The organism is Prescottella equi (genome assembly GCF_002094305.1).
GTDB lineage: Bacteria > Actinomycetota > Actinomycetes > Mycobacteriales > Mycobacteriaceae > Prescottella > Prescottella equi.
The window spans coordinates 169,344-225,099 of record NZ_LWTX01000008.1; the positions used below are offsets into that span (position 1 = coordinate 169,344).

54 protein-coding genes, 1 pseudogene and 1 riboswitch (2 of these 56 only partly in view) are annotated in these 55,756 nt (G+C 69.8%); of the genes and pseudogenes, 23 read left to right on the forward strand and 32 right to left on the reverse strand.

Going from position 1 to position 55,756, the window contains the following annotated elements:
- On the reverse strand, nt 1–949 hold the 5' portion of the coding sequence (locus tag A6I89_RS19115) for an NrtA/SsuA/CpmA family ABC transporter substrate-binding protein (RefSeq protein ID WP_022595007.1). It extends 86 nt beyond the left edge of the window; the window shows 949 of its 1,035 coding nt (coding positions 1–949); the start codon lies at nt 947–949; its stop codon lies beyond the left edge, outside the window.
- A 352-nt stretch (nt 950–1,301) separates the two neighbouring features.
- On the opposite strand from A6I89_RS19115, the gene A6I89_RS19120 reads away from it, so the two are divergent.
- Entirely contained in the window at nt 1,302–1,688 is a 387-nt protein-coding gene (locus A6I89_RS19120; protein ID WP_005514244.1) for a hypothetical protein, read from the forward strand.
- Nucleotides 1,689–3,239: 1,551 nt separating this feature from the next.
- Nucleotides 3,240–5,666, forward strand: a pseudogene (locus A6I89_RS25125) (cation-translocating P-type ATPase); the annotation flags it as partial.
- A 65-nt stretch (nt 5,667–5,731) separates the two neighbouring features.
- Here the strand turns inward: A6I89_RS25125 and A6I89_RS25130 are convergent.
- Complete coding sequence (locus A6I89_RS25130) at nt 5,732–6,025, reverse strand: Rv1535 domain-containing protein (protein WP_390893132.1); 294 nt, start codon at nt 6,023–6,025, stop codon at nt 5,732–5,734.
- Here A6I89_RS25130 and A6I89_RS25040 point away from each other — a divergent pair.
- Nucleotides 5,951–6,295: a hypothetical protein gene (locus A6I89_RS25040; RefSeq protein WP_022595005.1), complete on the forward strand. Its 345-nt coding sequence runs from the start codon at nt 5,951–5,953 to the stop codon at nt 6,293–6,295. The genes A6I89_RS25130 and A6I89_RS25040 overlap by 75 nt on opposite strands.
- Nucleotides 6,296–6,302: 7 nt before the next feature.
- Here A6I89_RS25040 and A6I89_RS19135 read toward each other — a convergent pair whose 3' ends face one another.
- Genes A6I89_RS19135 through A6I89_RS19145 form a run of 3 tightly spaced genes read right to left on the reverse strand, consistent with a single transcriptional unit; the run spans nt 6,303 to nt 8,706 of the window.
- Entirely contained in the window at nt 6,303–6,947 is a 645-nt protein-coding gene (locus tag A6I89_RS19135) for a response regulator (RefSeq protein WP_005514250.1), read from the reverse strand.
- Nucleotides 6,935–8,185, reverse strand: coding sequence for a sensor histidine kinase (locus tag A6I89_RS19140; protein WP_022595004.1), 1,251 nt, complete (start codon nt 8,183–8,185; stop codon nt 6,935–6,937). The genes A6I89_RS19135 and A6I89_RS19140 overlap by 13 nt, the downstream gene beginning before the upstream one ends.
- 44 nt (nt 8,186–8,229) lie before the next feature.
- Complete coding sequence (locus tag A6I89_RS19145) at nt 8,230–8,706, reverse strand: VOC family protein (protein ID WP_022595003.1); 477 nt, start codon at nt 8,704–8,706, stop codon at nt 8,230–8,232.
- A gap of 103 nt (nt 8,707–8,809) precedes the next feature.
- On the opposite strand from A6I89_RS19145, the gene A6I89_RS19150 reads away from it, so the two are divergent.
- From A6I89_RS19150 to A6I89_RS19175, 6 genes are all read left to right on the forward strand, one after another.
- Entirely contained in the window at nt 8,810–9,799 is a 990-nt protein-coding gene (locus A6I89_RS19150) for a helix-turn-helix transcriptional regulator (protein WP_022595002.1), read from the forward strand.
- 85 nt (nt 9,800–9,884) lie between these two features.
- A complete protein-coding gene (locus A6I89_RS19155; RefSeq protein ID WP_060934528.1) occupies nt 9,885–10,655 on the forward strand; it encodes an ABC transporter ATP-binding protein in 771 nt (256 codons plus the stop codon).
- A 2-nt stretch (nt 10,656–10,657) separates the two neighbouring features.
- On the forward strand, nt 10,658–13,165 hold the full coding sequence (locus A6I89_RS19160; RefSeq protein WP_232244705.1) for an FtsX-like permease family protein: 2,508 nt from the start codon (nt 10,658–10,660) through the stop codon (nt 13,163–13,165).
- Nucleotides 13,166–13,266: 101 nt separating this feature from the next.
- Nucleotides 13,267–14,532, forward strand: coding sequence for an MFS transporter (locus A6I89_RS19165; protein WP_022594999.1), 1,266 nt, complete (start codon nt 13,267–13,269; stop codon nt 14,530–14,532).
- On the forward strand, nt 14,529–14,825 hold the full coding sequence (locus tag A6I89_RS19170; protein ID WP_022594998.1) for a DUF2470 domain-containing protein: 297 nt from the start codon (nt 14,529–14,531) through the stop codon (nt 14,823–14,825). The genes A6I89_RS19165 and A6I89_RS19170 overlap by 4 nt, the downstream gene beginning before the upstream one ends.
- A 68-nt stretch (nt 14,826–14,893) precedes the next feature.
- Complete coding sequence (locus tag A6I89_RS19175; protein ID WP_022594997.1) at nt 14,894–15,529, forward strand: nitroreductase family protein; 636 nt, start codon at nt 14,894–14,896, stop codon at nt 15,527–15,529.
- On the opposite strand, the gene A6I89_RS19180 is transcribed toward A6I89_RS19175, so the two are convergent.
- Nucleotides 15,522–17,090 (reverse strand): carboxylesterase/lipase family protein, encoded by a 1,569-nt coding sequence (locus tag A6I89_RS19180; RefSeq protein ID WP_022594996.1) that lies wholly within the window; start codon nt 17,088–17,090, stop codon nt 15,522–15,524. The two genes, A6I89_RS19175 and A6I89_RS19180, sit on opposite strands and share 8 nt — an antisense overlap.
- Before the next feature lie 90 nt (nt 17,091–17,180).
- Nucleotides 17,181–17,277, forward strand: a riboswitch (TPP riboswitch).
- Between A6I89_RS19180 and A6I89_RS19185 the strand changes: the two genes are divergently transcribed.
- The 5 genes from A6I89_RS19185 to A6I89_RS19205 all read left to right on the forward strand — a co-directional run bounded on the left by A6I89_RS19185 (nt 17,271) and on the right by A6I89_RS19205 (nt 21,515).
- Nucleotides 17,271–17,999 (forward strand): TenA family protein, encoded by a 729-nt coding sequence (locus A6I89_RS19185; protein WP_022594995.1) that lies wholly within the window; start codon nt 17,271–17,273, stop codon nt 17,997–17,999. (Overlaps the previous riboswitch by 7 nt.)
- Entirely contained in the window at nt 17,996–19,024 is a 1,029-nt protein-coding gene (locus A6I89_RS19190) for an ABC transporter substrate-binding protein (RefSeq protein WP_044990742.1), read from the forward strand. Before A6I89_RS19185 ends, A6I89_RS19190 begins: the two co-directional genes overlap by 4 nt.
- Nucleotides 19,002–19,817 carry an ABC transporter permease gene (locus A6I89_RS19195; RefSeq protein ID WP_022594993.1) on the forward strand — a complete coding sequence of 272 codons (816 nt, stop codon included), beginning with the start codon at nt 19,002–19,004 and terminating at the stop codon, nt 19,815–19,817. Before A6I89_RS19190 ends, A6I89_RS19195 begins: the two co-directional genes overlap by 23 nt.
- Nucleotides 19,810–20,571: an ABC transporter ATP-binding protein gene (locus tag A6I89_RS19200; RefSeq protein ID WP_005514269.1), complete on the forward strand. Its 762-nt coding sequence runs from the start codon at nt 19,810–19,812 to the stop codon at nt 20,569–20,571. The genes A6I89_RS19195 and A6I89_RS19200 overlap by 8 nt, the downstream gene beginning before the upstream one ends.
- A 221-nt stretch (nt 20,572–20,792) precedes the next feature.
- Nucleotides 20,793–21,515 carry a chymotrypsin family serine protease gene (locus tag A6I89_RS19205; RefSeq protein ID WP_022594992.1) on the forward strand — a complete coding sequence of 241 codons (723 nt, stop codon included), beginning with the start codon at nt 20,793–20,795 and terminating at the stop codon, nt 21,513–21,515.
- 100 nt (nt 21,516–21,615) lie between these two features.
- On the opposite strand, the gene A6I89_RS19210 is transcribed toward A6I89_RS19205, so the two are convergent.
- From A6I89_RS19210 to A6I89_RS19220, 3 genes are all read right to left on the reverse strand, one after another.
- Nucleotides 21,616–23,154 (reverse strand): FAD-binding protein, encoded by a 1,539-nt coding sequence (locus tag A6I89_RS19210; protein WP_005514272.1) that lies wholly within the window; start codon nt 23,152–23,154, stop codon nt 21,616–21,618.
- A 95-nt stretch (nt 23,155–23,249) separates the two neighbouring features.
- A complete protein-coding gene (locus A6I89_RS19215; RefSeq protein WP_022594991.1) occupies nt 23,250–23,768 on the reverse strand; it encodes a VOC family protein in 519 nt (172 codons plus the stop codon).
- A gap of 125 nt (nt 23,769–23,893) precedes the next feature.
- A complete protein-coding gene (locus A6I89_RS19220) occupies nt 23,894–24,766 on the reverse strand; it encodes a uracil-DNA glycosylase (protein WP_005514276.1) in 873 nt (290 codons plus the stop codon).
- Between the two features lie 102 nt (nt 24,767–24,868).
- Between A6I89_RS19220 and A6I89_RS19225 the strand changes: the two genes are divergently transcribed.
- Complete coding sequence (locus tag A6I89_RS19225; RefSeq protein WP_005514277.1) at nt 24,869–25,621, forward strand: NAD-dependent deacylase; 753 nt, start codon at nt 24,869–24,871, stop codon at nt 25,619–25,621.
- Between the two features lie 10 nt (nt 25,622–25,631).
- Here A6I89_RS19225 and A6I89_RS19230 read toward each other — a convergent pair whose 3' ends face one another.
- Nucleotides 25,632–27,425 carry an AMP-dependent synthetase/ligase gene (locus A6I89_RS19230; RefSeq protein WP_022594989.1) on the reverse strand — a complete coding sequence of 598 codons (1,794 nt, stop codon included), beginning with the start codon at nt 27,423–27,425 and terminating at the stop codon, nt 25,632–25,634.
- Nucleotides 27,418–27,927 (reverse strand): MarR family winged helix-turn-helix transcriptional regulator, encoded by a 510-nt coding sequence (locus A6I89_RS19235; protein WP_044990741.1) that lies wholly within the window; start codon nt 27,925–27,927, stop codon nt 27,418–27,420. The genes A6I89_RS19230 and A6I89_RS19235 overlap by 8 nt, the downstream gene beginning before the upstream one ends.
- Before the next feature lie 102 nt (nt 27,928–28,029).
- Here A6I89_RS19235 and A6I89_RS19240 point away from each other — a divergent pair, with 102 nt between their 5' ends.
- Entirely contained in the window at nt 28,030–28,302 is a 273-nt protein-coding gene (locus A6I89_RS19240; RefSeq protein WP_005514281.1) for a hypothetical protein, read from the forward strand.
- Nucleotides 28,303–28,392: 90 nt separating this feature from the next.
- On the opposite strand, the gene A6I89_RS19245 is transcribed toward A6I89_RS19240, so the two are convergent.
- The 5 genes from A6I89_RS19245 to atzF form a co-directional block, all read right to left on the reverse strand.
- Nucleotides 28,393–29,097: a GntR family transcriptional regulator gene (locus tag A6I89_RS19245; protein WP_022594987.1), complete on the reverse strand. Its 705-nt coding sequence runs from the start codon at nt 29,095–29,097 to the stop codon at nt 28,393–28,395.
- Between the two features lie 23 nt (nt 29,098–29,120).
- A complete protein-coding gene (locus A6I89_RS19250) occupies nt 29,121–29,936 on the reverse strand; it encodes an ABC transporter ATP-binding protein (RefSeq protein WP_022594986.1) in 816 nt (271 codons plus the stop codon).
- Between the two features lie 37 nt (nt 29,937–29,973).
- Nucleotides 29,974–30,792 (reverse strand): ABC transporter permease, encoded by an 819-nt coding sequence (locus A6I89_RS19255; RefSeq protein WP_022594985.1) that lies wholly within the window; start codon nt 30,790–30,792, stop codon nt 29,974–29,976.
- Nucleotides 30,785–31,774 (reverse strand): ABC transporter substrate-binding protein, encoded by a 990-nt coding sequence (locus A6I89_RS19260; RefSeq protein ID WP_022594984.1) that lies wholly within the window; start codon nt 31,772–31,774, stop codon nt 30,785–30,787. Before A6I89_RS19260 ends, A6I89_RS19255 begins: the two co-directional genes overlap by 8 nt.
- A 168-nt stretch (nt 31,775–31,942) precedes the next feature.
- A complete protein-coding gene (atzF, locus tag A6I89_RS19265; RefSeq protein WP_022594983.1) occupies nt 31,943–33,664 on the reverse strand; it encodes an allophanate hydrolase in 1,722 nt (573 codons plus the stop codon).
- A gap of 221 nt (nt 33,665–33,885) precedes the next feature.
- Here atzF and A6I89_RS19270 point away from each other — a divergent pair, with 221 nt between their 5' ends.
- Nucleotides 33,886–34,494 carry a DUF4232 domain-containing protein gene (locus A6I89_RS19270; RefSeq protein ID WP_022594982.1) on the forward strand — a complete coding sequence of 203 codons (609 nt, stop codon included), beginning with the start codon at nt 33,886–33,888 and terminating at the stop codon, nt 34,492–34,494.
- Nucleotides 34,495–34,504: 10 nt separating this feature from the next.
- On the opposite strand, the gene A6I89_RS19275 is transcribed toward A6I89_RS19270, so the two are convergent.
- On the reverse strand, nt 34,505–35,662 hold the full coding sequence (locus tag A6I89_RS19275) for an alpha/beta hydrolase (RefSeq protein WP_044990739.1): 1,158 nt from the start codon (nt 35,660–35,662) through the stop codon (nt 34,505–34,507).
- Nucleotides 35,663–35,802: 140 nt separating this feature from the next.
- Between A6I89_RS19275 and A6I89_RS19280 the strand changes: the two genes are divergently transcribed.
- Nucleotides 35,803–36,945: a T3SS (YopN, CesT) and YbjN peptide-binding chaperone 1 gene (locus A6I89_RS19280; protein WP_022594980.1), complete on the forward strand. Its 1,143-nt coding sequence runs from the start codon at nt 35,803–35,805 to the stop codon at nt 36,943–36,945.
- Between the two features lie 13 nt (nt 36,946–36,958).
- Here A6I89_RS19280 and A6I89_RS24870 read toward each other — a convergent pair whose 3' ends face one another.
- Nucleotides 36,959–37,162, reverse strand: coding sequence for a calcium-binding protein (locus A6I89_RS24870; RefSeq protein ID WP_226347494.1), 204 nt, complete (start codon nt 37,160–37,162; stop codon nt 36,959–36,961).
- On the opposite strand from A6I89_RS24870, the gene A6I89_RS24875 reads away from it, so the two are divergent.
- The gene (locus A6I89_RS24875; RefSeq protein WP_226347495.1) at nt 37,161–37,580 is read left to right on the forward strand and encodes a hypothetical protein; all 420 of its coding nucleotides are present in this window, start codon (nt 37,161–37,163) and stop codon (nt 37,578–37,580) included. The two genes, A6I89_RS24870 and A6I89_RS24875, sit on opposite strands and share 2 nt — an antisense overlap.
- Nucleotides 37,581–37,644: 64 nt before the next feature.
- Nucleotides 37,645–38,142: an excalibur calcium-binding domain-containing protein gene (locus A6I89_RS19290; RefSeq protein WP_022594979.1), complete on the forward strand. Its 498-nt coding sequence runs from the start codon at nt 37,645–37,647 to the stop codon at nt 38,140–38,142.
- An 89-nt stretch (nt 38,143–38,231) separates the two neighbouring features.
- Here the strand turns inward: A6I89_RS19290 and A6I89_RS19295 are convergent, their stop codons facing one another.
- The 11 genes from A6I89_RS19295 to A6I89_RS19345 form a co-directional block, all read right to left on the reverse strand.
- The gene (locus A6I89_RS19295) at nt 38,232–39,365 is read right to left on the reverse strand and encodes a zinc-dependent alcohol dehydrogenase (RefSeq protein WP_022594978.1); all 1,134 of its coding nucleotides are present in this window, start codon (nt 39,363–39,365) and stop codon (nt 38,232–38,234) included.
- Between the two features lie 2 nt (nt 39,366–39,367).
- A complete protein-coding gene (locus A6I89_RS19300; protein ID WP_022594977.1) occupies nt 39,368–39,631 on the reverse strand; it encodes a hypothetical protein in 264 nt (87 codons plus the stop codon).
- Nucleotides 39,628–40,791, reverse strand: coding sequence for an amidohydrolase family protein (locus tag A6I89_RS19305; RefSeq protein ID WP_022594976.1), 1,164 nt, complete (start codon nt 40,789–40,791; stop codon nt 39,628–39,630). Before A6I89_RS19305 ends, A6I89_RS19300 begins: the two co-directional genes overlap by 4 nt.
- Before the next feature lie 87 nt (nt 40,792–40,878).
- Nucleotides 40,879–41,772, reverse strand: coding sequence for an SDR family NAD(P)-dependent oxidoreductase (locus A6I89_RS19310; RefSeq protein ID WP_022594975.1), 894 nt, complete (start codon nt 41,770–41,772; stop codon nt 40,879–40,881).
- The gene (locus tag A6I89_RS19315) at nt 41,769–42,221 is read right to left on the reverse strand and encodes a Zn-ribbon domain-containing OB-fold protein (RefSeq protein ID WP_013415480.1); all 453 of its coding nucleotides are present in this window, start codon (nt 42,219–42,221) and stop codon (nt 41,769–41,771) included. The genes A6I89_RS19310 and A6I89_RS19315 overlap by 4 nt, the downstream gene beginning before the upstream one ends.
- Complete coding sequence (locus A6I89_RS19320; protein WP_013415479.1) at nt 42,218–43,384, reverse strand: thiolase family protein; 1,167 nt, start codon at nt 43,382–43,384, stop codon at nt 42,218–42,220. The genes A6I89_RS19315 and A6I89_RS19320 overlap by 4 nt, the downstream gene beginning before the upstream one ends.
- A 21-nt stretch (nt 43,385–43,405) precedes the next feature.
- A complete protein-coding gene (locus A6I89_RS19325; protein ID WP_022594974.1) occupies nt 43,406–45,805 on the reverse strand; it encodes a CaiB/BaiF CoA-transferase family protein in 2,400 nt (799 codons plus the stop codon).
- 21 nt (nt 45,806–45,826) lie between these two features.
- Complete coding sequence (locus tag A6I89_RS19330; RefSeq protein ID WP_022594973.1) at nt 45,827–47,329, reverse strand: class I adenylate-forming enzyme family protein; 1,503 nt, start codon at nt 47,327–47,329, stop codon at nt 45,827–45,829.
- A gap of 8 nt (nt 47,330–47,337) precedes the next feature.
- Nucleotides 47,338–47,634 (reverse strand): hypothetical protein, encoded by a 297-nt coding sequence (locus A6I89_RS19335; protein WP_022594972.1) that lies wholly within the window; start codon nt 47,632–47,634, stop codon nt 47,338–47,340.
- A gap of 175 nt (nt 47,635–47,809) precedes the next feature.
- A complete protein-coding gene (locus A6I89_RS19340) occupies nt 47,810–49,219 on the reverse strand; it encodes an amidohydrolase family protein (protein WP_022594971.1) in 1,410 nt (469 codons plus the stop codon).
- Nucleotides 49,216–50,475 carry a CoA transferase gene (locus A6I89_RS19345; protein WP_022594970.1) on the reverse strand — a complete coding sequence of 420 codons (1,260 nt, stop codon included), beginning with the start codon at nt 50,473–50,475 and terminating at the stop codon, nt 49,216–49,218. Before A6I89_RS19345 ends, A6I89_RS19340 begins: the two co-directional genes overlap by 4 nt.
- A 67-nt stretch (nt 50,476–50,542) precedes the next feature.
- Here A6I89_RS19345 and A6I89_RS19350 point away from each other — a divergent pair, with 67 nt between their 5' ends.
- The 3 genes from A6I89_RS19350 to A6I89_RS19360 all read left to right on the forward strand — a co-directional run bounded on the left by A6I89_RS19350 (nt 50,543) and on the right by A6I89_RS19360 (nt 53,119).
- Nucleotides 50,543–51,610, forward strand: a complete 1,068-nt coding sequence (locus tag A6I89_RS19350) for an enoyl-CoA hydratase/isomerase family protein (RefSeq protein ID WP_022594969.1) — start codon at nt 50,543–50,545, stop codon at nt 51,608–51,610.
- A 121-nt stretch (nt 51,611–51,731) separates the two neighbouring features.
- The gene (locus A6I89_RS19355) at nt 51,732–52,358 is read left to right on the forward strand and encodes a TetR/AcrR family transcriptional regulator (protein WP_022594968.1); all 627 of its coding nucleotides are present in this window, start codon (nt 51,732–51,734) and stop codon (nt 52,356–52,358) included.
- 74 nt (nt 52,359–52,432) lie between these two features.
- Complete coding sequence (locus A6I89_RS19360; RefSeq protein WP_022594967.1) at nt 52,433–53,119, forward strand: SDR family NAD(P)-dependent oxidoreductase; 687 nt, start codon at nt 52,433–52,435, stop codon at nt 53,117–53,119.
- A 32-nt stretch (nt 53,120–53,151) separates the two neighbouring features.
- Here the strand turns inward: A6I89_RS19360 and A6I89_RS19365 are convergent, their stop codons facing one another.
- From A6I89_RS19365 to A6I89_RS19375, 3 genes are all read right to left on the reverse strand, one after another.
- Nucleotides 53,152–54,105, reverse strand: coding sequence for a phosphotriesterase family protein (locus tag A6I89_RS19365; protein WP_022594966.1), 954 nt, complete (start codon nt 54,103–54,105; stop codon nt 53,152–53,154).
- 61 nt (nt 54,106–54,166) lie between these two features.
- Complete coding sequence (locus tag A6I89_RS19370; protein WP_022594965.1) at nt 54,167–55,054, reverse strand: IclR family transcriptional regulator; 888 nt, start codon at nt 55,052–55,054, stop codon at nt 54,167–54,169.
- A gap of 53 nt (nt 55,055–55,107) precedes the next feature.
- A protein-coding gene (locus A6I89_RS19375; protein ID WP_022594964.1) for an ABC transporter substrate-binding protein crosses the window boundary here: on the reverse strand, nt 55,108–55,756 show its 3' portion. The gene runs 926 nt beyond the window's last position; only the last 649 of its 1,575 coding nucleotides appear in the window; its start codon lies off the right edge, out of view; the stop codon is at nt 55,108–55,110.

Sequence of the window (55,756 nt, forward strand, 5' to 3'; positions counted from 1 at the left end):
GGTAGAACAGGTCGGCCACCGACTGTAGATCGGCCTCGTCGGCCGCGGTCGGGTAGCGGAAGTCCGTGACCTGGCCGCCGAGCGCGATCGCGTCGTCGAGGCGCTGGCCGCTCAGTGCGCGCGGCCCGGCCTGCTCGAAGACGTTCTCGAACGCGGCCGGATTCTCGCGCTGACGGCGGGTGAGGTCCTTGGTGACCTCGAGGAACTTCTGCACCACCTCGGGATGCTCCTGCAGCACCGCGGTCCGGCCGGCGATGATCGTGTTGTCGACCGACTTGATGTCGCCCTCCGTGACGATCTCCTTGGCGCCCTTGGCCTTCGCCTCCTGGTACGGCGCCAGGAACGACGCCCACGCGTCGACCTGTCCGGTCGAGAACGCCGATGCCGCGTCGGTCTGCTGCAGCGGCACCCGTTCGACCGAGTCGATCGGGATGTTCGCCTCGGTGAGCGCCTTGAGGACGATGTACTCGCCCTTGGCGGCCGGGTTCACCGCGACCCTCTTGCCCTTGAGGTCCTCGAGCGACGAGATCCCCGACGCGGCGGTGGCGACGATGCCGCTCTGATCCTTGTTGTACGGATCCGACGTCGCGAAGATCCGGACGCCGACGTCCTTGGACAGCGCGCCGACCACCGGACTGTACGCGCCGGTCTGGATGTCCAGTTCACCCGTGTTGAACAGTTTGAGGTTGGAGCTGAATCCCGGTGTGGTCTTGACCCATTCGATCTTGGCCCCGAGCGGGGCGAGCGCACGGTCGAAGTCTCCGTCGCGCTTGCCGACCGCGATCGCCCCGGAGTTGCCCGGGTCGTACACCTTGAGGGTGAAGCTCTGACCGGCCGGAGCGTCGGCCGACGCCGACGCCTCTTCGCCGCCACACGCGACGACCATGCCCGCCAGGGGAACGAGCGCGAGCGCGAGAGCGGCTCGGGGCAGTCGGCGCAAACGGAACATCGGGCACTCCTCGGAGGAAGGGAACACATGAAAAGCGAACGCGCCACATCGATTCGACGGCGTGGTGCGGGGGTGACGGTGAACAACGTTAGGACCGAACGGTCGAGATTCCACCGTTTGCCTTTTACGTGAACACAACGCTTGACACACAGGGGAATTCGTGTCGTCCGGGCCGACAGAGGTTCACATCGCAAGTGGTCCGGTTTAGACTCGCCTGGAGCGGTGAATCGTGATCCCGCGTCGGACATGGGCGCGGGCCCACCCCGAACCGAACGATGGGCGTTCGATGGAACAAACAGGCAGTACCCCGCACAATACCCCCCACACCGGTCGCGGATCCGGCAACGGGTCGATGTCCTTGACCGGCGGCGCGGTGCGCGCAGTCTCCGGCATCGCCGAGGTGACCACGTCGTCCATCGGCGCGCTGGGCGGCGCCGCCGTGGGAGGCCTCGTCGGCGGTGTCCGCGGTGCCGTCGGAGGCGTCGCCGGCGGCACCCGCCGCGGCCTCGAGCGGGGCAGCCACTCCACACCCGCCGCGGTGCTGACGATGGCCGCGGCCGGCGCCGTCGGACTCGTCGAATGGCCGGTGGTCCTGACCGTCGGGGGCGCCGCGCTCGTGCTGCGGCAACTGCACGAGCGCGGCGCGCCCACCGACGGCTCCCGCGCGGACGAGGCCGGCGCGGAGGACGACAGCGCAGCGAAGTCCTCCGCCTCGCGGCCGCCGGGACGTGCCACTTAGGTGCGGATTCCGGGGGTCGGATCACTCGTCGAGCGGGCTCGCAGCCTTCCCGGACGGACGGCGCACGCCGCGATCACGACCGTCACGGTGGGAACCGCCGCGACCGCCGGAGTGCTCACGGGCGTGTTCGCGCCCCCGACCCGATCCCGCGACGCGACAGCCGATGTTCTCCCCCGGGTGCCGACCGCGTGGGACGACGGGGTGCTCTTGGCGCGCGTCATCGCGCTGGCCGCCCACTCGGTAGGGTTCGGGGCCGCGGCCACCGGCCGCCTGTTCCGGGTGCCGCGGCTACCGTCCGCAGTCGCCGCACCGATCGTCCTACTCGACTATCAACCCGCGCTGCGCCGATTGCTCGAGGCGGGCATCGGGCGTCCGCGCACCGACCTCCTCCTCTCGACCCTCACCGCCGCGAGCTTCACGCTCGTGCAGGCGCCGCCCCCGCTCGCGATCGAGGCCCTGCTCCGCGCCTCCGTGGTCGGCGAGGTGCTGGCCAACCGGCGCGCGTGGCTACGGAGCACGCACCGCCCGGTGCCCGAAACCGCTGCCCCCGACCTCGCCGCGGCCGGACCGGTGGACCGTCACCTCGAGCGCGCGGCGTGGGCACAGTTGGGCGGGGTCGCGGCGGTGGGAGCGGCCACCGGGAGCGTCCGAGCGGCGGGAACGGCGGCGCTCGTCACCGCACCCAAGGCGGCCCGCACGGCCCGCGAGTCGTTCGCGAGCACCCTGGGCCGCGGACTGGCCGACGACCACGGTGTGCTGTGCCGCGGGCCCGACGTGCTGCGCCGGCTCGACGCCGTGACCGCGCTCGTCGTCGATCCGCGTGCGCTCCTCACCGCGGACCTGCGGGTGAGCCGGATCCGCGGCGTCGACGACCACCGCCGCGCGGGGGTGTGGGAAGCGGCACGGACGGCGATCGAGTCGGGAGAACTCGACACCGGATGGCACTCCCTGGCCGGCATCGACAACGCTGCCGACCCCGGAGACGATCCCGACGCCGCCGTGCTGATCTCCCCCGTCCGCGACGCGCTGGCGGGCGCCGTGCTCGAACAGGCCCGCCAAGCGGGCATCACCGTGCACTCCGTCGACGACGAGGCGCTGGGCACGTTGCGCTCGGCGTTCGACGACCTCGGAAAGCCCGGCGATTCCACCGATTCCGACCTCCGGTCGACCGTCGAACGCCTGCAGGAATCCGGGGCGACCGTCGCCGTGCTGAGCGTCGACTGCCCCCGAGCCGTGCTCGCCGCCGACGTGAGCCTGGCCCTGCGCCCGGAATCGGCGGCGCCGGCGGATCTGCTGGTGCCGGATCTGGGGGCGGTCTGGCGCATCCTGCGCGCACTGCCCGCCGCCCGCACCGCGAGTCGGCGCGGCATCGAGATCGCTTCCGGCGCGTCACTTCTCGGCTCACTGCTGATGATCCCGGGGACCCACGGGCGCGGCCCGGGGCCCGTCAGTGTCGGCGCCGGTGCGGCCCTGTGGACCGGGCGCAGCCTCGCCCGCGGCGTGCTCCGCGCGGAGCCGCCCCGCCCGAGCCCGCAGCACGACTGGCACGCGATGTCGGTCGACAGGGTGCGCCGGACCGTCGGGTCGCCGCCGCCGAGCCGTGCCGCTGCGGATCCCGGACGGATCGGCACGACGGTCGGCCGAATCCGCGGTCCCGCCTCCGGTGTGTGGGACTTCGGCCGGTCACTGCGCACCGAACTGGCCGATCCGCTCACCCCGATCCTGGCGACCGGTTCGGCGGCCAGTGCCGTGCTCGGGTCTCCCGTAGACGCGATCCTCGTCGGGACGGTTCTGGTCGGCAACGCCGCGCTGTCGGCGGCCCAGCGACTGCATGCCGAACGGCTCCTCACCCGTCTGCTCGCAGGCCAGGACGCCCCGGCACGACGGATCCGCCCGGGCACCGACACCACCGAGTCGGTCGATGCCGCGCTGCTCCGGCCGGGCGACGTGATCGTGGTCCGGCCCGGTGAAGTGGTGCCAGCCGACGGACGACTCGTCGAGGCGGACGGGGTCGAGGTGGACGAGTCGTCGCTCACCGGCGAGTCGATGCCCGTCGACAAGCAGACCGACGCGACTCCCGGTGTGCCGCTCGCGGAACGGACCTGCATGCTGTTCGCCGGCACGACCGTGCTGACCGGCACCGCGACGGCCCTGGTCACGGCCGTCGGCGACGACACCGAGACCGGCCGGGCCGCGGCCCTGTCCCCCGCGCCGGTCCGGAAGGTGGGCCTGCAGTCGCAGTTGCGCGCGCTCACCGACCGGGTGCTCCCGGTCAGCATCGGGGGTGGCGCGCTCGTCACCGCCACGTCGATGCTGCGCGGCGGGGGCCTGCGCTCCGCGGTCACGAGCGGCGTGGCGGTGGCGGTCGCCGCGGTCCCCGAGGGGCTTCCGCTCGTCGCGACGCTGGCACAGCAGGCGGCCGCGCGCCGGCTGACCCGCGCCTCGGTGCTCGTGCGCACCCCGCGGTCGGTCGAGGCCCTCGGCCGCGTGGACGTTGCATGTTTCGACAAGACCGGAACCCTCAGCCAGGACCGGCTTCGGGTGACGCAGATCCGTCCGATCGGCACGTGCGACGACGCCCGGGTGGTCCGCGCGGCCGCCCGGACGTCGGTGACGCCGGACGGGCGCACCGCCGCGCACGCCACCGACCGCGCCGTCGTCGAGGCCGCCGAGGCGACCGAGGAAGGAGCGGAGGCACCGGTCTCGGACGTGGTCCTGCCGTTCCGCGCCGGACGGCCGTACGCGGCGGCGCTGCACGGCACCGAGCTGCTCGTGAAGGGTGCCCCCGAGGTGGTCCTGGCCGCGTGCACCGGTGCCGCTCCCGACGCGCTCGAAACGATCGTCGACGACGTCCGGGCGATGGCGGAGGACGGTCTGCGGGTGATCGCGGTGGCCCGACGCACCGTGCCCGACGACGCGGTCGCGCGGGCCGCCGAGGACCCGGACGTCGTCGAATCCCTGTGCGGCCGTGGACTCGAACCGCTCGGACTGTTGGGTCTGTCCGACACCATCCGCACCGAGGCGACCGACCTGCTGCCCGAACTCGAGGACCGCGGCGTGTCCGTGCGGTTGATCACCGGGGACCATCCGGTGACCGCGGCCGCCATCGCCCGGGACCTGGGACTGGACGTGGACGCCGACGACGTGATGAGCGGGAGCGAATGGGAGTCGCTCTCCCATCGGCGGCAGGAGGTCGCGGTCCGCGAGCGGCGGGTGTTCGCCCGGATGTCCCCCGAGCAGAAGGTGCAGATCGTGCAGACGCTCGAACGTTCCGGGAGCGTGTGCGCGATGGTCGGCGACGGCGCCAACGACGCCGCCGCCATCCGCGCCGCGAGCATCGGGATCGGGGTGACCTCCCACGGCAGTCACCCGGCCCGCAGCGCCGCCGACATCCTGCTGATCGGCGGGCACGTCGACGCCATCCTCGACGCCGTCGACGAGGGCCGGCAGCTGTGGCAACGCGTCCAGTCGGCGGTCGCGGTCCTGCTCGGCGGGAACGCGGGCGAGGTGGCGTTCGCGTTGATCGGCAGCGCGATCGGCGGCCGGGCCCCGCTCAACGCGCGGCAGCTGCTGCTCGTGAACCTGTTCACCGACGCGCTACCCGCCGCGGCGCTCGCCGTGAGCCCGCCCAACCGCAATCACGCCTACGACGGCCGCGGACCGGACAGCGCCGCACTGTGGCGGACCGTCGCGATCCGCGGGACCGCGACCGCCGCCGGCGCCGGCGTCGCGTGGGGCATCGCCTCGCTCACCGGGCGGCCGCGGCGAGCGTCGACGGTGGGACTGGTGGCGTTGGTCGGCGCCCAACTGGGGCAGACACTGATCGACTCCCGCAGTCCCCTCGTGGTCGCGACCGCCGCGGGATCGCTGGCGGCGCTGGCCGGGGTGGTCAGCGTTCCCGGGCTGAGCCAATTCCTCGGATGCACGCCCCTGGGACCGGTCGCGTGGGCGCAGGCGCTGGGCCCGGCGGTGGGCGCGACGGCTGCCGCCGCGCTCGCCCCGCACGCCCTGGCGTGGTGGTCGGCGCGCGACGGCCGGGGTGGTCAGTCGACGACGAGAACCCCGGTCCGCAGCAGCACCGCGTACGCGTGGCGCAACGGCGGCGTGAGCACGGAGGTGACCACACCGGTCAACGGATCCGGTCCCGACGGGCGGACAGCCGAGGCGAACGCGGAGAGCGTGGATAACGAAACGATCACGACTCCCACGATGACGGGCCCAGGTGTACAGCAGGTGAACGACGAGGATGGGCAGGACGAACGATGACCGAAGCAACGCTCGACCGCGGCGCCGACCGGGCGTCGCGCAGCGGGGGATCCCCCGGCTCCGGAGCGCACGACTCGTCAGCGCACGGTCCGGGGTCGCACCGGGACGCCCTCGAACGCATCGCGCAGGGATCGCGGTTCGCGATCCGCCTGCCGCTCATCGGCGACGTCGGTGTCCCCAGGCCGGAGCAACTCGCCTACCTCGGCGCCCTCGGTCTGCTCGCGGCGTTCGAAGTGATCGACTGGCCGGTCGCGCTGGCGATCGCGGTCGGCCACGCGCTCGCCGAGGACCAGCGGCACCGAGCACTGCGCGAGGTGGGCGAGGCGCTCGAGAGCGCGTGACCCTGGATCACGACCGCAGGTGCGCGAGCACCGCGAGGACGCGGCGATGCCCGCTGTCCGACGCCGCGAGCCCGAGCTTGGCGAAGATGTTGCCGATGTGTTTGCTCACCGCGGTGTCGCTCACCACCAACCGGCGCGCGATGTCGCCGTTGCCGAGACCCTCGGCCATCAGTCCCAGCACCTCGGATTCGCGCGGCGTGAGGCTGCGGATCGGATCGTCGGCGCGCCGCCTGCTCATCAGCTGGGAGATCACCTCGGGATCCATCACGGTGCCGCCGCCGACGACGCGCCGGAGGGCGTCGACGAACTCCTCGACCTTGCCGACCCGTTCCTTGAGGAGATAGCCGACCCCGCCCGCACCTCCGGAGAGCAGATCCCCGGCGTAGCGGTCCTCGACGTACGCCGACAGCACCAGCACGGGGAACCCCGGCCGCCGACGCCGGGCCTCGATCGCCGCCTTCAGTCCCTCGTTGGTGAAAGTCGGGGGCATCCGCACATCCAGGACCGCGCCGTCGGGCGGATCGGACTCGAACGATTCCAGGAACTTCTCCGCGTCGTCCACCGCCGCCGTCACCTCGATCCCGACGCTGCCCAGCAGGAGCGCGAGCCCCTCCCGCAGCAGGGCGTCGTCCTCGGCGATCAGAATCCGCACGGTAGTTCCACCTCGAGTCTCGTCGGCCCACCGAGTGGGCTGTCCAACGCCACAGTCCCCTCGAACGCTGCCACGCGCCGCCGGATCCCCGCCAATCCGCTACCGGGCCGCTCCACCGCACCGCCGACCCCGTCGTCGACGACGTCGATCACCATCGTCGCGCCGCCCTCGTCGTCGCGGGTCGCGATGGTCACCTGGACCCGCTCGGCGCCGCTGTGCTTGGCGACGTTGGTGAGGGCCTCGGCGACCACGAAGTACGCCGCGGCCTCGACGGCGGCCGGGGCACGCCGCAGCCCGTCGACGTCGAGCACGCACGACACGGCGCTACGGCCAGCGAGCGCGGAGACCGCACCGCCCAGACCGAGCTCGTCGAGCACGGGCGGGTAGATGTCGTGCACCAGGGTGCGCAGCTCCGACAGCGCGTCCGACGCGGCGTCCTGTGCACGAAGCAGTTGCGGCAGAGCCTGTTCCGGCGCGACGCGCAACGAGCGCTCGGCCATCCCCAGCATCATCACAACCGCGACCAGCCGGTTCTGGGCACCGTCGTGCAGGTCGCGTTCGATGCGTCGCAGCTCGGCGGCATGCGCGTCGAGCGCCGCGGCACGGCTCGCGGTGAGCGCCGAGACCCGCTCGGACAGTTCGGTTTCCCGCCGCGGGGACAACAACCGCGAGGCCAGCGCACACATGCCCCGCGCCATCACGGGGATCGACCACCAGGCCAGTACCGCGTAGCCGACGGCGAACAACGGCATCGGCGCGGCACCCCACCACGACGTCACGGGGTAGATGCTGCTCACCGGCTCGTCGGGCGGTAGTGCCCACCAGTAGAAGGGAATCGCCAAGGTGTTGAGTGCCGCGAGCGGCAGCGCGATCGCCAGCAGGCCCGCCGTCAGGGCCGCGATGGAGTGCACCGCGACCCACGCGAAGTCGCGTCGAGTGGACGGCGCGACGATCAGACGCCGCAGGTCGTCGAAGCCCGGCCGGTCCGGTATCGGCGGGTACCGCTCCCCCACCACCGTCCCGGCATATCGGCCGGCCCGCTGTCGCGCCGACCCGGCCCACCAGCGCAACGCCCGCAGGTACCACGGCAGCGCGAGCCAGCCCACGATGAGCATCAGCGTCGCGGCGATCACCAGACCGACGAACACGAACGCAAACGACACGAGCGCGGCGGCAGCTTCCACCGCGAGGAAGCGGACGGCGCCCCATCGCACCCTCAGTCGTTCGCTCCACGTCATCGGTCCAGCATGCCGCACCGTCCACCCGATGTCGGTACAGCCCGCTACACCATCGGTCGGGCACTTCGATCGGCCGCGACGTCGAGGATCCAGGTGACCCCGAACCGGTCGGTGAGCATGCCGAAGCCGGGCGTCCAAGCCGCCGCGGCGAGCGGTTCGACGATCCGGGCGTCCACCGCCAACCGGTCCCAGTAGTCCCGGATCTCGTCGAGCGTCTGTCCGCGCACGGACACGAAGAACGGCTGATCGGTGACGGTGGTCCCGTTCTCCCGGCGGGTGGATCCCCCGGCCGCCCCGGGGGTGCCCGCGCGGCCGGGAATGTCGTAGGCCATCACCCGGAAGCCGTCTCCGGTCTCGATCTGGCCGAAGACCACGGCGTCGGCACCGGGCGCCTCCCGCGGCATCCCGAGGTCGCCGTAGGTCGCGATCGTGAGATGGCCGCCGAAGACGGTCCGGTAGAACTCGAGGGCTGCGCGGGCGTCGCCGCCGAAGTTGAGGTGAGTGGTCGTGGTGATGCTCATGTCTGCTCCTGGGTGAGAACGTGGCGGGCTTGCCCCTGACCGCACCGACCCTCCCAGGGGTATAGGTCGGATTCCGTCCTACAAGGAACTTACGATCGAAGACATGACAGCGGCCACGTCCCGACTCCTCGCGTTGCTGTCGCTTCTGCAGACGCGCCGGGACTGGCCGGGTTCCACGCTGGCCCAGCGGCTCGACATCAGCCCCCGGACGGTGCGCCGGGACATCGACCGGTTGCGGGAGATGGGATACGCCATCCACGCGACGATGGGGCCCACCGGCGGCTACCGGCTGGACGCCGGCAGCGAACTCCCGCCACTGCTGTTCGACGACGACCAGGCCGTCGCGCTGGCGGTGGCCCTGCAGGCTGCCGCCGCGACCGGCGTCGGGATCGAGGAGGCCGCGATCCGCGCGCTGACCACGGTGAGACAGGTGCTCCCCACCCGCCTGCGCCACCGGCTCGACGTACTCGACTTCACGGCGATCCCGGCGGGAAACGGCCCGAGGGACGACGACCCGGTGGCCGCCGATGTGCTGGTGGCGATCTCCACGGCGATCCGTGCGCGCGAGACGCTCCGCTTCGACTACGCGAACGCCGACGGCGCCCGCACCCGCGAGCCGTCACCGCCGCGACGTGTGCAGCCGCACCACCTGGTGACGTCGAATCGGCGCTGGTACCTGGTCGCGTGGGATCTCGAGCGCGAGGCCTGGCGCGTGTTCCGAGCCGACCGCATCAGTCCACGCATCCCCACCGGACCCCGCTTCACGCCCCGCGAGGTCCCCGGGGCCGACGTGGCCGCGTTCGTCTCCGCACGCTTCAAGGGGTCGTCCCACGTGGACGGGTGGCCGTGCCGCGGAAAGGTCGTCCTCCATCGGCCGGCGTCCGACGTCGTGCCCTTCGCGGGCGACGGCGTGGTCGAGGATCTCGGCCCCGACCGATGCGGCCTCGAACTCGGATCCTGGTCGTGGGTGGCCCTCGCGGCCGGCTTGAACCGCTTCGACACCGACATCGACGTCGTCGGACCGCCGGAACTCGTCGACGCGTTCGCCCGGCTGGCAGGCCGCAACGCGCGGACCGCGTCCGGCAGGTCCTGAACCGGCCGGGGTGGAGCCAGCTACACCATCGATCGGGTATCGCACGGGATGTTCCGGGAAGCCGCCGCTCCATAGCGTTCCTTCCATGTCCTCCTTCGCTTCCAGCCCACCCTTCGTCGAGAGCCCGCCACGGGCCGCCGTCCGTCTCACCGACGTCACCCGAACGTACGGCTCGGGGCGCACCCGGGTCACCGCACTCGACGACGTCAGCCTCACCCTCGCGCCCGGCAGTTTCACTGCGATCATGGGCCCGTCCGGTTCGGGCAAGAGCACGTTTTTGCACTGTGCCGCCGGCCTCGACCAGCCCACCCGCGGCTCGGTGTGGCTCGGCGACACCGAGATCAGTGCGCTGAAACCCAAGGCGCGCACCGTTTTCCGGCGGGATCACATCGGGTTCGTGTTCCAGGCGTACAACCTCATGGCGGCGCTCACGGTCGAACAGAACGTGACGCTGCCGCTGTTGCTCGCCGGGCGCACCGCCGACCGGGGGCATCTCGATCACGTCCTGGACGCGGTCGGACTCGCCGACAAGCGGCACCGCCGTCCGGCCGAGATGTCCGGTGGTCAACAGCAGCGCGTCGCCATCGCGCGCGCGCTCATCACCCAGCCGCACGCGGTGTTCGCGGACGAGCCCACCGGGGCGCTCGACAGCCGTACCGGCCGTCAGGTGCTGGACCTGTTGCGCCGCACCACCACCGAGCTGGGGCAGACGATCGTCATGGTCACGCACGATCCGGTCGCCGCCGCCCACGCGGACCGAGTGGTGTTCCTCGCCGACGGTCGGCTCGTCGGACGGATGGACTCCCCCACCCCCGCCGCGGTCGCCGACCACATGACCCACCTCGGGGAGTGGTGAACGTGGCCGGGCCTCGTCTGCGGACCCTGGCGCGCGCCAACATCCGCGCCCGACGCGGTAGCTTCGCGGCCGTGTTCGTCGCGGTGTTCTGCGCCGCGCTCCTCACGTGCGCGCTCGGCGTGCTGTTCGAATCGGGAATCCGGGGCGGCGTCGCCCCACACCGTTACGCGGGCGCCGACGTCGTGGTCGGGGCGGCGCAAGCCCTCGACGTGCGCGAGGACATCGACCAGCCGTACGTCGAACGGGCGTTGCTGCCGGAGTCCGTCGTCGGCGAACTCGCCGCAATGCCGGGGGTCCGCGGCGCCGTCGCCGACCTCGGCGTTCCCCTCACCACCGACGCCGGCGCACCGCTGGACGCGCACGGGTGGGCATCGAGCGTCCTCGCGCCGTACACGCTGACGTCCGGCCGGGCGCCGGTGTCGCCGGACGAGGTCGTCGTGACCGGGCCGGGCACCGTCGGTGATCGGATCACGCTGCGGCACGGTGGGATCGGCGAAGAGTACGCGGTGGTCGGCATCGCGGCGGCACCCGACGCCGAACCGGCCGACCGGCAACCGGCGGTGTTCGTGTCCGATGCCCGGATCCGCGGGCTGTGGCCGCACGGCGACCGGGTCGCCGCGGTGGGTGTGCTCGCCGACGAGGGCACCGATGCCGCCGCGCTGGCCGCCCGGGTCCGTGACCACCTGCCCGGCCTCGACGTGCGCACCTACACCGGCCCCGCTCGCGGCGACGTCGAATATCTCGACGCCGGTGCGGCCCGCAGCGAACTGATGATGCTGTCCGGATCGTTCGCGGGCCTGGCGATCCTCATCGCGATGTTCGTGGTGGCGAGCACGCTGTCGCTGTCGATCCAGCAGCGCCGACGCGAGTTCGCGTTGCTCCGCGCGATGGGCGCCACACCGGGCCAGGTGCATCGCCTGGTCGGCAGCGAGGTGCTGCTGGTCGCCGGCGTCGCCGCGCTGCTCGGTGCGGGTCCCGGCTATGCGCTCGCACGGGTCCTCGGGGCACAGTTCGCCGAGGCCGGTGTGTTGTCGTCGGATTTCGCGCTCGCGTACAGCCCGCTCCCGGCCGTGGTCGGGGTTCTGCTGGCCGTCGTCACCGCGCGGATCGCCGCGGCGGTCGCCGCCCGACGTCCGGCCCGTCTGGATCCCACCGAGGCGCTGCGGGAGTCGGCCGTGGAGCCGTCCTCCATCGGTAAGGGCCGACTCGTCACGGGGCTCGTGTTCGGCGCAGGAGGTCTGGCCACGTCGATGCTCCCGGCAGTACTGCCCGGACAGGCCGCGCTGGCCGGCGCGGGTGCTTCCGCCGTCCTGCTGGTGATCTCGGTGGCGCTATTGGGCCCGATGCTGGTCGGCGGCGCGGTCCGAGTGTTCGGCGGACCGCTGCGCCGCAGCGCGTCGCCCGCGCTCGTGCTGGCCGCCGCCAACTCCGGGGCCCGGGCCCGCCGTCTCGCCGCCGCCATCACCCCGCTGGCACTCGCCATCGCGATCGGCTCGGTCCAGCTGTTCACGCAGGACACCGTCGCCGCGGCCGCCGACCACCAGTCCCGCGCGGGCATCACCGCCGATCTCGTCGTCACCGCTCCCGCCGGACTGGCTCCCGACCTCGTCGACGCAATCGAAGCGGAACCCGCTGTGCGCGCGGCCAATCCGATCACCCGGACGCAGGCGTTGTTCACGACCGGTGGCGATTCGCCGTCCACCGACCCGTACCCGGTCCAGGGCATCGATCCCGCAGCGACGGACTCCACCCTCGACCTCGACGTCCGCGACGGCGACCTCGGACAGCTGCGCGAGGGCACCGTCGCCCTCAGCACCGACGCGGCATTCTCCATGAGCGCGGGTGTGGGAGATACCGTGCCACTGCGACTCGGCGACGGCACACTCGTCACCCCCACGGTGATCGCGACGTACGGCCGCGGACTCGGCTTCGGCGACGTCACACTCCCTACCCCGCAGGTGCTGGCACACACCACCACAGGACTGACCGACATGCTCCTCGTCGCCGCCGAACCAGGCCGCGTCGACGAGGCCCGGGCCGCGATCACCGCGACGGGCGGCGTCGTGGTCTCCGATCGCGCCGAGTTCGCCGCCGCCGGGCAGGAGCAGCGCCGCACGCAGGCCTGGGTGAGCATCGTGGCACTCGCGGTCCTGCTCGGCTACCTCGCCGTCGCGGTGGTGAACACCCTCGTACTCGCAACCGCCGAGCGAGGCCGAGAGTTCGCGCTGCTGCGACTCGTCGGCGCGAGCAGTCGGCAGGTGCGCGGCATGATGCGCGCCGAGTCGGTGATCGTGGTGACCGTCGCGGCCGTGGTGGGATCGCTCATCGCGCTGCCCCCGCTCGCGGGTGTCGCGGCCGCGGTGTCCGGCCGTCCGATCCCGAGCGTCGACCCGCGCGTCTACGCCCTCATCCTCGGGGTGACGGTCCTGCTGGGGCTCGTCGCGATCGCGATTCCGACGCGGACCGCGATGCGCCAGGACCCGGTGACGGCGATCGGGACCCGCGAATAGGAGCGGGAACGCGCGATGGCGCGGCCGGAAAACCGCTCGCGTGGATTCCGGCCGCGCTGTTAGCTTCGACAGCGACGCCCGATCGACCGAAAGCCCGCGCCGTGAGTACCCCCCACCAGACGACGAGCCGACGACTCACGCCGCTGATCCTGCTCAACGTCGCGACGCTGTTCTCGGCGACCGGCAACGGCATCGTGATCGTCGCCCTACCGTGGCTGGTGCTGGAACAGACCGGTCGCGCAACCGACGCGGCGATCGTCGCGGGCGCCGCCACGCTGCCACTGCTGCTCGCGAGCCTGTTCTCCGGCACCGTGGTCGATCGATTCGGACGGCGGCCCACCTCGCTGGTGTCCGACGCGTTGTCCGCGCTCTCGGTGGCGGCGATTCCGATCGCCGCGGGCACGGTCGGGCTGTCCGTCCCGGTGCTCGCGGCGCTGGCCGCCCTCGGGGCGACGTTCGATCCCGCCGGCATCTCCGCTCGGGAATCGATGCTGCCTGCGGCGACGAAGGCCGCGGGCTGGCGACTCGACCGCGTCAACAGCCTGTACGAGGCCAACTACAACGTCGCGTACCTGGTGGGGCCGGGTATCGGCGGTGTACTGATCGCGCTGGTGGGACCCGAGAGCACACTGTGGGTCACCGCGGTGTGCTTCGTCCTGTCGATCGTCACGATCGCGTTCCTCAGGCTCGAGCACTCCGGGCGACCCGATCACGAGACCCGCCCGAAGTCGATGTGGTCGGGCACGCTGGAGGGCCTGCGTTTCGTGTGGCGCGACCGCCTGCTGCGGACCCTCGCGCTCGTGGACATGGTGATCGTCGCGCTGTACATGCCGATCGAATCCGTGCTGTTTCCCAAGTACTTCACCGACCGCGGCGAACCGGCCCAGCTCGGCTGGGTGCTCATGGCGATGAGCATCGGCGGGCTCGTCGGCGCACTGTCCTACGGGGCGCTGGCGCCCTACCTCAGGCGCCGGAACCTGATGCTCGTCGCCGTCACCGGGCTCGGTCTCGCGATGATCGGCATGGCGTTCCTGCCACCGCTGTGGGTACTGCTGGCGCTGTCCGTCGTGATCGGTCTCGTGTACGGGCCGGTGGGACCGATCGCCAACTGGGCCATGCAGACCCGCAGTCCCGAACACATGCGCGGCCGCGTCGTCGGGGTGATGACCTCCACCGCGTACGCGGCCGGGCCGCTCGGCTACCTGCTGGCGGGACCGCTCATCGACCAGCTCGGCATCCGCACCACGTTCTTCGCACTCGCGATCCCGGTGGTCGCCGTCGCGGCGGTGTGCTTCGCGTTGCCGGTGCTGCGCGAGCTCGACGCCGACCGGAAGCCGCCGACGGTGCGGTTAGGCTCCCCGTCATGACCACATTCGACGCCGCAGTCGTCACCGCCGTGACCGGCCACATGAACGGCGACCACACCGAGGACAATCTGCTCATCGTGCGTGCCTTCGCGGATCCCGACGCCACCGCCGCCCGCATGACCGGGTTGGACGGGCGGTCCGGCGAGTGGGTCGCCGAGGTCGACGGCGTCGACCGGACGGTGCGGGTGCCGTGGCTCGGCCCCGTCACCGACCGCGCGTCGATCCGCACCGAAGTGGTCGCGCTGTACCGCGCGGCGTGCGAGAAGCTCGGAGTCGCGCCCGACGAGCACTGACCGGCCCCCGGCGGTATGGTCCGTTCGCCTGCAACGATCGTTGCGGACGGACGAAAGGACTGCGTCTCGTGGATCTCGAAACTGCCCTCACCACCACCCGCACGGTCCGCAAGCGCCTCGACTTCTCCCGCCCCGTGCCGCGTGAGGTGATCGACGAGTGCCTCCGACTGGCCCTGCAGGCACCCAACGGCTCCAATCGCCAACTGTGGCACTGGGTGATCGTCGACGATCCTGCGGTGCGCGCGCACGTCGCCGATCTGTACCGCGAGGGTCTGGCCGACGCGATGGGTCGGACGAACATGCGCAATCCCGATCCCGCCCAGTCCGGTCGGATCCGGCCGTCCGTCGAATACCTCGGCGAACATCTGCACGAGGTCCCAGCCCTCGCCATCCCGGTGCTGAAGGACGATGCCCGCGGCATGGAGGTCTTCATGCAGGCCAGCCGGTGGGGCTCCGTGATCCCCGCGGTGTGGAGTTTCATGCTCGCGTTGCGGGCCCGCGGGCTCGGCTCGGCATGGACGACCGTGCACCTGCTCCGCGAGCGCCGGATGGCGGATCTGCTCGGAATCCCGGACGGCTACACACAGGTGGGACTCTTTCCCGTGGCATACACACTCGGCACCGACTTCAAGCCCGCGTCGCGCCGACCGGTGGACGAGGTGCGCAGTTGGAATCGCTTCGAGGCGCCCCAATCTGCTAGCTGAACCCCATCGCCTCGTCGCCCCACGCCACCCGCATCGCACGGTCCGGGTCCACGACGAGGCTGTCGTGCCCGTCGATCAGGAGCGTCGACCGGTTCTCCTCGCTGTACGGCGCCCAGTGCTTGGAGCCGTCGAGCGCGGCGGGGACACCATGGCGGGCGAAGGCGAGCCAGCGACGCTGTATGCGGCCCGACACCTCGATCGCACCCCTGCGACCACCCAGCCAGAACGTGGGGTCCGGGTTCAGTGTGCCGAAATTCCCGAACACGTACGGTAACTCGGTCGCATGTGCCGCACCGACCCGCGCCGCCTTGAGCAGCGGAGTGGCGTGATCGAAGCGGTACACCCAGGTCTGCGAGTGCCGGCTGTGCGCGTCGGCCACCCAGAGTGTGGGCATTCGAAACGCCGCGTCGCGCGAGATCGCCAGCACTCCTCGCGCTTTCGCGCTTGCCGGGTAGGCGGCGACGATCTCCGCGAGCCGGAGCGGCGACAGCCCCGGGTTGTCCTCGGCGAGACCGGCGAACATCTGCTGCACCGCCTCCGGGCTCACCGGCAACAGCGGCGAGCGCATGAACTTGAAGATCGACGCCTCGTCCCGGTTCGAACCGATGATGAGCGGGATCCGGTGCGAGTACCCCTTCTGGAACGCGGCGACCGGATAGTGCGGAACGAGATCGCGGTCCACCACCGGCGCCATTGCCAACGTGCCCGGCACCTTCGTGGGCACCTCGTTCACCAGAAGATCGCCGGCCTTCACCAAGTGTTCGACCGGCATGGCGGCGAGGTCGCCGATCCGGTCGCCGGGCAGGTCCAGGATCTCGAGGAAGCGGGCCGCGACGGAAGCTGCCCGCTCGGCGCCGTAGACGGACGTCGACGGCGGACTCTGCGCGATCGCGCGGTGGAACAGTCCTTCCGCCCGTGGCACCGTCATCAGGGTGGTGATCGAACCGCCGCCGGACGACTCGCCGAACACCGTCACCTCGTCGGGGTCGCCACCGAACGCGGCGATGTTGTCTCGCACCCACTCGAGCGCCGCGATCTGGTCCCGCAGGCCGAGATTCGACTCGAATGTCCGGCTCGCGGTCGAGAACGACGACAGATCGAGGAACCCGAGCGTCCCGAGCCGGTAGTTGAAGGTCACCAGCACGACGTCGCCGCGCTCGGCCAGCAGCCGGCCGTCGTAGATCGGTTGCGCGGACGAACCCAGACAGTAGGCGCCGCCGTGGATCCACACCATCACCGGACGCGGGGTCCCGTCCGGCCGGGGCGCCCACACGTTGACCGTCAGACAGTCCTCGTCGATCCGCATCGTCGGGTCGAGGGGCACCGACGAGTCGTGGCCCTGCGGCGCCATGGCCCCGAAGGCGGCCGCATCGAGCACATCGCTCCAGGGTGACGCGGGAACCGGGCTACGGAAGCGCAGGTCTCCCACGGGCGGAGCCGCGTAGGGGATTCCCTTCCACACGAAAACCGAACCGTCGGCATACCCGCGAACGGGGCCGCACGGAGCCTCGATCACCAGGCTTCCCGGCGCCTGCGCCGAGGCGATCTCCACAGCTTCCATCGCGCGGCCCTCCTCACCGCCGGCAGGCCATCGACCGGGGCTGCCGACCGATTGCCAAGGTACCAATCCTGCGGTGCTAAGGTCGGCTCGTTCACTGACACGGGGTGCTCCGCACGGGCGGGGCTGAGATCACACCCGGGAACCTGCATCAGGTAATGCTGACGAAGGGATGTCAAGGCGATGACTACGCCTGTCCATGACACAACTGTCCACTCCGCCGCCGACGGCGCGCGGTTCACCGATCTGCTGTGGGACCGCACCGCGGTGCTGCGTGCCGCGATCGACGACATGGAGTTCCTGCGCCGACTCGGTGACGGCACACTGCCGCTCGACGTGTTCCGCACGTACATCGAGCAGGACTCGCTGTACCTCGCCGAGTACGCCAAAGCCCTGGCGCTCCTGGCGGTCAAGGCACCGGATCCGCAGACCGCCGCCTTCTGGGCGACGTCGGCGGCGACCGCCGCCGTCGTCGAGACGGAACTGCACGAGGGCCTGCTGAGCAGCGGGGTACTGCCCCGGGCGGCGACCGCGGCCGAGCACTCGCAGGCCTGCCTGGGATACGTGTCGTACCTGACCGCGACCGCATCCACGGAGTCGTACCCGGTGGCGGCCGCGGCGGTCCTGCCGTGCTTCTGGATCTACGCCGAGGTGGGACGACGCCTGGCCGCCGACGCGCACGAGGTGCTCGCCGCCGACCCCTCGCACCCCTACGCGCAGTGGGTCACCACGTACGACGACCCGGCCTTCCACGAGTCCGTGGCGACCGCCCGGCGCCTCGTCGACGCGGCCGCGGACGCCGCGACCGCCGAACAGCGCGAGGCGATGATCCGCACGTTCGTCGTCGCGACGCGGTACGAATTCATGTTCTGGGACACCGCCCTGAACCCGCAGCCCTGGCCCGCGTCGTGACGTCGATGTCGCGGCTGCGCCGCGTCCTGGCCACGTCGGCGATCGTCGCGTCCGCGATGAGCATCCTCACCGGGTGCGCGAGCTCCGACGATTCCGGCGACACCATCCGGTTCGCACTCGACTGGACTCCGAACACCAACCACACCGGACTGTACGTCGCGCTGCAGGAGGGCTACTTCGCGGACGCGGGCCTGAACGTCGAAGTGCTGCCGTACAACAACACCTCGCCCGACACCCTCGTCGACGCCGGCAACGCCGAATTCGGTACCAGTTTCCAGGGTTCGGCCACGTTCTCCCGCGCCGCCGGTGCGCAGACCGTGTCGGTCCTGGCGCCGCTGCAGCACCGGGCCACCGGCATCGGGGTCCGAGCGGACCGCGCCGACCTCGCGAGCCCGAGGGATCTCGACGGCAAGACGTACGCCGGCTTCGGCGACCCGGGCGAGCGGGAGACGCTGCGCCAGGTGATCCGGAACGACGGCGGCACAGGCGACTTCGAGACCGTCGTGCTCGGGACCTCCGCGTACGAAGCCGTATACGGCGGGCAGGCCGACTTCACGGTGTCGTACTTCGCGTGGGAGGGCGTCGAGGCGGCGCGCCGCGGCACCCCGATGCGCTACTTCCACTACACCGACTTCGGGTTCCCCGACGCCTACGCGATCGTCGTGAACGGCAACGAGAAGTGGCTCGCCGAACACCCCGAGCAGGCCCGCAAGTTCGTGCAGGCACTCCAGCGCGGCTACCAGGTGGCCGCCGACGATCCGGACCGCGGCGCGAAGGCCCTCATCGACGCGAACCCGGGGGTCTTCAGCGACGAGGAGTTGGTGGTCGAGAGCCAGCGGATGCTGGCGGCCGACTACATGAAGGACGCATCCGGCCGGGTCGGAACTCAGACGCGGGAGCAGTGGGCCGGGTACTCGGGATTCCTGTACGAACACGGACTGCTCGCCGGCCCCGACGGCAAACCACTGACGGCGGAACCGGATTGGTCGACGTACTTCACCGATGAGTATCTCGCGACCCCGTAAGCGCGACGCGACGACCACCGCCGGTCCGGTTCGCCGGCTACTTCCGGCGGTGGTGGTCGCACTCGCGCTCGTCGCGGCGTGGCAGGTCTACGTGACGATCAGCGGGATCCGCCCTCAGGTGCTGCCGTCGCCGGGCCGTGTGCTCGAGCAGGGCTGGGCCCACCGCGACGACATCGCCGTGCACGCCTGGGCGACGCTGCAGGTGACGCTGATCGGGTTCGCGGTCTCGTTGGTCGTGGCGTGGGCGCTCGCGGTCCTGGTCGACTTCTCGCCCTGGCTGCGAAGGGCTTTCGTGCCACTGTTCGTGGTGTCGCAGACTCTGCCGATCATCGCGATCGCGCCGCTGATGATCATCTGGTTCGGCTTCGGCCTGCTGCCCAAGGTCCTGGTCATCGCGCTCGCGACGTTCTTCCCGATGGCGATCGGGCTCGTCGAGGGGTTCGCCTCGGCCGATCGCGAGGCCGGCGCGCTGCTGCGCAGCATGGGCGCGTCGAAGTGGCAGCAGTTCCGGTACGTGCGGTTGCCGTCCGCCCTCCCCCGGTTCTTCACGGCGCTGCGCATCGGCGTCACCTACGCGGTCGTCGGCGCCGTGTTCGCCGAGTATGTCGGCGCGAGTTCCGGACTCGGCATCTACATGAGCGTGCAGAAGAACTCGTTCCGCACCGACCTGGTCCTCGCGGCCGTCCTGGTGACCGCGACCATCAGTGTCGCCCTGTACCTGTGCACGTTCGCGATCGAACGGGTCGTCGCGCCGTGGATCCAGCAACCCGGGCGGGAGGAACGTCGTGGCTGAGGTCCCCGTCGTCGAGCTGGCGACCGTCACCAAGTCGTTCGGCACCAGGCGGGTGCTCGACGGCATCGACCTCGCCGTACGGCAGGGCGAGTTCGTCTCGGTGATCGGCCCCAGTGGTTGCGGCAAGAGCACTGTGTTCGGGATCGTCGCAGGTCTCGACTCCCCCGATTCGGGATCGGTGTCCGCACCCACGTGCGCGCACATGCCGCAGAAGGATCTGCTGTTTCCGTGGCGCTCCGTGCTGGAGAACACGGCGCTCGGACTCGAGGTCCAGCGGCTCCCGAAGAAGCAGGCCCGCGCCCGCGCCGCCGAGCTGTTCCCGAGGTTCGGGCTCGCGGGCTTCGAGGACGCCCGGCCACACCAGCTGTCGGGCGGGATGCGGCAGCGCGCGGCGTTGCTGCGTACGGTCGTCCAGGACCGCTCGGTCCTGCTGCTCGACGAGCCGTTCGGCGCACTGGACTCGCTCACCCGCACCGAGATGCAGACCTGGCTGCAGGACGTCTGGCAGCAGTATCGCTGGACCGTCCTGATGATCACGCACGACGTGCGCGAGGCGGTGTTCCTGTCGGACCGGGTGATCGTGCTGTCCGCGCGCCCCGCGACCGTGCGCCGAGAGGTGGTCGTCGACCTGCCGCGGCCGCGGGAACTGCCGATCGTGACGTCGCCGGAGTTCGCGGCCGTCGAACGCGAACTCATCGAGGTCCTGCACGAGGAATCCCGGCGGGCGCTGGCCGAGCAGGAGGCCGTCGACTGATCCGGTACCGGACGGTCGCCACTCTCGAATCCGCGAAATCGTTTCCTACACAAGGGAACTGGTCGGTTCATGCGCGTTTGAGACAAAGCTTGCAGAACTCTCGACGGATCGAGACTTCCTCGTTACGCTTCCGTTATGGCGCACGGATGAGGCCGATCGCCTCCCTCGCCGGTTCTCACCTCCATAACCCGGGTGCCGCCCACCCGACAGGGAAGTTCACGATGACGAAACGCGTTCTGCTCACCGCCCTCGCCGCATGCGCTGCGCTCGCCCCAGCGTTCGCCCCCGCCGCGGCGGCGGCAACCGACACGGCAACAGCCGACACGGCAACGGCTACCGGCACGGTGTCGAACGGCATCGGATGGACGGCGAAGCCGGACGCCGGCCCGTCGAATCCGATGCAGAACCAGGAGTACTGCACCCTCGGCGTCGTCGGCACCGACGCCCTGGGCCACAAGATCGCCATCTCGGCGGGGCACTGCGTCTCCGCGGCCGCAGGTGGCGCCGCCGATTTCCCGGACGGCTCCACGGTGTACCGCTTCGGGCCGTCCGGCACCGGCGATCCGATCGGAACCGTCGCCTACCGCGACCCACGGATCGACTACGTGGTGATCGAGCTGAATCCCGACGCGGTGCTCTCGTCGGACGGGCCGGAGGCGCGGATCGACAGCCTCGGGCCGGCGCATCCGGACGGCATGCTGTGCAAGGCCGGCGTGCGGACGGGTCTGACCTGCGGACCTATCTACGGCCAGGAAGCACAGCGGATCAGTTCGTTCGTCACCGCGAACGGCGGCGATTCCGGCGGCCCCGCGTTCGTCAACGGTTCACAGCTCGTGGGCATGACCCGGGCCCCGTTCGAGTTCGTCGACATCGCCGCGGTTCTGGGTGGTATCGAGGCCCAGTCGAACCCGGTCGGCAAGGGATTCACCGTGACGGACAGCTGAGCCGACGGACAGCTGAGCCGCCGGACGATCGACAGCCGCCGAAACGCCACGCGCCCCGCCGCCGGGAAACCGGCAGCGGGGCGCGTGAGTGCGTTTCGGCTTACTTGCCGGCGATGTTCATCGCGGCGATGTGGCTGAACAGCATGGAGGTGCCGATCGGGTTACCGCCACCGGGGTAGGTGGTGCCGCTCGGGGCCGCCATGGTGTTGCCGGCCGCGTACAGACCGGGGATCGGGTTGCCGGAGGTGTCGAGCACCCGCGCCGCGGTGTCGGTACGCAGACCGCCCTTGGTGCCGAGGTCGGAGATGCCGAACGCGGCAGCGTGGAACGGACCCTGCTCGATCGGGATCAGCGCCGGGCCGCCGCCGGTGAACGCCCGGTCGTACGCCTCGTCGCCGCGACCGAAGTCCTCGTCGACGTCGTTGGCGGCCATCGCGTTGAACCGCTCCACCGTTGCCAGCAGGTTCTCCGCCGGGACACCGATCTTTCCGGCCAGCTCCTCGAGCGTGTCGGCGGTGTGCCACAGGCCGGCGTCGACGTACTTCTCGGTCTCGACCATCGAGACGTTGGTGGCCGCGATCGGCGGCCGCTGGCCCTGCTTGTCGTCGTAGATCATCCAGTACGGCAGCGTGACCGAGCCGTCCTCCATGCCCGCGATGATGTCGCGGCCGAGGCGGTCGTACGGCGCGTACTCGTTGACGAAGCGCTTGCCGTCGTCGTTGACGAAGATGCCGCCGGTGAAGCACAGCGCGAACGCGGAACGTCCGTCCGGGTGGGTCAGGCCCGGCGACCACCACGCCTGGTCCATCAGGTCGGTGTCGGCACCGACGGCGATACCGGCCTGGTGTGCCTGGCCGACGTTGCCCCACGGACCCATCGTGTCGCGCGCGACACCGGGGACGCCGTACTTCTGGCGCAGCTCGTCGTTGCCCTCGAAGCCGCCGGCCGCCAGGATGACGCCCTTGCGGGCGCGGATCGCGACCTGCTCGCCGTCACGCTCGACGAGCGCGCCGACGACGGCGCCGTCCTCGACCACCAGCTCGACGAGCGGGGTGTTGAGGTTCAGCTTCGCGTTCGGGTAGTTGCCGATCGCCTTGAGGAAGCGACCGACGAGCGCGCGGCCGCCGATCAGCATCTCGGGCAGGTCGGCGCCGAGCCGGTCGAAGTCGAGCGGTCCGCGGACGAGCTTGTGCAGGTCACCGACCTCGGAGATCGGCAGCGGCGTCGGCATCGTGTGGCGCTGGCCGTCGTTGCGTGCCTTCGGCATCTTGCCGTAGTAGTCGGGCCACGGCAGCATCTCGAACTTGAGGTTCTCGTCCTGCTCGAGGTACTCGACCAGCGGAGCGCCGCCCTTGACGTAGGTGTCCTGCAGCTCGCGCGGGGTCCGGTCGCCGACGACGGCGTGGTAGTACTCGAGCGCGTCCTCGATCGTGTCGTCGGTGCCGGCGCGCTTGAGCACCGGGTTGGCCGGGAACCAGAACCCGCCGCCACCGGAGTACGCGGTGGTGCCGCCGAACTTGTCCGTCGCCTCGACCAGGATCACGTCGAGGCCCTCGCGAGCCGCGGTGTACGCGCCGGTGACGCCACCGGCGCCCGACCCGGCCACCAACACGTCACATTCTTCGTTCCAGTTGACCATCGTTCAGCCTTTCCCGGCGCCGCCGGATTGGGTTCTCCGCCTTGTCGATGCGGAAGTCGGTTGGGGCCGGGTGGCCCCGGGGAGGAGCGCCGCGATCAGCCGATCGAGCGCACGGGGTTCGATCCGTCCCAGGTGCGGGCCTGCTCGATGCCGTAGGCGAGCATCTCGCGCATGCCGGCGCTCTGGATGTATTCGAAGACGACGCCCGGCTGCCCGGGCGAATGCACGTATGCGACGCGCGTCCCCGGACCCTCGGCCACGAAGAGTTCGTCGAGTCCGCGGCCGCGGGCGTCGGCGAGCGCTGCATCGAGATCGTCGGTGATCCAGGCGATGTGGTGGGGTCCGACGAGCGGTTCGCCGGCGGAGTTCGCGTACGGCGAGGGCGTCGACGACGTGATCTGCATGAGCTCGATCTGGAGGTCGCCGGTGTAACCCATCGCGACGTCCATGGTCACGACGGTGTCGGCGCCCGCGTAGCGCCCGTTCAGCGTCACGCCACGGAACACCGTCCACGGTCCGACGTGGGCGTGCGTCACCCAGTGGTCGATGGCGGCGTCGAGGTCCGCCACGACATAACCCATCTGAACTGCGGGTTCGGGGACCTCGCGACTCATGCACACCTCCAACGGCATTCGACGTGGTGTGTGATGGTAGCCACCCCTACGGGGTGTGATTCAAGCTGCCGTCCCACTCAGAGGACGTATGCGTCACAGTTGTGCACCGGACGCTCGGAGCGCCGTCAGCGCCCGGAGCCGCCGCAGGCCCAGCCGAGGCCCGCGAGTTCCTGCCCCCGGGACAGGACGTCGTCGATCATCTGCTCGGTCAGCCGTCCGGTGAAGGTGTTCTGCTGGCTCGGGTGATAGCAGCCGATCACGTTCAGCGGCTTGCCGTCCGCTGTGTGCAGGACGGCGATCTGCCCGTGCCCGAACTTGGGCTTCGGGGTGGGGACGGTGCCGCCGGAGCGCCGGACGGCCCCGAGCGTCGCGTCCCAGCCGAAGGCGCCGAGCGCGACGACGGCCCGGGCGAACGGCAGGAGCCGGGCGAACTCGGCGTCGAGCCAGCCCGCGCAGCAGTCCCGCTCTTCGATACTCGGCTTGTTCTCGGGCGGCGCGCACCGTACCGCCGAGAGCATCCGTACGCCGAACAGCTTCTGCCCGTCACCCGCGTGGTCGACCTCGGCCCTGGTCGCGAGTCCCGCCCGGTGCAGCGCACGGAACAGCCAGTCGCCGGCCTGGTCACCGGTGAACATGCGGCCCGTGCGGTTGCCGCCGTTCGCGGCCGGCGCCAGACCCATGATCAGCAGCTTCGCGAAGTCGCCGCCGAAACCGGTGACCGGCCGGCCCCAGTACGGCTGGTTCGCGAACGACGCGCGCTTGGTTTCCGCCGCGCGCTCACGCCACTCCACCAGTCGCGGGCACGCGCGGCACACGCTGATCCGAGCGTCGATGTCGAGGAGGTTCTTCGCGTCGGCTGCCAACGCGACCACGTCCGCCGCCGAGTGGGCCACGGGTGTCTGCTCGTCCGCCGGATCGCCGGGCCAGCCGGTGCCGGGCGGCACCGGAGACGGGAACATTTCCCCCGTGCCGGGGTGCGGCAGCAACTCGCCGGTCATCGGTTCCACGCGCTCGTAGCCATGCGTCGATTCAACCCGATCGTCGCGACACGGCACAGTCGGGTGCGGACGAGCCGGCCGTGGACGCGGACAATCGGCGGTATGACTGTCTCCCCTGTCGACCCGGCAATTCTCGAAGCGGCCCGCGCTGCACGGAAGGTCGTGGTGTTCAGCGGCGCCGGAATGTCCGCGGAGAGTGGCATTCCGACGTTCCGGGACGCGCAGACCGGCTTGTGGGAGCGATTTTCACCCGAGCAGCTCGCGAGCCCGGAGGGGTGGGAGCGCGACCGCGGCCTCGTGTGGGCGTGGTACCAGTGGCGGACCGGCCTGGTGCGCCGGGTGCAACCGAACGCCGGCCACCGGGCCGTGGCCGAGTGGGCCCGGCACACCCCGGTGGAGATCGTGACGCAGAACGTCGACGACCTGCACGAGCGGGCGGGCAGCGAGGTGGCCGCGCATCTGCACGGCAGCCTCTTCGCCCCGCGCTGCGGCGACTGCGGTGCCCCGCACCCGTCCGACGGCGGCCTCGACGCCGAGCCCACCGGCCCGGTGGCTCCGCCGGAATGCACGCGCTGCGGCGGTTCCGTCCGCCCCGGGGCGGTCTGGTTCGGCGAGGCGCTGCCCGTGGACGCGTGGGAGCGGGCCGAGAACGCCGTCGACGAGTGCGACCTGATGGTGGTCGTGGGCACGTCCGGCGTGGTGTACCCGGCGGCGGGCCTGCCGCTGCGCGCAATCGGGTCGGGCGCCACGGTCGTGGAGATCAACCCGCAGGCGACGGATCTGAGCCCGCACGTGCAGTATTCGTGGCGCACCACCGCAGCCGAGGGACTCCCGGCACTGGTCGCCAGGAGCTAGCCGCACGGGTTCAGCGGGAGCGGTAGATGGAGGCGATCTGGTCGGCGAAACGCTCCGAGACGACGTTCCGCTTGATCTTGAGAGTGGCGGTGAGTTCGCCGGACTCCTCGGTGAGATCGTGTGGAAGGACCGCGAATCGTTTGATCGCCTCCGCGTGGGACACGCTCGCGTTGGCGTCGTCCACCACCGCTTGCAGGGCCCCACGGAGATCGGGGTCGTCGGCGAGGTCCGCCACGGTGGCCGACACGGGTTTGCCGTTCGATGCCTTCCAGTTCTCGAACGGCTCGGGATCGAGTGTGAGCAGTGCCCCGATGAACGGCCTGCCGTCCCCCACCACCACGGCCTGCGAGATCAGGGCGTTCGAGCGGAGTCGATCCTCGAGCGGCCCCGGCGAGACGTTCTTCCCGCCCGCCGTCACCAGCAGATCCTTCTTCCGTCCGGTGAGAATCAGGTAGCCGTCGTCGTCGAGTTCACCGAGATCGCCGGTCCGCATCCAGCCGTCGTCGAAGACGTCCACCGTCGCCTCTTCGTTGCGCCAGTAGCCCCCGAACACGACGCCGCCCGCGAGTTCGATCTCGCCGTCCGCCGCGATCCGCACCGAGTTGCCACTCATCGGGCGCCCGACCGTTCCGATCTTCTGCTCGCCCGGCACATTGACACAGTGCGCCGCTGTCGATTCGGTGAGTCCGTATCCCTCGAAGATGGGAATACCCGCGCCCCGGAAGAAGTGTCCGAGCCGGGGCATCAGAGCCCCGCCGCCCGAGATCGCCCACCAGCATTCGTCTCCCATCGCGGCCCGGAGCTTGCGGAACACCAGACGATCCGCGAGCGCGTGGCGTGCCTTCAGCAGGAACGACGGCCCGCCGGCGTCGAGGGACTCGCTGTACTCGATCGCGGTGGACTCCGCGAATGCGAAAGCCGCCCGCGCAATCGGGCCACCCTTGGAGGCGGTGTGCGCCGCGCTGTCCCGCACCTTCTCGAATACCCTTGGCACACCGAGGATCACGTTGGGGCGGAACCTCTCGAACTGCTCGGCGACGGTACCGAAGTTCGACCAGTGCGCCTGGATTCCGCCGGCCTCGAACATGGCCAGCGACACCGCTCGCGCGAGGACGTGCGCGAGCGGGAGGAAGGTGAGCATGCGATTCCCCGGCCGCGCCACCTCGCCGATCGACGCGACGAGGATTCCCCGCACCTCGGACAGGAAGTTCCGGTGCGTGAGGATGCACCCCTTGGGCCTACCGGTGGTCCCCGAGGTGTAGACGAGCGAGGCGAGATCGTCGGCGCTCACCCCCGCGATCCGCTGCCGCACGACGTCGTCGGCCAGGCCGGCGCCCTCGGCGATCAGCTTCTCGACCGCCCGATCCTCGATCTGCAGAACTCGGGTGAGATCCGGTCCGGCATCCGCGAATCCCGCGGCGTGCTGCGCCCGCTCGACGATCGCCAGGACCGCTCCGGAGTCCTCCACGATCCACTGGACCTGTTCGGGCGACGAGGAGTCGTAGATCGGTACGGACACCGCGCCGGCGGCCCAGATCGCGAAGTCGAACAGGGTCCACTCGAATCGGGTCGCCGAGAGCAGAACGACGCGGTCACCCGGCGCAACCCCGGACGCCACCAGCCCTTTCGCGACGCCGGTGACCAGGTCCGCGAACTCGGCCGCGGTGACGTCGACCCACTCGTCTGCGATCGGCCGCGAGAACAACACGCGCTGCGGACTGCGGCGCGCGTGTTCGAAGACGGTGTGGACGATCGATTCGTCTGCGCCGATGGTGAATCGGGATCGGGCGCCGTACTCACGCATGTGCGTCATCTCCATCTCGCTGGAAGGGCTCGGCGAGCGGCGTCGGCGCCTGCGCTGTGCGGAACCGTCGCAGGATGCTCGCGAACTGGGAAATTTCGGTCGGTGACCAGCCGTCCACCCGGGCACGGACCTCGTCGAGACGCCGGCGGTCCGCCGATGCCAGTACCGCGGTGCCCTGGTCCGTCAGGTGAAGTGGATAGCCGGCCCGGAGCGGGCCGACCTCGGATCGCACCCAGCCCGAGTCCAGGCACCCACGAAGCTGACGCGAAACGGTCGAACGATTGACGCCGAACGCGTCGGAGATATCGGTGGCGCGGCAACCGGGATTGCGCGCGACGAACGAGAGGACCGAGTGCTGGGCGAACGACGGACCGCCCTGAGGTTCACGTCCTCCGGCCACCAGTTCGCGCGCCAGTTGGACCAGTTCGGCGTGCACCGCCGCCACCTCGTCGGCCGTCGTTTCCTGTTGCACAGTGCAACTGTACGCCGCCCCTCGTGCCATGCATCGGCGGTGTACCGGACGTAACGTATAGACCGCTTCCGCGACTAACTATGTACAGCGTCGCAGCGGCGGCCCTGCGCGCACGAGACCAAAGGAGACGATGTGTCCGTTCAGACCGAATCGTTCGCCATTCACGCCACCGGGTCGACCGGAGATGCAGACACGGCCACGCTCGACCGCCTCGAGCAGGAGATTCTCGACCTGGACGCCGCGATCCTGGAAGCCGTTCGACGCCGCAGCGACCTGGCGCGCAGCCTCACACCGGTCGCCGTCACCACGCAGGCCGACGGCTCGTCCCGGTTCGACGACCTGGGCCCGGACGGATCCGTCCTCGACCGCATGTTGGCTCGCCTGGCGGCCGCCGAAGCGCAGTAGGAGACACCCCGAACGCACCACGAGCCGCCTTCCCTCCCGTGACTTCCGTCACGCGAGGAAGGCGGCTCGTCTGTGTTCGGACGACGGCCGTCAGCGCCGACCGTGCAGTGCGTGAGCGGTGATCGCCCGCACGGCCCGTTGCTCGACGACGTCCAGCGAACCGCCCACGTGCGCGTGCAGCGCCGCAAGAGCCCCGGAGAGTTCCCCGTCCAGTATCCGTTCGACGATCTCGAGGTGCTCCGTGACCGTCGCGTCCACGCGCTCCGGTGTCTGGTAGTCGTACATCCGCACCAGCCGGATCTGACTGTTCACTGTCGTCAGTGCCCGTGTGAGCGCCGGATTCCCTGCGGCGGTCGACAGGTCCACGTGGAACTGCTGGTCCAGTTGGACGATGTCGGGTGAGGGCTCCGGAGGATCCGCTTGCAGGTCCAGCCATCGTCGGCGGACCGCCTCGAGTAGCGGCCGGTCGATCCGTAGTTCGGAGTTCGCCGGCTTCTCCAGATGCCGGGCTATCCCCCGTAGTTCCAGCGTGACCCGCAGTTCGTACAGGTCCCGGATCGAGTCGAGGTCGGGGAACAGCGGGTAGTAGCCGTCCTCGCGTCGGGTCACGATGCCGTCCGAGTGCAGCCGGACGAGCGCCTCGCGCAACGGCGTCCGCGACACCCCGAGCGCCTCGCACAGCCGACCCTCGACCAGGCGTGCATGCGCAGGGAGTTGCCCGCTCATGACCTGCTCGCGCAACTCCCGGTACACCCGCTCGCCCAGCCCGATGACAGATTCTCCGGCGGTGGTCATGTCCTCTCGCCTACCTCTCCCCGTCAGTGGATCGATTCGTGGACCATCGCCGCGATGCGACGCTCGAGATCATTGAACGCCACCGACGTGACGTCGCGGTCGGAGCCCAGATCGATGTCGACGACGTCGCGGACGTGGCCGGGCACGCCGTGCGACGCGCCGCCGGTCATCACGACGACCCGATCCGACAGGTACACCGCCTCCTCGATGCTGTGCGTGACGAAGATGACCGTCGTCCCCTCGGCCCGCTGGATCCGGGCCAGCTCGCGCTGGAGAGTGGTGCGGGTCAACGCGTCGAGGGCGCCGAACGGCTCGTCCATGAGCATCACGGCCGGATTGTTGGCGAGCACCCGAGCGATCGCCACTCGCTGCTGCATGCCGCCCGAGAGCTGGTGCGGGTACTGGTCGGCGAACCGCTCGAGCTGCACTGCGCGGATGTACTTGTCCGCCTGCGTGTTCGACTCCGCACGGCTGAGGCCACGCTGCCGCGGTCCGTAGGCGACGTTCTCACGGACCGACATCCACGGGAACAGTCCGTAGTCCTGGAAGACGACGCCACGATCGGGTCCCGGGCCGGCGACCGGGATGCCACCGACCAGAAGTTCTCCCCCGCTGTGCGATTCGAATCCGGCGAGCATCCGCAGCAGCGTGCTCTTGCCGCAGCCGCTCGCGCCGACCAGGCACACGAACTCACCCGACTCGATGGTGAGGTCTACCCCGGCCAGCGCCTGCACGGCCGCCGGGCCTTCGCCGTACTGCTTCGCGAGATCACGGATGACGATGTCGGCGGCCTTCGTCGCGGCGGGATTCGTACCGGGATCCGCTACTGCGTTCGACATGATGATGGTCCTTTCGTCGTGGGAAGCGTGCTGCCGGTCAGGACAGTCCGGGGCGTCCGCGGGTCGCGACCCGCAGCAGCCACCCCATGAAACGGTCGGTGACGAAGCCGGCGAGGCCGATGAAGACCATGCCCGCGATGATCAGGTCGGTGCGGCTCATGTCGCGAGCCTGGGTGATCATGGCGCCCAGTCCGGTCGAGATGCCCACGGTCTCGCCGACGACGAGGACCACCCACGAGAGGCCGAGCGCGATTCGCAGGCCGCTCGTGATGCTCTGCATGGCACTGGGAATCACGATCTTGTAGAGCGTCTTCGCGTTGGGGGTGCCGAGCATGGCCGCCGCCTCGAGCAGTCGCGGTGGCACCTGCGCGACGCCGACGGTCGTGTTGAGCAGGATCGGGAAGAACGCCGCGACGAAGATGAGGAAGATCGTGGAACGGTCGCCGTAACCGATGATGAGCAGCGTCAGCGGGGCCCAGGCCGTCACCGGGATGGGGCGCACCAGATTCACGGTCGTCTCGAGGGCCCGGCGTACCGGGCCGAAGCGTCCCATCAGCACGCCGAGCGGGATGGCGAGTGCGGCCGCGAGCAGGAACCCGTTGAGAACGCGCAGGGTGCTCGCGGCGAGGTGACGCCACAGGGATCCGCTGTAGGCGTCGTCGTGGACGCCGCCCACCGCCACGTCCCACATCCGACCGGCCACTTCGCCGGGCGGTGGCAGGAAACGCATCTGGATGCCGAGCGGGAGAGTCCATCCGAAATGGACGCCGAGGCTCCAGAAGCCGGCGAGCAGAACGAGCGCGGGCAGGCCGTAGAGGACGGCGGCCTTCTTCTTCACAGTGGTTGCGTCAAGCATCTGCGGACTCCTTCAGGAACGAGTCGTCGACGAACTCGCCGAGGTCGGGCTCCACGGGGATCTGTTCCAGCACCACCATCTGCCGGGTCAGGGCGGCCACCTGGCTGCGGTAGTCGGCCGACAGATCCGATCGAGGCCAGATGTTGGCAATCGCGGTCGCCGCGACGGCCGGGTTCAGGCCGAACTCCTCGACCACACCGCCGTGCCACGCGTCGCGATCGGCGTCCATGAACTCGGCCGTCCGGACGTGGGTGTCGACGATCTTCTGCACCAGTTCGGGTTTGGCGTCGATCGTGCGCTGGGTCGTGGCCAGTCCGATGTTCACCCGGCCCACCGGGGTGTCGTACGGCGAGACGAGACTGTGCGCGCCCGCCTCGATCGCGGTCGCCGGTCCCAGTTCCGCCGAGGCGAACGCCGAGATCTGGCCCGTGGCGAGGGCTTTCGCCATGTCCGAGAACGGGAGGTTGACCAACTGGACGTCCCGGCCCGGGTCGAGGCCGAGGCGTGCGAGCGTCAGGCGGAGCAGGATCTCCTGCGAGGAACCGAGCGGGAATCCGACCTTCTGCCCCCGCAGGTCGTCGACCGACTCGATACCCGGTGCCGCGACGATACCGGTGCCCCCGTCGGCCGCCGACGCGACGAGTCGAACATCCTGTCCCGCAGCCGAACCTGCCAGGAAGGCGGGAACGCCCGCGACGCCGAAGTCGATGGCTCCACTGACCAGGGCGTTCTTGATGTCTGGCGAGCTGTCGAACACGACCACATCGACCGCAGTGCCCTCGGGAGCGAAGCGTTCGTAGAAGAACGGGTGAAACAGGTGGGGCTGCCCCCGCAGCGTCCCGACCTTGACGACGTCGGCCCGATCGCCGCCACCGGCGGGCCGGGCCGCGAACGTGGAATCGATGTTGCTACATGCCGTCGTGAACAGCACCGCTATCGCGGCAGCGACGATGGCGAACCACCGGGGCGGGCGAAGGGGCATGGGGGCCTCCTGGGGATCGAGATGATCGAAATGCACTGCAGCGAGCCGGTATACGACGCTGTATCCGCTCACGAATACTGTCGTTCGGCGCGATTACGCGGTGTGGTCCGCATTGTGTTCGCAGTGTTAACGATCTGCCCTGGAGGCCCCGACCGCGTTACGTCGGCGTCACGCGGGGATGCCCGCGAGGAACGCGCGCCAGCCGCCGAACTCGGTGATGTCGGCTCCCGTCGCCGCCGCCGCGGGGGTGCAGGTGAAGCCCACGGCAGGGGTTCCGTCGGCAAGGGTCATCGCCGTCAGCGCCATCGGTTCCGGGAGCGCAGCCAGGAACGTGCCGAGTCCGGCGCGCGAGATGCGGTACAGCTCACCCGGAAGCGACCGTCCCGCTCCGCCCTCGGACACCCGCACCAGACCGGGCTTGGGCGGCTCGGAGTCCAGTCGCACCATGAGGTAGTCGTCCGTGGTGGCGACGGCCCGCTCGAATCGCGCTCCCAACGCCTCCAACTGGTGGTGCAACGGCTGTCCCTGCAGGTGTGCGCCGAACACCGCCAGCCGCACGCCCTCGTCCGGAGCGACGACCGCGGTCTCGCCGGCGACGATCCGGGCGGCCACGTCGAGCGCGATCTGGTCGCCGAACGCCGGCGTCACGGTCATCACACCGAACGACTCCCCGGGCTCCCCCGGCGCCGGAACCGCGACGGATGCCAGGTCGAGCAGGTTGCAGAAGTTGGTGAAGGTGCCGAGTCTGCGATTGATCTCGACCGGATCGGCGAGCACGTCGTCGACGAGAGGATGCTCGGTCGTCGTGGGTAGCAGCAGCGCGTCCACGCCGCCGAACAGTTCGGCGGCGAAGTGCTTGGCCGTCACCAGAACACCCGTGTCGCGGACGAATTCGTGCGCCGCAGGCTCCGCCGATCCCCGGACGATCGCCGCGACCGTCGGGTCCAGCGCCGCAGTGGGGTTGGCGGTCACGAACTCTCCTACCGCGTCGAATCGTTCCGCGACCAGGGCGCCATCGTAGAGCAGGCGCGCGGCTGCGAGCAGCGGGGCGATGTCCAATCGCACGATGTCGAGACCGGCATCCTCGGCCTGTGCCACGGTCGCCGCGAAACTGCGGCGGTAGCTCTCGGAGAGCACGCCCAGCTGGTCCTCGACCGGGACCCCGATCCGAGGACGGAGCGGGGCCGCGAGCACGACGTCGGCCGGCCATGCCCGACTGCGGGGATCGTCGACGTCGGGGCCGATCATGATCGACATCGCTAGCCCCGCGAGGCTCACCGTCGGTGCCAGGACGGTGACGCAGTCGAAGTCGGCGCACGCCGGCACCACGCCCCGCGTCGGCACCAGTCCGAGCGTGGGCTTGATACCGACGACACCGTTGAACGCAGCGGGCACGCGCCCCGAGCCCGCAGTGTCGGTGCCGAGGGCGAAGTCCACCAGTCCGAGCCCCACCGCGGCCCCGGACCCCGAACTCGAACCACCGGACACCCGGTCGGGGTGGTGCGCGGCACGCACGACGCCGTACGGACTGCGGGTGCCGACCAGTCCGGTCGCGAACTGGTCGAGATTCGTCTTGCCGACGAGCACCGCGCCGGCGGCGACGAGCCGGTCCACCGCGGGTGACGACACGTCGGGGACGTAGGCGAACTCGGGGCAGGCCGCCGTGGTGGGCAGCCCGGCCACGTCGATGTTGTCCTTGACGGCGAACACCGTGCCGGCGAGCGGCAGCGATTCCCCTTTCGCGACTCTCCGCTCCACCGCGGCGGCGTCGGCGAGGACGTCCGACTGGGGCCGCAGGTGAATCCACACCTCCGGGCGGCCGCACTCGGCGATGCGCGCGAAGGCCGCCCGTGCGCGTTCGGTGGGGGTGCTGGCGTCGAATGTCGTCATCGTTGGCCGCTTTCTCGCACGGGCCGCGCAGGGCGGCCCAACCATGTATACGTCGCCGTATACGCTAGGTGACCTGCTGTTACAGGCGGGCTACACGACGTGACGATCAGATGTCCGATCGTGACCGGCCCGGCCGGCCGTTCCGCGAGCCGATCTGCGGGGACTGCGCCCGCGTGCGATATTCACAGGAATCGAACCGACGACTGCCAGGAGTGCGTGCGATGTCCCGAAACCCCGTCCTGATCCGCACCCTCGGCGCCGTCGGCATCGCCGCCCTGCTCACCACCGCAGCCTGCGGCAGCGACGAGAGCGGCACCGCGGACGCGGTTCCCACCGCCGCCGCGTCGGTAACCGCTGCCGCGTCGGTTACCGCTGCCGCGGCGGCCGCCACCGCGCCGGCCCAGCAGGCCGGTTGTGCCGTGAGCGAGCTGCGCCTGACCCTCGGACAGGGCCAGGGTGCCGCCGGGTCGACCGAGCTCCCTCTCGTCTTCACCAACGTCGGCGGACGGACGTGCGCGCTCGACGGGTTCCCCGGTGTCTCCTACGTGCAGGGCGGCGCCGACGGCGCTCAGGTGGGGGCGGCTGCGACCCGCTCCGGAGAATCCGCCGGAGCCGTCACGCTCGCCCCGGACGCCACCGCCACCGCGATGGTGCGCGCGGTCGAGGTGCAGAACTACCCAGCGGACACCTGCGCGCCCACCCCGGTCGCGGGGCTGCGCGTGTACCCGCCCAACGACACCGGCTCGATCTTCGTCCCGTACGCGACCACCGGGTGCTCGAAGACAGGTGACGGCCTGAACCAGCTTTCGGTCCAGGCCGTCACCGGCTGATCGGGTCGCGTCAGGACAGGCCGAGCGCCTTCGCGAGCGTCGGCCACGACTTGGGAAGCTGGAGACGCCAGTAGTCCCACGCATGGACCCCGGCACCCGCGTAGTCGACCGTCACCGGGATGTCGAGCTGTTCGAGACGCGCCTGGAAGATCCGGGTGCACACGTTCGTGGCGGCCTCGATCGCTCCGCCGAGGTACAGCCGGCGCGCATCGTCCGAGCCCTCCTCGAACTCTCCGGGCAGCCCGTTCGACACCGACAGGTAGATCGGCTTGCCACGCAGCTGCTCGGCGTTGCGAACGGAGTCGTGCGACAGCCACTCGGGTCCGTCCGGATCCGACCACATGTTGGTCGGGTCGCCGCCCTGCGAGGTGACCGTGGTCTGCAGGACCAACCGTCCCAGCGGATCGCTCGTCGAATAGCAGCCGCTGAACGCCGCGACACCGCGGTAGAGCTCGGGATGGCGGTGAGCGAGCATGACGGCGGACTGCGCGCCCATGGAGTTGCCGGCAATCGCATTGACCCCGTTGGTCTTCAGCTTGGCGTCGATCAGTCCCGGCAGTTCCTGCGTGAGGTAGGTCTCCCACCTGTTCAGGCCGAGCTTGGGATCGATCTCGTCCCAGTCCGTGTAGAGGCTGGCCCGTCCGCCGTTGATCAGGACGACGTTGACGTCCTTGTCCGCGAAGAACCCCGGCGCGCCACCGAGTCCCGCGCTCATCCAGCCGCTGCCGTTGTTCCGGGCACTCACGCCGTCGAGCATGTACAGCGTGGGGCGCGGCGCCGACCGGTCCGCCGGCAGCAGCACCTGTACCGTCACCTCCCGGCGCAGCGCCGGCGACGCGATCGTGAGCTGGACGGCCTGGTTCGACAGCGGCTTCTCACCGACGATCGCGGCGGTGGTGATGTCGTCGCGCACCGCGGGCGGCGGCCCCGGGTCCTCCTGCAGCGACTCCGGGATCGACGACCCCGAGCTGACGCTGCCGGCGCCCGAGCTTCCGGTGAGGCTCCCGAGGCTTCCCAGGCTTCCCGAGCCGAGACTGCCGGAGGCGCTCCCCTCGCTCGGTGCCGCCGTCGCGGTGCCTGCGGAGAGAACCAGCGCCATCGCCGCCGCTCCCAGCCCCGCCACGGAACCGGCACGGGCTCCTCGCCACTTTCGAACGCCGACGCGCATTACATACCTCCCAGTATCGAACTCGATTCGGCACACTAGGCGAAGGAGCGGACAAACCCACATTCGGCTCCGATCAGTCGGGACGGGGCCCCCGGACCGCCGCTTCGATTTCCACTCGACGGGCGCGATACCGTATTGCTGTGTCCGAGTTCTCGAACAGATCTGCCGGAAACGACTTCGATCGCGCACTCGACGACGCTTGGGGTTCCTTCCGTTCACGCCTTGCCGACCGTATTGCCACAGCATCCGTCGACGACCAACTGGTACTCGAGACCAGTTCCGAGACGGACGACGCCGACGGTCGCCTTCCCTTCGTGCAGTGCCGGGTGACGGCCGCCCCCGGTGACCCGCTCGTCCGCTGCGAGATTCCGACGGACCTCCAGTTGCCGCCGCGACGACGGCTGTCCGGCACCGATCGCGCACGCCTGCTCGACCAGGGCTGGATCCAGCCCGACCCGGTCGAACCACCTCTGCAGTTCGAGGACTTCGACATCGGCGACGAACCCGCGCTCCTCGTCGAGAAGGCGTCGCGGTGGGCGGATCAGCTCGCGGCGATGATCGTCGCGGTCTTCCGGGACACATGGGACGTTCCGCACCCCAGCTTCCTGACGCTGCATCATCTCGGTGCGGACGCCGAACCCGTGCCCGGGGAGACGCCCGATCCGACGCCGCGCCCCGCTCCCCTCGATCGCTACCTGGCGATCCGGCCGCGCGACACGGACCATCTGCGCGAGGTGATCGCCCGGACCGTGGCGGACATCCTCGGCCACGAACCCGAACGCGATCAGGACGGCGACATCGTGCTCCGGTTCGGCGCGGCCCTCGCGTTGGTGATCGCGAACGAGGCCGCGCCCGAGATCCAGCTGTGGGCACCCCTGGTGCGCGACATCAGCGGACGGACCCGCGCCGCGGAACTCGTCACCGACCTCAACCGCCGCTGGCCGTACCTGCGCTTCGCACTGTACGAGGACCGGCTCCGGGTGATGATCGACATGCTCGCCGACCCGTTCGTACCGCAGCATCTCGCCGACATGATCGAACACCTCGGCGACTTCCTGAACGGGGTCGACGAGGAGTTCGCGTCGCACTTCGGAGGCGTCCTGCACTTCCCCACGGCGCCGTCACAGGCGACCGTCGGCGATCCGCCGCCGACGCCGGCCGAAACTCCGGCCGAGGCTCCGGATCCGCGTCGAGACGAGTTGCCCGACAACAAGACCGAGCGTCCTCGGCCGGTCGAGGAGCCCATCCAACCGTCACTGTTCGACGATCTCGACGACCAGTAGGGATCCGCTGCCGTCAGCAGGGGTTCGGTTCGCCGATCTTCACCACGGACAGCACGGCATCACCCTCACCGATCAGCGCACCCACGGCGGGGGTCTGACCGACGACGATCCAGTTCGAGTCGACGACCTGGTTGCGCCCCTTACCCGAGGCATCTGCGCTCCGGGAGAAGAAGACGCCGTGCTCCTGGATGAGGTCCTGCGCGTCCTGGAGATTCATGCACATCACGTTCGGCATGGGCACGAGCGTCGGGGCGGAGACCGACGCCGGTGCAGACGCCGGGGCAGGCACCGTCGGGGATGGGACGACGACCGAAGCGGACACCGGCGGCGCGAGCGATGTGGCCGGCGCGGCGACAGTGGCGGTCGTCGTTGCCTGCACCGCCGCGGTCGTGTCGTCCGACGACCCGCAAGCCGAAAGCGATCCGGCGACAGCCACGCCGATCCCGAGCGCTACCGCCACCCCGACGCTCCTATTTCCGCGCACGACACGAACACCTGACGTTGTCATCGAAAGCTCCCCCGGATCCGACCACCGATCCGGTGGCGCGTTTTGGTCAACGGCCGAAGTTATACCCCAAGGTTCTGGCCACGCGTCGCAATACCCCGAACAAACCAACCGAAAGGTTCTACGGTAGACAGTCCTGTCACATCATCACGACGCCGTGGACTCCCACGGCATCTTCCACGAATCGAGTTCCCATGCGTATTCGCACGCTCACGATCTCTCTCGTCGGCTGCGCCGCGGTTTCCGTCGCTGCACCGGCGATCGCGTCGGCATCGACAGTTCACGACTTCCTGCCGCCCGCAGTCGCCAATGCAATCCCGCAGTTCGTCGCCGATGCTGTTCAGCCGCTGCTTCCGCCGGCACCCGTCATGCGCGCCGGAACGATCCAGGACTTCCTGCCGCGCGAGATCGTCGGTCTGATCCCCACGGGATCCGCCGACGCGCTCGGTCCGATGCTTCCTCCGGTCGCCGCACCGCCGCTCGCAGCGCCGGCTCCCGCCCCAGCCCCTGCTCCGGCTCCGGCCCCGGCCCCGGCTCCCCAGGCAGCGCCCGCCCCGCAGACGCCGCGCCCGCAGGTCGGCTACAAGAACTGCACCGAGGCACGCAACGCCGGCGTCACGCCGATCTACCGCGGGCAGGCCGGATACGCACCGCACCTCGATCGCGACAACGACGGGATCGCCTGCGAGTAGCACCGCTCGTCCCGCGCGCAAACTGACCCGACGCGCGCTCGATTGCGCGCGCGGGAGACGAATTCGCGCGCGGGACGGAACCGGAACTGTCAGGCGACGCTCATGGTCGGGGTGATCACGATGTTGATCGGCCGTTCCTCGGGGTGATCGCCGCGGAGCAGTTCGATGCCGTACTCGAGGCGATCGAACCCGAGGACGTGGGTCCGCATGCGGCCGAGCGGGAAGCGGCCGGACGCGACGATACCGGCCGCCTGCTGGTACGACTGGACGCTCGACCCCCCGCACCCGATCAGCCGGATGTTCTTGAGTGTCAGCAGATCGATCGGGAAGTTCTCGATCGGCCGGGTCTTCAGTCCCGCCGACACCACCGTGCCACCGGTGCGGACGATGTCGAGGGCGTCGAGCAACGGGCCGGTCGCGTGCGGCGACGTGTCGAGCACGACGTCGAATCCGCGCCCACCGGTCGTCAGGTGCGCCGCGTCCCGCAGGTCCTCGGTCTCCACGTCGACGACGACGTCGGCACCGAACTCCTTTGCGAGATCCAGCTTGTGCCGATCCCGTGACAGTCCGGTCGCGAGGATCGTGTCGGCGCCGGCGGCCTTGGCCGCGACGACGGCCGCCAACCCACGCTGGCCGCAGCCGAGGATCGCGATACTCGTCCCGATCGTCGTACCGGGGGTCGTCACCGCCCAGTCGATCGCGGCAGCCAACGGATTCCACAGCGTGGCGTCCAACGGGTCGGTGCTCTCCGGGAACGGGTGCAGAATCGCGTTCGGGTGGATGTAGACGTGCGTCGAATACCCGCCCCACAGCGCCGGCGCGTGCCGGGTGGGGATGTACCCGTACGCATTCGGGCGGAACGGCCAACCGGCGCAGCGGATGATCGCGCCCTCCCGGCAGGCATCGCACCGGCCGCACCCGAGGAACGGGTTGACCGCCACCCGGTCACCGACTCGCACCCCGTCCGAGCGCGGTCCGACGCCGACGTCCTCGACGATGCCGACGATCTCGTGACCGTTGATCCGCGGGAACGGCGACACCCCGGGTTCGTATGCCGAGTGCTTCACCTCCCACGAATCGATGTCGCTGGCGCACAGCCCGTTCGCCTCGACCCGCAGTAGCGCCGCACCGGGCTCGAGGACCGGAAGCGGGAACTGCTCGAAACGCACCTCCCGCGGACCGGTCTGCACCAGCGCGGTTGCCCTCGACGGCGTGGACGCCATGGTCAGCCCTCCTCCACGAACTTGCGGGACGCGGCCGCCGCCGCGATGCGCCGGCGCACCAGATCGATCGCCTCGGCCGATGCCCCCGACGTCTCCAGATACGCCAGCTCGGCGGTGGCCTGCGTGACGACCGCGTCGAGGCGTTCGGACACGAGGTCGCGAGTGAGCAGATCCTGCTCGACCCAGTCGTCGGCCTCGATCCGCTCCTCCGCCGTCATCGGCGTGATCGGCGGCTGCTGCCACCCGAACGGGTCGGGCGAGCTCACGCCTTCGCCCCCTCGTCGTAGAAGTTGAACAGCCGGCGGGCGTTGGTCTCGACGATCTTGACGACCTCGTCGTCCGGCACGTCCTGAAACCGGAATTCGGCGTGCTTGCGGCTGTTGGGCCAGTACGAGTCCGAGTGCGGGTAGTCGCATTCCCACGTGATGTTGTCGATGCCGACGACATGCCGGTTCTTCAGCCCGAAGTCGTCGTCGATGAAGCAGCCGTACATGTTCCGGAACCACAGCGTCGACGGCACCACATCCTGCACGACGTTCTGGTAGTGGCGATGGCGCTCCCACACCGCGTCGATGCGCTCGAGCATGTAGGGCACCCAGCCGATGTTGCCCTCGGACAGCGCCACCTTGAGATTCGGAAACTTGTGGAACACCGGCGAGAACAGCAGGTGCGAGGTCGACGACATCATGTTGGTCGCGTACAGCGAGATGGTCACGGCGTACGGGGCCTCCTCCGCCGTGGCGGGCGGGCGGCCCGAGGAGCCGAAGTGCATGCACAGCGGCATCCCGGTCTCCTGCGCGGCCGCGAAGACCGGGTCCCAGTGGTCGGTGTAGTACGACGGGAGCCCCAGCGGGACCGGATCCTCCGGGAACGTGATGCCCTTGGCGCCCTTCGCCGCGGTCCGGTGGATCTCGTCGACGCACTCCGCGATGTCCCACAGCGGCAAGATGATCACCGGGATGAAGCGGTCCGGCGCGGCGGCGCACCACTCGTCGAGGACGTAGTCGTTGTAGGCCTTGACGCTCAGCAGCGCCAACTCCATGTCGGTGCTCTCCACGGTGAAGAGAGCACCCGCGAAACGCGGGAAGGAGGGGAAACAGGTCTGCGCCCACACGCCGTCGAGGTCCATGTCGGCCAGACGCGCCTTGGGGTCGTAGCAACCCGGGATCATGTCCGAGTAGCGGACCGGTTCCATCCCGAAGTCCTCGGGATTCTTGCCCGCCACCGCGTTGAGTCCGATCGCCGGGAAGCGCTTGCCCTGGTAGTTCCATACCTGCATGGGCGCACCGCCCGACGGCGAGGGCTCCTCGACGATGCGCGGGCCGGCCTCGAGGTATCTGGTCGGTAGGCGATCGGCCCACACGGTGGGGTGCTCGATGAGGTGGTCGTCGACCGAGACGAGCTTCATCCAAGGCTGGAGTGGCATGGGGGTGCCTCCTGTAGAAGTCTGTAACAAACGATTGTTGCAAGAGATGTACGTGGTGTCCGCGGAACGAGCGGGTGGGTCTTCGGGTCAGAGGACGGCCGACAGGTAGCCCGGGCGGATGCGAGTCGTGTCGATGTCGGCGGGCTGCCATCCCGGTAGGAGCGAGGCGCCGTCGAGCGTGCGGACCGGACGGTCGAGCTCCACCAGCAGGCCGAGGTTGCGAGTGATCCTCCCCGTCAGCACCTTCGGGTCTCCGGTGCACAGGGCCAGTGCCGCCTCCGCGATGGTCTCCTCCGGTTCGGAGTTGCCGGTGGTGACGCCGGGCACGGTGAGCGCGTTCTCGGTGGCGATCGAATACTCCGGGGCCAGCGTGTTGACCGCGATGTTGTCGTCGTAGAGATCCATCGCGGCGCCGGTGGTGATCCGGTCGATCATCGCCTTGGTGCCGCCGTACAGGCACGCACCGAACGTCGAGTTCGGGGCGAACGGCGGACCCTTGCGCGGCCCCGCCTGGGTCGACGAGATGCTCAGGATCCACCCGGCCCCCCGCTGCCGCATGCCGGGCACCGCCGCGGTCGCCAGGTCCCACCCGGCCCAGACGTTCGTCTCCACGGAATCGTAGAAGGACTCCCGAGTCATCTCGCCGTACAACTGGTCGAAGTGCCGTGTGGCCGCGGCGTTGTTGACGAGGATGTCGACCGGCGCACCGAAAACCTTTTCGGCGTGGGCAATCACCGACGCGCGGTCGCCGTCCGGATCGCCGAGGTCGAACACCAGAGGCTGCGCGGTGCCGCCGTCGGCTCGGATCTGCGCGACGGTCTCCTCGAGCGACCCCTGCAGACGACCGTCGCCGGCCCGCATGGAACGTGACACGGCCAGCACGCGGATGCCGTCGGCGGCGAACCGCCGTGCGATGGCCCGGCCGATGCCGCGACTGGCGCCGGTGACGACGGCGACGTGCGGAATATCGTTGTCGCTCATCCGTTCATCCCCGAGTGAGCAGGCGCGAAGTACGGCAGTACGACGCCGTCTTCGATCTCGTGGAACTCCACCGCGACAGGCATGTCGATCCGGACGTCGGCGGGCGCGCACCCGATGATGTTCGACACCATGTGGTAGCCCTCGTCGAGCTCGACGATGACCACCACGTAGGGGCTCGTGAAGGCCGGCGTCTGCGGCCTGGTCACCTCGGTGTAGCTGTAGACGGTGCCGCGACCGGAGCCGACCTGCCACTCGAGGCTGTCCGCCCCGCAGCCGCGGCACAGCTTGTTCGGGTCGAACTCGGCGTGTCCACACGCCGTGCAGCGCTGGTACCGCAACTCTCCCGCGACGCATCCGTCCCAGAACGGCTTCGACAGGACGGTGGGCTCGGGCAGTGGAATTCCCGCCCGCTGGGGCGCCAGTAAGGTCGTGATGGTGTTTTCGCTCATGGTCGTTCACTTCCCAGTAGCAGGACGTCGGTGAAGAAGGCGCCGGCTCCGCCGTTGCTGCAGAGCACCACCTGGGCGTCGTCGACCTGATTGGTCTCGCAGACGCCCTGGAGTTGGTGCACGCCCCGCGCGATGCGTTGGGTGAGCTGCACGATGCCGCCGCCGTGGCTGTAGGACATCAGTCCGCCGTCGGTCGTCATGGGCAGCCGCGGGTCGTCCCCGGTGACGTTCTCGACGACCCACTCACCGCCCTCACCGTCACCGCAGAAGCCGAAAGCCTCGAACTGGCGGATGATCTCGAACGAGAACGGGTCGTACAGTTCGGCCACGTCGACGTCGGCGGGCGTGAGGCCGGCCATCGCGAACGAGGTGCGGGCAGCCCGCCGCCCGACGTAGCCGTTGGGGATGTCCGACGAGCGGCTGCCGAGATCCCAGCTGGGTGCGTGCTGGTACGAGGGCCCCATGTGGTCGAGTCCGCCGCCGAGGACGTAGACGGGCTTGCCGGGCAGGTCCTTCGCGCGCTCGGCGGTGGTGACGACGAGTGCGCAACCGCCCTCCGAGGTCATTGCGCAGTCGAGCAGGTGGAACGGGTCGGCGATCATTCGCGACGCCAGGATGTCGTCGACGGTGAAGGGACCGCGGCCGTAGTAGATCGCATCGGGATTGATGTTGCCGTTGTTGCGGATCCGGGCCGCCACCGCCGCCATCTGCTCGGACGTCGTACCGTGCCGATGCATGTGCCGCCGAGCAATGAGGGCGAATTCCGAGGCCGTGTACAGGCCGAAGGGGGCGACGAACTCGTTGGACGGTCGCGTCCACGGGGCGGTGGATTCGCGTTCGGTGTACCGGCCGGCCTCCCCGTCGGCGACCAGCACGGTCTCGCACAGCCCGGCCGCCACGACACTCGCGGCATGCAGCACGCCGGTGATACCGCCCGGGTTGTTCGCGTTCCACACCGGGCCCAGGCCCAGTGCGTAGATGAGCTGGGGCGCGGTCTTGCTGTACACGCCGTCGATCGTGGTGGGGTCGATACCGGACTGGGCGATGACGCCCCGCGCCGCGTCGAGACTGATGGTGAAGCTGTTGTGGCCTTCCAACACCCGGGCCTGTTCGGTGTTGTAGGCGGCGACGATCACCACGTCGCGGAAGGGATGTGCACTCACATCGAGTACTCCTGTCGAGTGTCAGAGATGTAGGGGACGGTCGCCGATCACATTGCTGTCGCGCAGATCTTCGAGGTGGGCTGCATCGAGCCCGGCCAGCGCGGTGAGCACCTCGTCGTTGTGCTGTCCCAGCATCGGGGCGGCCGTCGTGAACGCCGGTTCCGGGCGCGCCGCGAACACCGCGGGAAGGCCGGGGATCTCGAGCGGCCCGAACACCGGATGGTCGACCTTCTCCGCGAATCCGCGGTGCCGGGCCTGCGGGTTCTCGAGGATCCGGCTCGGATCGACCACACGCGCGGCCGGGACGCCCCGTGCAGTCAGCGCGGCCGCGAGTTCGTCGACGTCGCGCCCTGCACAGAACTCGGTGAGCAACTCGTCGAGGCGATCGTGATGCCGGCGACGGCCGTCCGCGGTGTCGAAGTCGGCGTCGAGCACACTGTCCGGCAGGTCGAGCACGGCGGTGATCGCGGTCCACTGCGCGTCGTCGTGGGCTGCGAGCGCGAGCCAGTCGTCCGCTCCGCCCGCACACCGGTACACGCCCTGAGGCGCGGAGTCCGGACCGCGGTTGCCGTCACGGGAGAGCGATTTTCCGTTGGCGCTGTACTCGATCACCATCTCGGCGGCCACGTTCAACGCGCTCTCGACCATCGGCACCTCGACGAAACAGCCCCGGCCCTCGGCCCGCGCGTATTCGAGGGCCGACAGGGTCGCGACCACGGCGTGCAGCCCCGCGACCGGATCGCACGGACCCTTGAGGACCATCGGGCTGCCGTCGCGGTAGCCGGTCATCCACGACAGGCCCGTCGCCTGCTCCATCGTCTGCGCGAACCCGGTGCGATCCCGCCACGGACCGGACAGACCGAAGGCCGGCATCCGCACGAACACCACGGCCGGATTCGTCTCGCGCAGCCGATCCCACGTGAGCCCGAAATTGTCGAGCACGCGGGGCGAGAAGTTCTCGATCACGACGTCCGCGTGGCGAACCATCTCCAGCAGGACGTCGACGCCCTCGGGGCGGCTCAAATCGAGTGTCACACCGAGTTTGCCGGCATTCGCGCCCTGGTACACGCCGCCCGCCTCCCACCAGGCCGCCTCGCCCGGAGATCTGGTCGAGGTGAACCGCATGCCGTCCGGCCGTTGTACCGACTCGACCTTGATCACCTCGGCGCCCATCCCGGCGAGTACCTGGGTCGCGGCAGGGCCCGCCCAGAACGCGGTGAGATCGAGAATCCTGATGCCGGCCAGTGGTGCAGCGTCCGCGTCGCCGAGCGGCCTGTCCGGCTGTACCCGTGGCGTCCACGGCTCTGCGCCGTCGTGCTCGCCCACGAGTGGCGCGCGGCCGACAGCACCGGGCACCACGGAGTCGACGAGGTACGGCCGTCGCGGCTGGACGAAACCCGCGGGGTTCTCGACGAACACGCCGCGCTCGGCGAAGTGCGCGTTCTCCGTGACAGTCTCCGGCGTTCCGATCGGCGACACGGGAATTCGCATGGCACCGGCTATCTCGTCGATCGCGTCGGCCGGCATGGTCGACGTCCAGGACTCGATCATCGACTGGAAGTCCGCGTAGCGTTCCTGGCGTCGGCGCACATCGACGATCGAGTCGTCGGCCAGTAACTCGGCCCGGTCGATCATGATCAGGAAATCCTGGAACATCTGAGCGGTGATCGTGCAGAAGCCGATGTAACCGTCGAGACATCGCTCGACAGAAGGGATCTCCACCGTCCGGGCCGTGCGGCGGCCCGGCGCTCCGGACAGCGTCGCCGTCACCGGGTGGTAAAGAGCCATTGCGATGCACATGGATTCGAGCATCGACAGATCGGCCCACTCACCGCCGCGGCCACGACGTCGCGTTCCGACGCACAGGCCGAGTGCCGTCGCCGCCGCGTACGATCCGGCGATCCACTCACCGAGGCGGCCACCGGCCTGCAGCGGTTCCCGCCCCTCCGGCCCACGAATCGCCAGTGAACCCGCGAGGGCCTGGAGTGTGAAGTCGGTGGCGGGCAGGCCGGCCCACGGTCCGGTTCTCCCGAACGGTGTGATCGACAAGATGTCCACACCGGGCGTGGTCGAGCGGATCAGCTCGATGTCGTCCATCGTCAGCTCGCCGGACTCGACCACGAGATCGGCGCCCGCGACGAACTCGCGCACATGCTCGTCCCGTACCGTCCCCCGGATCGAACGCTTACCGGCGGCGAGGTACTGGAACAGCGCGCCGTCGGTCTGTCCGCGGTCGCGGTTCCTGCGCCGTAACGAATCCCCGGCCGGATCGCTCTCGATCTTCACGACATCGGCGCCCGCGTCGACGAGCATCTTGGTGCAGTACGGTCCCGCGATTCCCGTCGTGAAGTCGACCACCCGGAAATCGGCGAGCAACGATTGCGGTGCGTTCTGCTGTTGCACTGTCTTCGGCTGTTGCACTGTGGCTCCTCTCGATCTCGGTCAGACAGTGGCGGGCACGAACTCGTCGCGCAGGACGCGTCGCAGGACCTTGCCCAGGTCGTTGCGCGGCAGGTCCGTTCGGAACTCGACGAACGCCGGTACGCGGGACGACCGCAGTCTGGCGCCCACCCAGGCGCGAATCTCGTCCGCGGTGAGCACACCTTCCGGACGCGGCACGACGGCGGCGACGACGATCTCGCCCCACTGGTCGTCCGGGACGCCGTACACGACGACGTCCTCGACCGAGGGATGCTCGCCGATCACGTCCTCGATCTCGCCGGGTGACAGGTTCTCCCCGCCACGGACGATCACGTCGTCGAGGCGCCCCTCGACGTAGACGTATCCCCCGTCGTCGATCCAGCCGCCGTCGCGGGTCCGGAACCATCCGTCGGAGTCGAGCAGCGAGGCACCGGAGTACTCCCCCGACACCTGCGCGCCCCGCACCCACAGCTCGCCGCGCTCACCCGGCGCAACGTCGCGTCCGGCGTCGTCGCGCACCACGATCTCGACGTCCGGAACCGGTAGGCCGACCGACCCCAGCCGTCGCTGGACGTCAGGGTCCGAGGACGAGACTGCGGCACGGTGCTCGGCAGGTCCGAGAACGGCTACGGAGGAGGAGGTTTCGGTGAGACCGTAGCCGTTGACGAAGTCGACGTCCGGCAGCAGTCCGAGGGCCCGCTCGATGACGGGCAGCGGCATGCGGCCTCCGCCGTAGGACAGGTGACGCAGCGACGGGAGGCCGCCCCCGTCCTCGGTCAGCACGTCCACGATGCGGGCGAGCATCGTCGGCACGACCATTGCGTGGGTGATCTCCTGCTCGCGCACGAGGCGCACCCATTCGCGTTCGTCGAAGTTCGGCATCTGCACGATCCGGCGGCCGCTGTAGAGACCTGTGAGCAGTCCTGCGACACCTGCGATGTGGTAGGGCGGGACGCTGACGAGGGCGGCCTCGTCGGGCCCCGCGCCGAACAGCTCGGTGCCGCCGAGTACGTACGACACCAGGTGCCGGTGACGCAGGATGGCGATCTTCGGCGGGCCGGTGGTCCCACTGGTGTGCAGGAGGACTGCCGGGGCCTCCGGGTCCTGGTCGGCCGGCGGAATCTCGGCCGCGACCGCGGCGCCGAGCCTCTCGACCAGCACCCCGGGCTCGACGGTCTCGACGCCGTCCACCCCGCCTCCGATCCGGGCGACGGCGCCGTCCGCGACCAGGAGGGCCGGCGCCCGACCCGCCACGAGCCCACGGAGCGGCTCGTCGGCCAGTCGGTAGCTGATCGGTGCGAACGGGATTCCGGCCCACGCCGCGCCGAACAGTGCGATCGGGAAGGCCGCCCCGGCGGTCGCGCCGTACAGCACCGTCTGCGCGGTGGTGTCGGCACGGTCGGCTGCGAACCTGCGGGCCAACTCGAGCAGGCGGCTGTAGCTGAGCCCGTCGCGCTTGTCCCCGATGGCGATTCGGTCGCCGTCCGCATCGGCGGCGATCTCCAGCAGTGTCAGGATGTTCATCGTCTTCCTCAGTCCGAGGCGGGCATCGCCTTGGGCGCCTTGACACCCAGCGTTTCGCCGTCGACCGTGAGCACGCCGCTCCCGGGCTTCGTGCACAGCAGTTCGACGGTGCCGTCGGCGTTGCAGTAGCGCTTGCCGAGTTGGAGCTCGCCGCTCGTGGTCCCCACCGGGTCTGCCGCCTGCTCCGGGGTGACCATCGGCGCACCGTCGCAGCGGATGTCGACATCCTCTGCGGGAATCCGGATCACGATCAGTTCGGCCGCCGAGGTGGTGCTCCTCAACCGGGCTCCGACACGCAACTGCATGAGATTGACTCCTTGATGTTCTGTTCGAGATCGATGCTCTCGGGCACACGGTGACGACGTCGTTGCCCGCATGGATCAGCCCGGGTGAAAATCCGAGCAAACGTTTGTTGCAGGCACTATTGCAGCCCGATGTGAGCTACGTCAAACACCGCGGCGATGCGCGTCGCAGCCCAGGTCATTTCGCATGCACCACGAGACCGTCGACGAGAACCGTTCCGACAGCACCGGAATCGGGCGTATCGAGCATCGCGCGAAGCGGAACGTCGAGGACCACGAGGTCCGCCACAGCGCCCGGGCGCACCCGCCGTGGCGGGCCACCGGGCTGCTCCGCGGGACCCAGATACGCCGCGAGCGCCGCCGCCGTACCGACCCGCTCCGCAGCGCCGAACACCGCTCCGGAATCGGTTCTCCGGGTGGCAGCGGTTCGGATCACCGCCCACGGATCGAGCGGGCCGTAGGGCGCATCGCTCGACAACGCCACCGACACCCCGGCCTCCAAAAGCGTGCGGCATCGGTAGAGATCCGGGTGGTCACGCTCGTCCACCCGGGCGCGGTAGTCCTCGCCGCGGTCCGCGACGAAGCCGGGTTGGGTCACGACGGTCAGCCCGTGACGTCGCAGATCGGCCACGACCTCCGCGGGGACGATGGAGGCGTGCTCGATCCGGTCCCCCGGAACGCAACCGACGTCGTTCAGGACCGCGAGCAGCACCGCCAACGATTCCCGGCTGACGCTGTGCGCCGCGAAGGCCCGTCCGGCGGTCCGCACGCGCCTGATCGTCTCGGCCAGACCGTCGAGGTCGGGCATCCCGGAATCGGCCAACACGATCTTGTACGGCCCCACCGTGACCCGCTCGCCGTCGCCACCACTCACGTCGTCGCCGAGTGGCACGCCCAGCAGGTGCAACCGTTGGGGAATGTGACCCGATCTCGACGCGTCCACCAGTGCCGTCAGCGAGTCGGCGCCCAGGTCGGGGGTGGCGTCGGTGACCGCGGTGAGACCCAGCCCCGCGAGATCCGCACCGACGCCGCGCAGTCGAGGCGGGCCTGTTGCGGGGAGCAAAGTTCTGAGCAGGTCGTCGGCGCGAAAGATGCGACCGGTTGGTCGACCGTCCGGGCCGCGCTCGATCCCGGGGTGCTCCATCGAGGCCAGATTCGTTGCGCGGATCGCGGCGCTGTTGAGGATCCACATCGCACCGCTGCGATGCTGGATCCGCACCGGTCTGCGGGCGTGGAACCGGTCCAGGGCGTTCGCGTCCAGATCGCCTGCGACGGTTTCGACATAGCCGACGCCGCGAACCCAGTCCTGCGCAGAGTCGAAACCGCCCAGTACCTGCCGCAGCCCTTCCGGCGTGCGGACATCCGGCGGACCACACCGAACCGAGGCTCGGGCCGCCGCCAACGCATGCAGGTGCAGATGGTGGTCGACCAACCCCGGCAGTACGGCGCCTCCGCGAGCATCGAGCCAGTCCACGCCACCACGCCACAGATGCGTCCCCACCTCACAGATGCGGCCCGCCCGGATTCTCACGTCGACGCCGGGCCGGCCCTCCACCTCCGCGTTGCGGATGACGAACTCGGCCGTCATGCACGCTTCTCCAGTTCACGCAGCACCCGCTCGGTGTCCCGCCCGGCTGGCGGTGCGGGCGCGAAAGCTCCGGGCCGCGCCCGGGGTTCGGCGATGTCGACTTCACCGGAAGCGCCGTCGACCACCCAGCGGTCGCCCCGACGGCGGACCCGGGGCGGCGGTTCCGCGACGTCGACGAGCGTCGAGACGATCACCTCCGACATCGCGACCTCCCACAGGTGGCCCGGGCCGCCACCGGGCGGTTCACTCATCGCGCGGACGGCGGCGGTGAGCCCGGTGAGCGGATCGGCGATCGCGTCACCGACGAACATCGGCGCCCCGGTGGCGTCGGCGGCCACCAAGCCGCTCGACGCTGCGACGTCGTCGCCGAATCCGACTGCCTGCGAGTCGCGTCCACGCGCGGTGATCGAGACCCACGTGGTCCCGGCCGCGCAGGCCGCCGCCGCGTCGAGCCCGAAGCGTTCCAGCGCGCGCGGCCGTGACGCCTCGACGACGATGTCCGCGGCGTCCACGAGCAGCGCCAGGGCCCGGCGTCCGAACTCGGTGTCCGGGTCCAGGACCACCGACTCGTGACCCGAATGCAGCAGGTCGTAGAACCCACGATCCCCGAATCGCGCGCCGTCCGGTCGATTCGGTGTCTCGACCTTGATCACCCGCGCTCCCGCCGCACCGAGCAGGTGAGAGCACAGCGGTCCCGCCCACAACGCGCTGAAGTCCACCACGAGCAGGCCCTCCACCGACCGGGGGCGGGCCTCGGCCGGGGCTGCCGGCGCAGATGCACGGCGGACCACCGGGGCTGCGGCGATACCCAGCACCTCTGCGCCGTCGGCCAGTTCCGAACCGGAGTGCTCGCGCAGCCACGCCTCGACGGCCGGCCACGGATCACCGCCGACGTCGTGGCCGACCAGGGCGCCGAGCAGTGCGGCGTCGTCGGGTCGAGCACATGAGACGGCTGCCCACCCGTCGGCGGTCGGGAGCAATCGGCAACGACGCCCCACCGAGATGTTCCCGCCGCGAACAGCTCCCGTGTACGCGGCGCGCTCGGACAGCAGACGGCCACCGTCGACCCGTACCGGGTGCGCGGTGTTCGCCGTGGCCGCACCGATCCACCTCGACAGTTCACGGGCGTACGACGCGGCCCGCCCCGGCGGTACGACCGGCGGCCCGTCGACGGGACCGGTCAACGCGACGAGGCCGCTCTCCGCCCAGTCCCGGGTCCGGTCCACCTGTTTCGACGCCGCCAGGGGCGTCACCACAGAGAACCTCGTTCTAGACTTCACGCACCCAACACTTGCACAAAGCTTTTCGAACTACGAGGACCGAATGGAATTCCACCCTCCCCGCATCACGGCCCGCCAGCTTGCCGGTGGCGCCGCGGATGCGCCGCTGCTCGACGACTGCGGGGCCGTCGACACACCGATGATGGTCGTCGACCTGAGTCCCGGCGCGGAAGGGTCCGACGACGCGGCAGTGCTGGCCGCCGCAGCACGCCGCGCCCGCGCCGCGGATCGGATCCTGGTCGGGGTGAGCGGAGGACGTCCGGACGCACGGGCCGTGCTCACGGACGAGCTCGACGTCACGTACTCCGACCACGTCGACAGCCGCACCCCCCGATGCGAGGTCGCGGTTCCCGACGTCGACCGAGCCGTCGACGAACTCGCGGCGCGCGTCTCCGCGAATCCTCAGGCCGCGGTCGTCCTGCGACAGGTTCTCCGCAGCAGCGGCGGCCTCGACACCCGTGCGGCCGTCGACGTCGAATCGCTCGCCTATTCGACGCTGCTGGGCGGCCCCGAGTTCGGCCGCTGGCTCGGGGAGCGCGGAGACCGACCACCGCCACCGGCACCGGATCGCGAACCCGTCCTGATGTCCCGCGACGGCGACCGTCTGCGGATCACGCTCAACTGGCCCGAACGCCGCAATGCGTACGGCGCCCGGCTCCGGGACGCGCTCACCTCGGCACTGAGCGTCGCGACGTCGGATCCGTCGATCACCGAAGTAGTGCTCGACGGTGCCGGTCCCGCATTCTGTGCCGGCGGCGACCTCGACGAGTTCGGAACGACGCCGGATCTCGCACTGGCGCATCTGATCCGTACGCGCGCGGGCGCGGGGCTGCTCGTCCACGAGTTGGGCGACCGCATCGAGGTGCACGTCCACGGCGCCTGCGTCGGCGGCGGCATCGAGATTCCTGCGTTCGCCGGCCGTGTCGTGGCGAGTACCGACGCCTGGTTCCGCCTCCCCGAGGTCGAGATGGGGTTGATCCCGGGAGCGGGCGGCACGGTGAGCATTCCGCGGCGGATCGGGCGCTGGCGTGCGATGCACCTGTTCGTGACGGGAGCCCGATTGGACTCGTACACAGCGTTGGACTGGGGTCTCGTGGACGCGATCCACTGACCCGGTCCGGACACAGTGCACACCAAACGCTTGTTGCAGCGGCCCGATTCTCCTGCCATGATTGGCGAACAGGAACCCGAGCGCGATCGTTCGCGCTCCCCGCCGCAGAAGGGCCGTGCGAATGCCGTCGAAGCTCGATCGGGAGTCGGCGAGCAATCGCCCCAGCAATGCCAAGACCGCCTTCCTGACCAGGATTCGCCAGGCCGCGTTGCGTCAGTTCGCCGAGAGCGGCTACGACGGGACGTCGATGCGGGACATCGGTTCTCTCGTCGGCGTACATGCCGGCAGCCTGTACGTCCACATCAAGAGCAAGGAAGACCTGCTCTACCAGATCGTCGGCGAGATCGCGGAGAGCGGCGAGGCCGCACTGCAACGGGTCGAGGCCTCCGAGGTCGGCGCGATCGACAAGCTCAGGATGCTCGCCCGTATCCATCTGCGCTGGTCCATGGCCAACCCGGACGCCGCAAAGGTGTTCGAGCGGGAATGGATGCGGCTCAACGGCGCCCAGCTCGCCGAGGTGCAGGTAAAGCGCCAGCGCTGGGCCGACGCGGTGGAACGGATCATCCAGGCGGGCGTCGACGAGGGCACGTTCCGCAACATGGACGTGGCCCTGGCGGCCGTCGCCTTCCGCTCGGTGCTGAACGCGAACTACACGTGCGACGGCGATCCGGACGTCGACGGCGTCAAGCTCGCCGACGAGTTCGTCGACTTCCTCTTCAACGGCTGGGTCGCCTCCGACCACCGCTGACACCCCGCCGTCCACACTCCCCTCGTCGGTGCTGCGCGGACCGCATCGACCCCTCGAACATGTGAAGGACCGACATGACAGGAACAGCATTCGTCACCGGCGGAACCGGCGCGCTCGGCGTCGCCGTCACCAACCACCTGCTGTCGATCGGCTGGCGTGTGGTGGTGCCGTTCATCGAGCCGTCGGAAGCGTCCCGACTCGACGACCACGATCGCCTCGAACTGGTCCGCGCCAATGTGTCGGTTCCGAACGAGCTCTCCGCGGCCGTCGCCCTCGCCGCCGGTGATTCCGATGCGCCGCTGACGGCACTGGTCAATCTCGTCGGCGGATTCGAGTCAGGTCCGCGCACCCACGAGGCCGACGCCGAGGCCATCGACCGCCAACTGGATCTGAACGTGAAGACCACGTACGCGGTGCTGCGCGAAGGGCTTCCGCACCTGGTCGCGCACGGGGGCGGCTCGGTCGTGTCGATGTCGTCCGGGGCTGCCCTGAAGCCGTTTCCCGGCGGCACCGCCTACAGCACGTCCAAGGCTGCCGTCCTCGCCCTCGCGGAGTCGATCGCGGTCGAGTACAAAGCCGATCACATCCGGTCGAATGCCCTGCTGCCCGGCGTGATCGACACCCCGGCCAATCGTGCGGCGATGCCGAACTCGGACCGCGCGAACTGGGTTGCCCCGGCCGACATCGCCAAGGTGATCGCGTTCCTGCTCTCGGACGACTCCGCCCCGATCTCGGGCGCTGCGATTCCCCTGGGTCTCTGACGCGGTTCCGGAGGTCTGCCGACCCGATGGGATCAGCGGACCTCCAGGAACTCGGCCGGATTGTCCTCGAGCATGGCTCGCACGGTCTCCGGATCGAGCCCGGCGGCTTCGAGAGCTGGAACGACCTGCCGGTTGACGAACGTGAAATCGACTGCAGGATCGTTCGATTCATCGTCCTTGAAATCCTGCCAGGATCCGAAGACTCCGAAGTAGGTGGCCAGGTCGTGGGACAGTAGGAGCCGATCGCCGTACCCTCGCGCACACAGTTCGACGATGGTGCGCACCCGGGCCGCGAGGCTGTTGCCGGCAGCACAGTGCCCGAACCGGTCCATCCCCAGGTAGCAGCCGCGACGGAGCATCGTCTCCAGGTAGCCGAGATCGTTCGTGTCGCCGCTGTGCCCCAGTACGACCTGACGCGGCTCGACGCCGCAATCCTCGAACAGATCGAGGATCTCTTCGCCGTTGCCGACGTCGGGGTGGTGATGACAGAAGACCGGCAGGCGCTGCTCGGCGGCAACCCTGCCGACGGCCCGGAACACCCGGTCGAGGATCGGGGTGATGCCGCCGTCGGCGCAGGCCGCCTTCATGATTCCGGGTCGCACACCGGTGCCGGCGATGCCGTCCTCGCATTCCCGGCTCAGCCACGCATGGATCTCGTCCTCGCTCCGCCAGTTCAGGAAGACTTCCTCCTGATAGTAGAAGCCGCTGGACACGACGAACTCGAGTCCGGTCCGCTCGGACACCTCGCGGATCAGTCCGATGTCGCGCCCCATGTTCACCGGAGTTCCGTCGACCACCGTCCGCACGCCGCTCTCCCTGGCACGCAGGAACTGCGCCACCGCACGTTCCACGATCACGTCGTGCTCGTAGTAGTTCTCTCCGAACGCCATTCGCAACGACCAATCGGCCGTGACGATGTGCTCGTGGATCAGGGTCTGGCCGAGTTGCGAGCGGTCGATCGGACCGCGGACGGTGTTCACCGGCATGCTGTTCTCCTTCGATGGTCGAGAAGTTCCGGCGTGCGGATCGATCGGAGTGGCTCCCCGATCAGACCCATCGGCCGGTCTGGATCGAGACCAGCCGGTCCAGGGCATCCGCCGACCAGGTGTCGGCGCGGGTACCGGCCACGCGCCGATTCCGCCGACCGTCACCGAACTCCGGGTCCAGAATCCGCGAGACTTCCGCAACCGCATCGACCACGAGTGGGGCGACGCGTTCGAGGTTCGAGGCGCTGGCGTCCCCACACAGCGAGATTGCGGCAACCGGTCCGGCGACGACGCGGACCGCGGCACCGACGCATGCCACACCGCGGACCGACTCGCCCTGTTCGAAGGCGAGGCCGCCGCGCTGTCGGATTCTGTTGAGTTCCTGATGAAGTGTCGCGATGTCGGTGATCGTCCTGTCGGTGCGACGAGCGAGGCCCTCTCCGTACAGTTCGTCCACGCGCCGGGGATCGAGCCAGGCGAGCATCGCCTTGCCTCCTGCCGTCGCGTAGGCGGCGCCGCGACCACCGACACGCGACGGCAGGCTCGAGGCGAAGCGGCCGCCTCTCTTGTCCAGGTACACGCCATCGGCCCCGTCGAGCACGGAAAGATGCACGACCATACCGGTCTGCATGTGTAATTCGTGCAGTGACGGTGCTGCTGCAACGCGAATCTCACCGTCGACGCTGCCGCCGAAGCGGCGCGCCCGCCGACCGAGGCAGTAGCCGAACGACGCGTGCTCCACCCATTCGAGGCCGATGAGTTGGTCCAGGATCCGGTGCACCGTCGAACGAGGCAGCCCGGACCGGATCCCCACCTCCTCGAGGGTGAGCCGGGTCGACCGGTCTTCGAAGACGTCCATGATCAAGGTCATCCGCTCGATCATGGACGGAGCGACCCGCCGGCGCGGCCTGGTCGCGGCGGTTGACTCGGCGGGATCGACTCGCGCCATGGAGACCTCCAAACGTGGATCACTCAGTGTGTGGACGCGGTACCGGGAGTGCGTCAGCGCTCCATCCAGGCCTCGTCGAAGAGGACGACGTTGTCGATGCTGACGTTGGCGCCGTGCAGCTTCGGCGTCCACGCCGTGTACACGGCGGTCGGCGCCCACACCGCATACGGAACGGTCTCGTCGGCAAGCTTCTGAATGTCGTCGATGGCCGTCTGCTTCGCGTCGTCGCTGCCGGCGGTCTGCAGCTTCACCAGTAGAGCGTCCATCTCGGGCGAGTTGTAGCCCGCGGCATTGTTGCTCGACGTGCTGCCGAGCGACCCGTACAGGCGGAGCAGCGGTGCCGCGTCGATGAGCGACGCACCGCTGCGGGCGATGTCGAAGTCCCGATCGACGTAGACACGGCGAGTCAGGTCGGTGACGCTGTTGGCATACGCGACCTCGACATCGAAACCGATCGAGTTCAGCGCGGCCTGTGCGGCGAGAGCACCCTGACGCGAGGCCTCCTCGTTGATGGCCACGTACGTGAGCTTGCCGTTGTAGCCGTCAGCCTTGGCCTGGCTCAGCAACTCCCGCGCCTGATCCGGATCGTAGGTGACGCCCTGCACGTCCTCGTTGTGCCACTTCGAGCCTTCCGGGAACATCGCCGAGCCGGCCGGTCCCTTTCCGCCATTCACACGCTGGTTCAAGGCCTCCGGATCGATT

What these genes read in the sequence shown, in the direction of transcription:
- A6I89_RS19120 (WP_005514244.1), top strand. Translation starts at nt 1,302, where the DNA reads ATGTCCTTGACCGGCGGCGCGGTGCGCGCAGTCTCCGGCATCGCCGAG.
- A6I89_RS25040 (WP_022595005.1), top strand. Translation starts at nt 5,951, where the DNA reads ATGACCGAAGCAACGCTCGACCGCGGCGCCGACCGGGCGTCGCGCAGC.
- A6I89_RS19140 (WP_022595004.1), bottom strand. Translation starts at nt 8,185, where the DNA reads ATGACGTGGAGCGAACGACTGAGGGTGCGATGGGGCGCCGTCCGCTTC.
- A6I89_RS19145 (WP_022595003.1), bottom strand. Translation starts at nt 8,706, where the DNA reads ATGAGCATCACCACGACCACTCACCTCAACTTCGGCGGCGACGCCCGC.
- A6I89_RS19150 (WP_022595002.1), top strand. Translation starts at nt 8,810, where the DNA reads ATGACAGCGGCCACGTCCCGACTCCTCGCGTTGCTGTCGCTTCTGCAG.
- A6I89_RS19155 (WP_060934528.1), top strand. Translation starts at nt 9,885, where the DNA reads ATGTCCTCCTTCGCTTCCAGCCCACCCTTCGTCGAGAGCCCGCCACGG.
- A6I89_RS19170 (WP_022594998.1), top strand. Translation starts at nt 14,529, where the DNA reads ATGACCACATTCGACGCCGCAGTCGTCACCGCCGTGACCGGCCACATG.
- A6I89_RS19180 (WP_022594996.1), bottom strand. Translation starts at nt 17,090, where the DNA reads ATGGAAGCTGTGGAGATCGCCTCGGCGCAGGCGCCGGGAAGCCTGGTG.
- A6I89_RS19185 (WP_022594995.1), top strand. Translation starts at nt 17,271, where the DNA reads ATGACTACGCCTGTCCATGACACAACTGTCCACTCCGCCGCCGACGGC.
- A6I89_RS19195 (WP_022594993.1), top strand. Translation starts at nt 19,002, where the DNA reads ATGAGTATCTCGCGACCCCGTAAGCGCGACGCGACGACCACCGCCGGT.
- A6I89_RS19205 (WP_022594992.1), top strand. Translation starts at nt 20,793, where the DNA reads ATGACGAAACGCGTTCTGCTCACCGCCCTCGCCGCATGCGCTGCGCTC.
- A6I89_RS19210 (WP_005514272.1), bottom strand. Translation starts at nt 23,154, where the DNA reads ATGGTCAACTGGAACGAAGAATGTGACGTGTTGGTGGCCGGGTCGGGC.
- A6I89_RS19215 (WP_022594991.1), bottom strand. Translation starts at nt 23,768, where the DNA reads ATGAGTCGCGAGGTCCCCGAACCCGCAGTTCAGATGGGTTATGTCGTG.
- A6I89_RS19220 (WP_005514276.1), bottom strand. Translation starts at nt 24,766, where the DNA reads ATGACCGGCGAGTTGCTGCCGCACCCCGGCACGGGGGAAATGTTCCCG.
- A6I89_RS19225 (WP_005514277.1), top strand. Translation starts at nt 24,869, where the DNA reads ATGACTGTCTCCCCTGTCGACCCGGCAATTCTCGAAGCGGCCCGCGCT.
- A6I89_RS19230 (WP_022594989.1), bottom strand. Translation starts at nt 27,425, where the DNA reads ATGCGTGAGTACGGCGCCCGATCCCGATTCACCATCGGCGCAGACGAA.
- A6I89_RS19235 (WP_044990741.1), bottom strand. Translation starts at nt 27,927, where the DNA reads ATGGCACGAGGGGCGGCGTACAGTTGCACTGTGCAACAGGAAACGACG.
- A6I89_RS19245 (WP_022594987.1), bottom strand. Translation starts at nt 29,097, where the DNA reads ATGACCACCGCCGGAGAATCTGTCATCGGGCTGGGCGAGCGGGTGTAC.
- A6I89_RS19250 (WP_022594986.1), bottom strand. Translation starts at nt 29,936, where the DNA reads ATGTCGAACGCAGTAGCGGATCCCGGTACGAATCCCGCCGCGACGAAG.
- A6I89_RS19255 (WP_022594985.1), bottom strand. Translation starts at nt 30,792, where the DNA reads ATGCTTGACGCAACCACTGTGAAGAAGAAGGCCGCCGTCCTCTACGGC.
- A6I89_RS19260 (WP_022594984.1), bottom strand. Translation starts at nt 31,774, where the DNA reads ATGCCCCTTCGCCCGCCCCGGTGGTTCGCCATCGTCGCTGCCGCGATA.
- atzF (WP_022594983.1), bottom strand. Translation starts at nt 33,664, where the DNA reads ATGACGACATTCGACGCCAGCACCCCCACCGAACGCGCACGGGCGGCC.
- A6I89_RS19270 (WP_022594982.1), top strand. Translation starts at nt 33,886, where the DNA reads ATGTCCCGAAACCCCGTCCTGATCCGCACCCTCGGCGCCGTCGGCATC.
- A6I89_RS19275 (WP_044990739.1), bottom strand. Translation starts at nt 35,662, where the DNA reads ATGCGCGTCGGCGTTCGAAAGTGGCGAGGAGCCCGTGCCGGTTCCGTG.
- A6I89_RS24875 (WP_226347495.1), top strand. Translation starts at nt 37,161, where the DNA reads ATGCACATCACGTTCGGCATGGGCACGAGCGTCGGGGCGGAGACCGAC.
- A6I89_RS24870 (WP_226347494.1), bottom strand. Translation starts at nt 37,162, where the DNA reads ATGAATCTCCAGGACGCGCAGGACCTCATCCAGGAGCACGGCGTCTTC.
- A6I89_RS19290 (WP_022594979.1), top strand. Translation starts at nt 37,645, where the DNA reads ATGCGTATTCGCACGCTCACGATCTCTCTCGTCGGCTGCGCCGCGGTT.
- A6I89_RS19295 (WP_022594978.1), bottom strand. Translation starts at nt 39,365, where the DNA reads ATGGCGTCCACGCCGTCGAGGGCAACCGCGCTGGTGCAGACCGGTCCG.
- A6I89_RS19305 (WP_022594976.1), bottom strand. Translation starts at nt 40,791, where the DNA reads ATGCCACTCCAGCCTTGGATGAAGCTCGTCTCGGTCGACGACCACCTC.
- A6I89_RS19310 (WP_022594975.1), bottom strand. Translation starts at nt 41,772, where the DNA reads ATGAGCGACAACGATATTCCGCACGTCGCCGTCGTCACCGGCGCCAGT.
- A6I89_RS19315 (WP_013415480.1), bottom strand. Translation starts at nt 42,221, where the DNA reads ATGAGCGAAAACACCATCACGACCTTACTGGCGCCCCAGCGGGCGGGA.
- A6I89_RS19330 (WP_022594973.1), bottom strand. Translation starts at nt 47,329, where the DNA reads ATGAACATCCTGACACTGCTGGAGATCGCCGCCGATGCGGACGGCGAC.
- A6I89_RS19335 (WP_022594972.1), bottom strand. Translation starts at nt 47,634, where the DNA reads ATGCAGTTGCGTGTCGGAGCCCGGTTGAGGAGCACCACCTCGGCGGCC.
- A6I89_RS19340 (WP_022594971.1), bottom strand. Translation starts at nt 49,219, where the DNA reads ATGACGGCCGAGTTCGTCATCCGCAACGCGGAGGTGGAGGGCCGGCCC.
- A6I89_RS19350 (WP_022594969.1), top strand. Translation starts at nt 50,543, where the DNA reads ATGGAATTCCACCCTCCCCGCATCACGGCCCGCCAGCTTGCCGGTGGC.
- A6I89_RS19355 (WP_022594968.1), top strand. Translation starts at nt 51,732, where the DNA reads ATGCCGTCGAAGCTCGATCGGGAGTCGGCGAGCAATCGCCCCAGCAAT.
- A6I89_RS19360 (WP_022594967.1), top strand. Translation starts at nt 52,433, where the DNA reads ATGACAGGAACAGCATTCGTCACCGGCGGAACCGGCGCGCTCGGCGTC.
- A6I89_RS19365 (WP_022594966.1), bottom strand. Translation starts at nt 54,105, where the DNA reads ATGCCGGTGAACACCGTCCGCGGTCCGATCGACCGCTCGCAACTCGGC.
- A6I89_RS19370 (WP_022594965.1), bottom strand. Translation starts at nt 55,054, where the DNA reads ATGGCGCGAGTCGATCCCGCCGAGTCAACCGCCGCGACCAGGCCGCGC.